Annotated in this window: 54 protein-coding genes, 1 other RNA gene and 1 pseudogene (2 of these 56 running past the window's edge); 29 read left to right on the forward strand and 27 right to left on the reverse strand. The window is 55.1% G+C overall.

The window, feature by feature from the left end:
• From ACTIDN_RS01990 to ACTIDN_RS02005, 4 genes are all read right to left on the reverse strand, one after another.
• Window positions 1-554, reverse strand: the 5' portion of a protein-coding gene (locus tag ACTIDN_RS01990; RefSeq protein ID WP_415508195.1) for a bifunctional methylenetetrahydrofolate dehydrogenase/methenyltetrahydrofolate cyclohydrolase. Its footprint begins 355 nt before the window's first position; the window shows 554 of its 909 coding nt (coding positions 1-554); it begins with the start codon at window positions 552-554; its stop codon lies beyond the left edge, outside the window.
• Window positions 555-657: 103 nt separating this feature from the next.
• Complete coding sequence (locus ACTIDN_RS01995) at window positions 658-1,806, reverse strand: GNAT family N-acetyltransferase (protein WP_441375811.1); 1,149 nt, start codon at window positions 1,804-1,806, stop codon at window positions 658-660.
• Between the two features lie 20 nt (window positions 1,807-1,826).
• Complete coding sequence (locus tag ACTIDN_RS02000) at window positions 1,827-2,294, reverse strand: RidA family protein (protein WP_441375812.1); 468 nt, start codon at window positions 2,292-2,294, stop codon at window positions 1,827-1,829.
• A gap of 49 nt (window positions 2,295-2,343) precedes the next feature.
• Window positions 2,344-3,867, reverse strand: coding sequence for a TSCPD domain-containing protein (locus ACTIDN_RS02005; protein WP_441375813.1), 1,524 nt, complete (start codon window positions 3,865-3,867; stop codon window positions 2,344-2,346).
• Here ACTIDN_RS02005 and ACTIDN_RS02010 point away from each other — a divergent pair.
• From ACTIDN_RS02010 to ACTIDN_RS02045, 8 genes are all read left to right on the forward strand, one after another.
• On the forward strand, window positions 3,866-4,030 hold the full coding sequence (locus ACTIDN_RS02010) for a hypothetical protein (protein ID WP_165759933.1): 165 nt from the start codon (window positions 3,866-3,868) through the stop codon (window positions 4,028-4,030). The two genes, ACTIDN_RS02005 and ACTIDN_RS02010, sit on opposite strands and share 2 nt — an antisense overlap.
• Before the next feature lie 54 nt (window positions 4,031-4,084).
• Complete coding sequence (locus tag ACTIDN_RS02015; protein WP_415508179.1) at window positions 4,085-4,453, forward strand: NADH-ubiquinone oxidoreductase subunit NDUFA12 family protein; 369 nt, start codon at window positions 4,085-4,087, stop codon at window positions 4,451-4,453.
• A gap of 55 nt (window positions 4,454-4,508) precedes the next feature.
• Window positions 4,509-5,057 carry an outer membrane lipid asymmetry maintenance protein MlaD gene (gene mlaD, locus ACTIDN_RS02020; RefSeq protein WP_441375814.1) on the forward strand — a complete coding sequence of 183 codons (549 nt, stop codon included), beginning with the start codon at window positions 4,509-4,511 and terminating at the stop codon, window positions 5,055-5,057.
• Between the two features lie 38 nt (window positions 5,058-5,095).
• Window positions 5,096-5,314 carry a hypothetical protein gene (locus ACTIDN_RS02025; protein WP_048837770.1) on the forward strand — a complete coding sequence of 73 codons (219 nt, stop codon included), beginning with the start codon at window positions 5,096-5,098 and terminating at the stop codon, window positions 5,312-5,314.
• Complete coding sequence (locus tag ACTIDN_RS02030; RefSeq protein ID WP_441375815.1) at window positions 5,311-5,898, forward strand: DUF2155 domain-containing protein; 588 nt, start codon at window positions 5,311-5,313, stop codon at window positions 5,896-5,898. Before ACTIDN_RS02025 ends, ACTIDN_RS02030 begins: the two co-directional genes overlap by 4 nt.
• A 180-nt stretch (window positions 5,899-6,078) precedes the next feature.
• Complete coding sequence (otsB, locus tag ACTIDN_RS02035; protein ID WP_441375816.1) at window positions 6,079-6,822, forward strand: trehalose-phosphatase; 744 nt, start codon at window positions 6,079-6,081, stop codon at window positions 6,820-6,822.
• Window positions 6,823-6,825: 3 nt separating this feature from the next.
• Window positions 6,826-8,172, forward strand: coding sequence for an alpha,alpha-trehalose-phosphate synthase (UDP-forming) (locus ACTIDN_RS02040; RefSeq protein ID WP_415508174.1), 1,347 nt, complete (start codon window positions 6,826-6,828; stop codon window positions 8,170-8,172).
• Window positions 8,169-8,684, forward strand: a complete 516-nt coding sequence (locus tag ACTIDN_RS02045; RefSeq protein WP_441375817.1) for a disulfide bond formation protein B — start codon at window positions 8,169-8,171, stop codon at window positions 8,682-8,684. The genes ACTIDN_RS02040 and ACTIDN_RS02045 overlap by 4 nt, the downstream gene beginning before the upstream one ends.
• 187 nt (window positions 8,685-8,871) lie before the next feature.
• On the opposite strand, the gene ACTIDN_RS02050 is transcribed toward ACTIDN_RS02045, so the two are convergent.
• Window positions 8,872-9,315 (reverse strand): NUDIX hydrolase, encoded by a 444-nt coding sequence (locus ACTIDN_RS02050; RefSeq protein ID WP_441375862.1) that lies wholly within the window; start codon window positions 9,313-9,315, stop codon window positions 8,872-8,874.
• A 190-nt stretch (window positions 9,316-9,505) separates the two neighbouring features.
• On the opposite strand from ACTIDN_RS02050, the gene ACTIDN_RS02055 reads away from it, so the two are divergent.
• Together ACTIDN_RS02055 and uvrB are read left to right on the forward strand one after the other, a co-directional pair.
• Window positions 9,506-10,489: an aldo/keto reductase gene (locus ACTIDN_RS02055; RefSeq protein WP_441375818.1), complete on the forward strand. Its 984-nt coding sequence runs from the start codon at window positions 9,506-9,508 to the stop codon at window positions 10,487-10,489.
• 73 nt (window positions 10,490-10,562) lie between these two features.
• On the forward strand, window positions 10,563-12,830 hold the full coding sequence (gene uvrB / locus ACTIDN_RS02060; protein ID WP_415508193.1) for an excinuclease ABC subunit UvrB: 2,268 nt from the start codon (window positions 10,563-10,565) through the stop codon (window positions 12,828-12,830).
• A gap of 33 nt (window positions 12,831-12,863) precedes the next feature.
• On the opposite strand, the gene ACTIDN_RS02065 is transcribed toward uvrB, so the two are convergent.
• Window positions 12,864-13,940: an AI-2E family transporter gene (locus ACTIDN_RS02065; protein ID WP_415508171.1), complete on the reverse strand. Its 1,077-nt coding sequence runs from the start codon at window positions 13,938-13,940 to the stop codon at window positions 12,864-12,866.
• A 218-nt stretch (window positions 13,941-14,158) separates the two neighbouring features.
• Between ACTIDN_RS02065 and ACTIDN_RS02070 the strand changes: the two genes are divergently transcribed.
• The 6 genes from ACTIDN_RS02070 to ACTIDN_RS02095 all read left to right on the forward strand — a co-directional run bounded on the left by ACTIDN_RS02070 (window position 14,159) and on the right by ACTIDN_RS02095 (window position 23,444).
• Window positions 14,159-16,141: an AsmA family protein gene (locus tag ACTIDN_RS02070; RefSeq protein ID WP_441375819.1), complete on the forward strand. Its 1,983-nt coding sequence runs from the start codon at window positions 14,159-14,161 to the stop codon at window positions 16,139-16,141.
• Between the two features lie 81 nt (window positions 16,142-16,222).
• Window positions 16,223-16,882, forward strand: a complete 660-nt coding sequence (locus ACTIDN_RS02075; RefSeq protein WP_441375863.1) for a 2OG-Fe(II) oxygenase — start codon at window positions 16,223-16,225, stop codon at window positions 16,880-16,882.
• A 147-nt stretch (window positions 16,883-17,029) separates the two neighbouring features.
• Complete coding sequence (locus tag ACTIDN_RS02080; protein WP_441375864.1) at window positions 17,030-19,744, forward strand: M16 family metallopeptidase; 2,715 nt, start codon at window positions 17,030-17,032, stop codon at window positions 19,742-19,744.
• A 427-nt stretch (window positions 19,745-20,171) separates the two neighbouring features.
• On the forward strand, window positions 20,172-20,918 hold the full coding sequence (locus tag ACTIDN_RS02085) for a sulfotransferase family 2 domain-containing protein (protein WP_441375820.1): 747 nt from the start codon (window positions 20,172-20,174) through the stop codon (window positions 20,916-20,918).
• A gap of 427 nt (window positions 20,919-21,345) precedes the next feature.
• A complete protein-coding gene (locus ACTIDN_RS02090; RefSeq protein WP_415508168.1) occupies window positions 21,346-22,074 on the forward strand; it encodes a response regulator transcription factor in 729 nt (242 codons plus the stop codon).
• Window positions 22,074-23,444, forward strand: a complete 1,371-nt coding sequence (locus ACTIDN_RS02095; RefSeq protein WP_441375821.1) for an ATP-binding protein — start codon at window positions 22,074-22,076, stop codon at window positions 23,442-23,444. Before ACTIDN_RS02090 ends, ACTIDN_RS02095 begins: the two co-directional genes overlap by 1 nt.
• 19 nt (window positions 23,445-23,463) lie before the next feature.
• Here the strand turns inward: ACTIDN_RS02095 and ACTIDN_RS02100 are convergent, their stop codons facing one another.
• Window positions 23,464-24,231 (reverse strand): glycosyltransferase family 2 protein, encoded by a 768-nt coding sequence (locus tag ACTIDN_RS02100; RefSeq protein WP_415508166.1) that lies wholly within the window; start codon window positions 24,229-24,231, stop codon window positions 23,464-23,466.
• Window positions 24,228-25,928 (reverse strand): hypothetical protein, encoded by a 1,701-nt coding sequence (locus tag ACTIDN_RS02105; protein ID WP_441375822.1) that lies wholly within the window; start codon window positions 25,926-25,928, stop codon window positions 24,228-24,230. The genes ACTIDN_RS02100 and ACTIDN_RS02105 overlap by 4 nt, the downstream gene beginning before the upstream one ends.
• A gap of 224 nt (window positions 25,929-26,152) precedes the next feature.
• On the opposite strand from ACTIDN_RS02105, the gene ACTIDN_RS02110 reads away from it, so the two are divergent.
• Window positions 26,153-26,602 (forward strand): hypothetical protein, encoded by a 450-nt coding sequence (locus ACTIDN_RS02110; protein ID WP_441375823.1) that lies wholly within the window; start codon window positions 26,153-26,155, stop codon window positions 26,600-26,602.
• A 169-nt stretch (window positions 26,603-26,771) separates the two neighbouring features.
• On the opposite strand, the gene ACTIDN_RS02115 is transcribed toward ACTIDN_RS02110, so the two are convergent.
• From ACTIDN_RS02115 to ACTIDN_RS02125, 3 genes are all read right to left on the reverse strand, one after another.
• Window positions 26,772-28,271, reverse strand: a complete 1,500-nt coding sequence (locus ACTIDN_RS02115; protein ID WP_441375824.1) for an amino acid permease — start codon at window positions 28,269-28,271, stop codon at window positions 26,772-26,774.
• A 242-nt stretch (window positions 28,272-28,513) separates the two neighbouring features.
• Entirely contained in the window at window positions 28,514-29,599 is a 1,086-nt protein-coding gene (dinB, locus tag ACTIDN_RS02120; RefSeq protein ID WP_415508162.1) for a DNA polymerase IV, read from the reverse strand.
• Between the two features lie 418 nt (window positions 29,600-30,017).
• Window positions 30,018-30,641, reverse strand: coding sequence for a hypothetical protein (locus tag ACTIDN_RS02125; protein WP_441375825.1), 624 nt, complete (start codon window positions 30,639-30,641; stop codon window positions 30,018-30,020).
• 167 nt (window positions 30,642-30,808) lie between these two features.
• Here ACTIDN_RS02125 and ACTIDN_RS02130 point away from each other — a divergent pair, with 167 nt between their 5' ends.
• Both ACTIDN_RS02130 and ACTIDN_RS02135 read left to right on the forward strand, forming a co-directional pair.
• Entirely contained in the window at window positions 30,809-31,885 is a 1,077-nt protein-coding gene (locus ACTIDN_RS02130) for a quinone-dependent dihydroorotate dehydrogenase (protein ID WP_415508160.1), read from the forward strand.
• A gap of 17 nt (window positions 31,886-31,902) precedes the next feature.
• Window positions 31,903-32,754 (forward strand): TIGR01459 family HAD-type hydrolase, encoded by an 852-nt coding sequence (locus ACTIDN_RS02135; protein WP_441375865.1) that lies wholly within the window; start codon window positions 31,903-31,905, stop codon window positions 32,752-32,754.
• 124 nt (window positions 32,755-32,878) lie between these two features.
• Here the strand turns inward: ACTIDN_RS02135 and ACTIDN_RS02140 are convergent, their stop codons facing one another.
• From ACTIDN_RS02140 to ACTIDN_RS02160, 5 genes and pseudogenes are all read right to left on the reverse strand, one after another.
• Complete coding sequence (locus tag ACTIDN_RS02140; protein WP_441375826.1) at window positions 32,879-33,694, reverse strand: TIGR00282 family metallophosphoesterase; 816 nt, start codon at window positions 33,692-33,694, stop codon at window positions 32,879-32,881.
• A gap of 24 nt (window positions 33,695-33,718) precedes the next feature.
• A complete protein-coding gene (locus ACTIDN_RS02145; RefSeq protein WP_415508158.1) occupies window positions 33,719-34,306 on the reverse strand; it encodes a 5-formyltetrahydrofolate cyclo-ligase in 588 nt (195 codons plus the stop codon).
• Window positions 34,293-34,449, reverse strand: a non-coding RNA gene (gene ssrS / locus ACTIDN_RS02150) — 6S RNA. Before ssrS ends, ACTIDN_RS02145 begins: the two co-directional genes overlap by 14 nt.
• Window positions 34,450-34,599: 150 nt before the next feature.
• A pseudogene (locus tag ACTIDN_RS02155) lies at window positions 34,600-34,797 on the reverse strand (cell division protein ZapA); the annotation flags it as partial.
• Window positions 34,798-34,799: 2 nt separating this feature from the next.
• Window positions 34,800-35,066 (reverse strand): hypothetical protein, encoded by a 267-nt coding sequence (locus tag ACTIDN_RS02160; protein ID WP_415508157.1) that lies wholly within the window; start codon window positions 35,064-35,066, stop codon window positions 34,800-34,802.
• Window positions 35,067-35,129: 63 nt separating this feature from the next.
• Here ACTIDN_RS02160 and ACTIDN_RS02165 point away from each other — a divergent pair, with 63 nt between their 5' ends.
• From ACTIDN_RS02165 to ACTIDN_RS02180, 4 genes are all read left to right on the forward strand, one after another.
• Window positions 35,130-35,585 (forward strand): hypothetical protein, encoded by a 456-nt coding sequence (locus ACTIDN_RS02165; RefSeq protein WP_441375827.1) that lies wholly within the window; start codon window positions 35,130-35,132, stop codon window positions 35,583-35,585.
• Between the two features lie 67 nt (window positions 35,586-35,652).
• Window positions 35,653-36,567 carry a class I fructose-bisphosphate aldolase gene (locus ACTIDN_RS02170; protein WP_048837751.1) on the forward strand — a complete coding sequence of 305 codons (915 nt, stop codon included), beginning with the start codon at window positions 35,653-35,655 and terminating at the stop codon, window positions 36,565-36,567.
• 44 nt (window positions 36,568-36,611) lie between these two features.
• Complete coding sequence (locus ACTIDN_RS02175) at window positions 36,612-37,226, forward strand: thiamine phosphate synthase (protein ID WP_441375828.1); 615 nt, start codon at window positions 36,612-36,614, stop codon at window positions 37,224-37,226.
• A 133-nt stretch (window positions 37,227-37,359) separates the two neighbouring features.
• Window positions 37,360-37,797 (forward strand): DUF2501 domain-containing protein, encoded by a 438-nt coding sequence (locus ACTIDN_RS02180; protein ID WP_048837749.1) that lies wholly within the window; start codon window positions 37,360-37,362, stop codon window positions 37,795-37,797.
• 110 nt (window positions 37,798-37,907) lie between these two features.
• On the opposite strand, the gene ACTIDN_RS02185 is transcribed toward ACTIDN_RS02180, so the two are convergent.
• The 3 genes from ACTIDN_RS02185 to epmA form a co-directional block, all read right to left on the reverse strand.
• Window positions 37,908-38,942, reverse strand: coding sequence for a fasciclin domain-containing protein (locus ACTIDN_RS02185; RefSeq protein WP_441375829.1), 1,035 nt, complete (start codon window positions 38,940-38,942; stop codon window positions 37,908-37,910).
• Window positions 38,932-39,351: a hypothetical protein gene (locus ACTIDN_RS02190; protein WP_441375830.1), complete on the reverse strand. Its 420-nt coding sequence runs from the start codon at window positions 39,349-39,351 to the stop codon at window positions 38,932-38,934. Before ACTIDN_RS02190 ends, ACTIDN_RS02185 begins: the two co-directional genes overlap by 11 nt.
• Window positions 39,352-39,436: 85 nt before the next feature.
• On the reverse strand, window positions 39,437-40,489 hold the full coding sequence (gene epmA / locus ACTIDN_RS02195) for an EF-P lysine aminoacylase EpmA (RefSeq protein ID WP_441375831.1): 1,053 nt from the start codon (window positions 40,487-40,489) through the stop codon (window positions 39,437-39,439).
• 20 nt (window positions 40,490-40,509) lie between these two features.
• Here epmA and ACTIDN_RS02200 point away from each other — a divergent pair, with 20 nt between their 5' ends.
• Window positions 40,510-41,559 (forward strand): lysine-2,3-aminomutase-like protein, encoded by a 1,050-nt coding sequence (locus ACTIDN_RS02200; RefSeq protein ID WP_441375832.1) that lies wholly within the window; start codon window positions 40,510-40,512, stop codon window positions 41,557-41,559.
• Window positions 41,560-41,624: 65 nt separating this feature from the next.
• Here the strand turns inward: ACTIDN_RS02200 and ACTIDN_RS02205 are convergent, their stop codons facing one another.
• The 4 genes from ACTIDN_RS02205 to ACTIDN_RS02220 form a co-directional block, all read right to left on the reverse strand.
• Window positions 41,625-42,122, reverse strand: a complete 498-nt coding sequence (locus ACTIDN_RS02205; protein WP_441375833.1) for a DUF523 domain-containing protein — start codon at window positions 42,120-42,122, stop codon at window positions 41,625-41,627.
• On the reverse strand, window positions 42,123-43,931 hold the full coding sequence (gene ggt / locus ACTIDN_RS02210; RefSeq protein ID WP_441375866.1) for a gamma-glutamyltransferase: 1,809 nt from the start codon (window positions 43,929-43,931) through the stop codon (window positions 42,123-42,125).
• Window positions 43,932-43,946: 15 nt separating this feature from the next.
• A complete protein-coding gene (map, locus tag ACTIDN_RS02215) occupies window positions 43,947-44,747 on the reverse strand; it encodes a type I methionyl aminopeptidase (RefSeq protein WP_048837918.1) in 801 nt (266 codons plus the stop codon).
• A gap of 191 nt (window positions 44,748-44,938) precedes the next feature.
• On the reverse strand, window positions 44,939-46,114 hold the full coding sequence (locus ACTIDN_RS02220; RefSeq protein ID WP_441375834.1) for a D-alanyl-D-alanine carboxypeptidase family protein: 1,176 nt from the start codon (window positions 46,112-46,114) through the stop codon (window positions 44,939-44,941).
• Window positions 46,115-46,388: 274 nt separating this feature from the next.
• On the opposite strand from ACTIDN_RS02220, the gene clpS reads away from it, so the two are divergent.
• Window positions 46,389-46,769 carry an ATP-dependent Clp protease adapter ClpS gene (gene clpS, locus ACTIDN_RS02225; RefSeq protein WP_441375835.1) on the forward strand — a complete coding sequence of 127 codons (381 nt, stop codon included), beginning with the start codon at window positions 46,389-46,391 and terminating at the stop codon, window positions 46,767-46,769.
• 198 nt (window positions 46,770-46,967) lie between these two features.
• Window positions 46,968-49,328, forward strand: a complete 2,361-nt coding sequence (gene clpA / locus ACTIDN_RS02230; protein ID WP_415507507.1) for an ATP-dependent Clp protease ATP-binding subunit ClpA — start codon at window positions 46,968-46,970, stop codon at window positions 49,326-49,328.
• Between the two features lie 89 nt (window positions 49,329-49,417).
• On the opposite strand, the gene ACTIDN_RS02235 is transcribed toward clpA, so the two are convergent.
• On the reverse strand, window positions 49,418-49,900 hold the full coding sequence (locus tag ACTIDN_RS02235) for a hypothetical protein (protein WP_441375867.1): 483 nt from the start codon (window positions 49,898-49,900) through the stop codon (window positions 49,418-49,420).
• Between the two features lie 124 nt (window positions 49,901-50,024).
• The gene (locus tag ACTIDN_RS02240) at window positions 50,025-50,918 is read right to left on the reverse strand and encodes a polyphosphate kinase 2 family protein (RefSeq protein ID WP_415507508.1); all 894 of its coding nucleotides are present in this window, start codon (window positions 50,916-50,918) and stop codon (window positions 50,025-50,027) included.
• A gap of 201 nt (window positions 50,919-51,119) precedes the next feature.
• Between ACTIDN_RS02240 and ACTIDN_RS02245 the strand changes: the two genes are divergently transcribed.
• On the forward strand, window positions 51,120-51,725 hold the full coding sequence (locus ACTIDN_RS02245; protein ID WP_415507509.1) for a YqgE/AlgH family protein: 606 nt from the start codon (window positions 51,120-51,122) through the stop codon (window positions 51,723-51,725).
• Between the two features lie 9 nt (window positions 51,726-51,734).
• Here the strand turns inward: ACTIDN_RS02245 and ACTIDN_RS02250 are convergent, their stop codons facing one another.
• Window positions 51,735-53,465 (reverse strand): alginate export family protein, encoded by a 1,731-nt coding sequence (locus ACTIDN_RS02250; RefSeq protein WP_441375836.1) that lies wholly within the window; start codon window positions 53,463-53,465, stop codon window positions 51,735-51,737.
• Between the two features lie 349 nt (window positions 53,466-53,814).
• Between ACTIDN_RS02250 and ACTIDN_RS02255 the strand changes: the two genes are divergently transcribed.
• The gene (locus ACTIDN_RS02255; protein WP_441375837.1) at window positions 53,815-54,846 is read left to right on the forward strand and encodes a sulfate ABC transporter substrate-binding protein; all 1,032 of its coding nucleotides are present in this window, start codon (window positions 53,815-53,817) and stop codon (window positions 54,844-54,846) included.
• 64 nt (window positions 54,847-54,910) lie between these two features.
• Here ACTIDN_RS02255 and ACTIDN_RS02260 read toward each other — a convergent pair whose 3' ends face one another.
• Window positions 54,911-56,194, reverse strand: a complete 1,284-nt coding sequence (locus ACTIDN_RS02260) for a mechanosensitive ion channel family protein (protein WP_441375838.1) — start codon at window positions 56,192-56,194, stop codon at window positions 54,911-54,913.
• A 74-nt stretch (window positions 56,195-56,268) separates the two neighbouring features.
• Here ACTIDN_RS02260 and ACTIDN_RS02265 point away from each other — a divergent pair, with 74 nt between their 5' ends.
• Window positions 56,269-56,466: the 5' portion of a hypothetical protein gene (locus tag ACTIDN_RS02265; protein ID WP_441375839.1), read on the forward strand. The gene runs 75 nt beyond the window's last position; only the first 198 of its 273 coding nucleotides appear in the window; its start codon is at window positions 56,269-56,271; its stop codon lies off the right edge, out of view.

The following is a 56,466-nucleotide window of genomic DNA, read 5'->3' on the forward strand; positions in this document are numbered from 1 at the left end:
AGTGGCTTGCCAACAAGGTTGGAACTGCCAATCACCACAGCGTGCTGACCGCGCATATCCCCAAGCTGGTCCTTGAGCAGCAGGAGGCACCCCAGTGGAGTACAAGGCACAAGACCCGGCAAGCCAATAGCCAGACGGCCAGCATTGATCTCACCCAGACCGTCCACATCTTTTTCAGGGCGGATGGCATTGGTCACGCGGCGCGCATCCAGCCCGTTGGGAAGGGGAAGCTGCACTAGAATGCCGTGAATTTCCGGGTCTTTATTCAGGCGCTCAATCAGGGCCAGAAGTTCTTCTTCTGTCGTTGTTTCAGGCAACATGTGCATGAAAGAGCGCATGCCGGCATGATGGGTCTGAATAGCCTTGTTACGGACATACACTTCACTGGCCGGGTCGTTGCCAACCAGAATAACGGCAAGACCGGGCGTTACACCATGCGCGCCATGAAAGGCACGTACATCCTCACGGATCTGTTCGCGCAGGGCGGTGGCAAAGGCCTTGCCATCAATAAGAGAAGCCTGATGATCGGAAGAAAGGGAGGGTGTTGTGCTCATCATTCCTGCTGCCGGCAAAACGAGGGATTAAGGATGGCTGGACGCTAGGCGTGGCATACGCAAAAAAAGCCGGTGGGACAATGGTTGGACGTACTTGGCAGCGTTACGCAGTATCCTGCTTATAAGGCGAAAGGTCTCCCAGAGCTGTAACTTCTGCCTGCATTGCGGCGCGTTCCTGCTCCAGAAAGCTGGCGACACTTGCGTAAAATGAGCGGTTTTGCAGCCAGTGGGCTGAGTGCGTCAGGCTAGGGACGTAGCCACGCTGGATTTTGTGCTCACCCTGCGCTCCGGCTTCAACACGTTTCAGCCCATGGCTGATGGCAAAGTCTATGGCGCGGTAATAGCATAATTCAAAATGCAGGAACGGCCAGTCTCCCACGCAGCCCCAGTTGCGGCCATACAACGTGTCTGCGCCCAGCAGATTGAGGGCGGCGGCTACAGGCTGGTCCTCCTTACGCGCGACCATTAGCACGACCTTGTCTCCCAGTCGGTCAGACAGGAGCGGGAAAAAGCTGGGTGTCAGGTAAGCACTGCCCCATTTGCGGTCTATGGTGTTTTCGTAAAACCGATAAAAGGCGTCCCAGTCTGCGCGGGTAATGTCCGGCCCACGCAGGGTCTCAAAGGTCAAACCAGCAGCATTTGCGTCCCGTCGTTCGCGTTTTAAAACCTTGCGTTTGCGGGAGGACAGGGCGGCCAGAAAATCATCAAAGGTTTGATAGCCCTGATTATGCCAGTGATACTGCACACCAAGGCGGGGCAGCCACCCACGTTGGGCAAGTAACGCACTGTCCTGCTCTGTACAGAAGGTCACGTGCGCGGAAGAAAGTTGGAGATCCCCACAGAGTTGCCGCAAAGCATCTGCCAGTACGGACGCTGTTTCGGGGGGTGCTGCCGGGTGTAGGAGCAGTCGCGGGCCGGGGGCAGGCGTAAACGGTACGGCAACCTGAAGTTTGGGGTAGTAAGAGTCGCCCGCCGCCTCAAACGCGCGTGCCCACCCCTGATCGAACACGTACTCGCCCCAAGAGTGGCTTTTTAAATACGCGGGGCAGACAGCAGCAAGCTGGCCATCCGGGGTGTGGAGCGCCACATGCTGGGGCAACCACCCTGTACGGCGTGAGACAGAGCCGCTGTCTTCCAATGCTGAGAGAAAGGCAAAGCTGACAAACGGGTTGTCAGCTCCGGCGCAGGCATCCCACGCCTTCTGGCCGAGGGAATGAATGCCATCATGGAGCTTTATGGACCAGTCAGGCATGGGTCATTCCTTGGTGCAGTTCAGTCGATCTCAAACAATCCTTCCACTTCAACCGGAGCGTCAAGCGGCAAAGACGGTACGCCAACCGTTGAGCGTGCATGGCGGCCAGCGTCACCAAATACGGCAACGGCCAGATCGGACGCACCGTTCATGACGGCTGCATGCGCAGTAAAGTCAGGGGTGCAGGCAATAAAGCCACCCAGACGCACAACGCGTTTAACGCGGCTTAGGTCACCACCCAGTGCGGCTTTCACCTGTGCGATCACGTTAATCATGCTGTAGCGCGCAGCTTCCACCGCAGTTTCAACAGAAACAGCGCCACCCAGCTTACCAGTGGCAAAGAGGCTGCCATCAGCCAAGGGCAACTGGCCAGAGACAACCAGAAGGGAGCCGGTCTGTACGCAGGCTACGTAGTTGGCAACCGGGACTGCTGGTGTTGGCAGCGTAATGCCCAGTGCGGCAAGGCGGGAGTCGGGAGTTGTGCTCATAGTGGGGTTCTCCTTGGTTCAGGGGGCACTGTGCCAGCGTTTTGTAGGATTAGCTGACAACCAGACGAAGGCTGCCCCGTGTGCGGGATGGAGGGTTGCCTTCATCGCCGGGTAAATCAAGGGGTAACAGTGGGTCTGGTTCCATTTGCTCATCTTCATGCGGGCCATCGGGCAGCTTGTTGCTCAGATAAGCTTCTGAGAGTGCCCGGAATGCGTAATCCAGCATGGAGGTTGCATAGGTGGCCACAGGGTCTCCCTCCACCGTGCCTGCCGGGCCAAAGCAGGAATAGGCAAAGCTGTTCACAAATTCCTCAAGCGGTGCGCCATATTGCAGGCCAATACTGACCGCCTCGCTAAAGCTATCCATCAACCCTTTGACCATGGAACTCTCCCGCGTAGGGGTCAGGGAGAGTTCGCCCAACGTGCCATCATCATATTCCCCGGTGCGCAGGAACAGGCGATGACCGCCAATGGTCGTTTTTTGGGTAAAGCCCCCGTGCCGGTGTGGCAGGGCGCGGCGCATACCGCGCTCCAGCTTGCGGTTAAGGGGTTGTGCTGCCGGATCCGGCCGTGCGGGAAGCTGGTCCACAAAGCCGCTCAAAGCGCGGTACATGGCCATGTGGGCAGTGGCACCGGGCAGAGGCAGTACCTCTTCCCCAGCCAGCGCAGCGGCCAGTGCGGTTTCAGCCGTAAAACCACGGGCATCCAGCCTGCACAGTGTGCTTTGCGCTAGCGAACCATCCGGCCGCAGAAGGGAGAAGACCGGGGCCAGACCGCAGGCTTCTACCCCCAATACTCCGTCCACAGCGCTGGAGCTGGAAAATCCGGTCTCAATCAGGGCCAGAGGGGTCTCTGTTTCAACAGCAGCTTCATTCCAAACCGTGCGCAGTGTTTCACCCAGTCCGGGCAGCACCGTGCGCACGGGGGGGAGGGGAAGGGTGTCCGGCCCGCATCCGCAATGGGCGGTCAGGGTTGCCAGCGCCGCAATGGCGCAGGCGGCAGCGCGTCCGTCCTCACTGTCATAATCCAGACCAACGCCTGCCAGACAGGCGTCCAGATTGGTCAGGAGAATGCTGCCTGCAAGAGCTGCGGCTGGCGGTGCATCGCCAGTAGGCTCCGTTTTAGGCGGCGTGGTGGGCGGTACGGCTGTAAACAGGCCGGGTAGTGGCAACTCTCCGTTACGCTGGTCAGCCCGTACGCTGGCTGTTTCACGTAAAACGCGGCTGATCAGGCGGAGGGCTGCCACAAAGGTTTCTGCGCCAAAGCCTTCGCCGGGGGTGACAAAGGCCGCCAGATTCACACTAAAGCCGGGGGGGCGGTCAAACGCGCAGGACCACACGCCCTCTGTCGGGGCGGCCTGCCGCATAAGCAGCAACCATGTGAGTGAGCGCGCCATGGCGTCATCCTGCGCCAGCGCGTCCACCCAGCGTGATGCTGTGCGCCCGAGGTCAATGGACTCGGTTCCCGGAACAAGCTGCGCCAGCGCGGCGGCAGCTTCGGCGTCCCACTCTGCGGGCAGCGTTACGGAGCGGCATGGCGCATCCGGGTCTGCTGCGGCCTGTAGTGTGCTCATGAGCACACCACTCCAATGGCGTCTGGCTCTTGTCATGGGAGCAGTTTACTCCCCCGGCGCAGGGCGGCGTAACCCGTTCAGAGCACCTCAAACGGAATACAATGGTCAGTATAATGAGGATATGGGGGATAACTTCTGTTCTGGTCGAGCGCAGTTGATCTGACAGGGCCTGAAAAGGCATGGACCGCACCCGCCAAGCGGCTGTAGGGTTCGAGTCATGGCAAATTTGGGAACGTGGCTTTACACCCGCCGCAAGGGGCGTCTGGTTGGTCAGGATGGCCAGGGGCGCTGTTATTACGAATCGACTGGCCGTGCCCGGCGTGGTGGCGGGATGGACCGGCCCGAGCGATGGGTGATTTACCTGAAAGGGGAAGACCCCTCCGCCGTACCGGCTGAGTGGTGGGGCTGGCTGCACCACACGCTGGATGCCCCCATCCCGGCAGAGGAACGCAAGCCGTGGCAGTTGCCGCACGAGCCGAACCTTACCGGCACACCGCAGGCATACCGGCCGCCCGGCAGTCCTTATAATACGCACCAGAAACGCCCCGTGGCACAAGATTACGAATCTTGGACACCAGAGGCGTGATCTGAAACCCGTTCCCTGCTAAAGGTGTGTCCGGACACAGGGAGTGCACAGGCATATGTCTTCAGTAATAACAGCACCAGCACGGCGGAATATGGCAGAACTCATCACGGGTGTGGTGGTTCTTCTGGGGCTTGTTCTTATGCTGGTTGCCGCCATTGTGGGTGAGGGGCGCAAGACCGACAGCACCGGCTACCCCTTACATGCCAGTTTTGCCCATATTGATGGCTTGGGTGTGGGGTCCGATGTACGGCTTGCCGGTGTAACCGTGGGGCAGGTAACGGATGAACGCGTAAACCCTGCTACCTATAAAGCAGAAGTCACATTTACCGTGCGGCCAGACATCAAACTGCCAACGGACAGTGCCGCCATTATCACCAGTGATAGCCTGCTTGGCGGCAAGTATATTGCCCTCTCCCCCGGTGGGGATGAGACCAACCTGAAACCTGGTGCAGCGCTTAACCAGACTCAGGGGGCTATCAGCCTTGAGCAGTTGCTCAGCAAATTCATTTTCTCCGTGACCGACACCCTGACCCGCGCCAACAAGGATGCCGCAGGCAAAGAGAGCCCTGCGCCAGCAGCGCCTGCCAAAGCGGATCAGCCCTAAGCCATACTCTGGCCATGTAATGAGAGCAGATTAACAGTATGGATACTCCCACCTTATGGGTGCAGGACGATGGGCAGCCCGTAACCTGCACTGAAAAACTGCGCGTTCTGGAAGAAAACTGGACCGAACTGCACGATGTGGTGCGGGATGCGTTTGAGGATGCAGTTTTAATGGGGGTCAATGAGCAGGCCATGCGGGACACACTGATGGCACTTGTCGCGTCCCTCGCATCTCCCAAAAAGGGGCAGGCAGCATGAAGTTTTCCGGTGTTTTTCAGCAGGTAGGTCTGGCAGCGTTTGCGTTGGCCGGGCTGTCCTGTGGGGTAGGGCACGCAGCGGGCACGCCGCTGGCGCCGCCTGCTATTCATCCTGCCAATAGCTGGCAGGGAAAGTCTGTGGCAGTGGTGCGTGTGCTCGACCGGTTGGACGCGCATGTTGACCTACTAAAAATTCCTGTTGGAACGACTGCCCATGTCAAGAGTTTAGACATTACTCCGGGCCGTTGCCTGCAACGGCCTGTTACAGTGTCTCCGGATGCCGCAGGGTGGCTGGAACTGCACGACACACACCCTGACGGGGCAACGTACCAAGGTTGGATGCTGGCGGCAGAGCCGGGTCTGGGCGTGTTTGAAAGCGCTGTGTACGATGTGCGTATGGTGCGGTGTGAAGGTGATGACGTGGCCCCAGCAGCCCCGCCATTGCCAACACCGGCAGTTCCCGTGCTGAAGCAGCCCGCCGCGCCTGAACCCTCCCCTTATGGAGGCGATACAGGGGCAGCAGGCCATGCAGCTCCGTCTGGTGGGGCTGCACCAGCAACACCTGAATATGGTGGTGAATATTAAGGAGCGCAGCGGCGGGGTTTAGGCCTCTGCACGGGGTAGCGCCCCCACGCTAGCGCATGGCCTGTCCTCCTTTGGGCAGGTTGTTCTTAACCACCGGCTCCGGCACCCTTTGGCTCAAGCCCTGTGGCGCACCCTTGCCGGGTCGCCTACAGAGCCCCCTTAACCCTAGGCGAGGTGCACGTGGTCCGTACTGTTTCTGATACTGAATACCGCTTTCAGATTCCTGCTTTGGATCAGGCGGCGTTCCTCTTTGATTTTGACGGAACACTGGTTGATATCGCCCCCACACCAGAAGCCGTTGTCATGCCGGACGGGCTGGCGGAAACCTTGCGCCAGTTGCGGGTTTTGTGCGGGGATGCACTGGCCGTTATTTCCGGTCGTCCTATTGAGCAAATTGACCATTTCCTTGGTGATATTCCGTTTGCAGTGGCCGGTGAGCACGGCATTGCCATTCGCCATCGCCCCGGCGGGCCTGTTGAACGGGCTGCCCTGCCCAAAGTGCCGCAGCATTGGCTGGAAGAAGCCCGCGCTCTGGTGGAAACATGGCCGGGTACGCGGCTTGAGCACAAACAGGCCGGATTTGTACTGCATTATCGCGCCACGCCAGAAGCCGGGCCTGCCCTGAAGACCGCCGCAGAAGCATGGATGCGTGAGGCAGAGGGCGCGTTTCACCTTCAAGCCGCCAAAATGGCATGGGAAGTTCGGCCAACGGGTATCGATAAAGGCTATGCCGTTTCTCTGCTCATGGAGGCCGCCCCTTTTGCCGGGCGTAAGCCAGTTTTTGTGGGTGATGATGTCACGGATGAAGACGGCATAACGGCTGCCAAACGTATGGGGGGTGCGGGCCTACGCATCCCGACAGACTTCCCCACGCCCGCAGCGTTCCGGGCTTGGGTTGCCTCACTGGTTGAATCGGAGCGCTAAATAATGGGTCGTCTTGTTGTTGTTTCTAACCGTGTGCCCTCATCGTCTGACAGGCAGCAGCCTGCGGGCGGCCTGGCTGTTGCCTTGCAGGATGCCCTGAGCCACGGGGAAGCCCTGTGGTTTGGGTGGTCTGGCCAGCAGATTGCTGAAGCTGAGGCCAACAACCGTAAACCAAGTGAAGAAACGGTTGATAACGTTACCTACGCAACGATTGACCTGACCCACGCCGAGTTTGACGGATTTTACCAGAAATATTCCAATGGTATCCTGTGGCCACTGTGCCATTACCGTGCAGGCCTGATGGACTATTCCAGAAAGGACCGTGAGGTCTATCTGAGCGTCAACCACTTGTTTGCACAGCAACTCCGCCCCTTGTTGCGGCCGGATGATATTATCTGGGTGCATGACTATCATTTGTTCCCGCTCGGTCAGGCGTTGCGAGATGTGGGTATTACCAACCCCATCGGCTTTTTCCTGCATATTCCGTTCCCGCCATGGAGCCTTATGAAGGCGCTGCCCGGTGCAGAGCGTCTAATGCACAGCCTAGAATCCTACGATGTCATAGGCCTGCAAACGGAAGATGACGCCCGCAATATGAACGACGGGCTTGAACAATGCGGCGTGCTAACGCGCGGGCAGGTTTTCCCCATTGGCATTGACCCGGCAAGTTTTGCCGCACAGGCCAAGGCGTGTGAGGATGACTTTGACGTCCAGCGCCTGCAACAGAGCCTACGTGGTCGCCCTCTTGTTATTGGTGTGGACCGGCTGGATTATTCCAAGGGTATACCAGAGCGTTTTCATGGGTACGAAGCCTTCCTCAAACGCTTTCCCGAGCACAAAGGGAAGGTGATGTATCTCCAGATCGCCCCTGTTTCACGCGGGACGGTAGAAGAATACCGCCGCCTCAAGCAGGACCTGGATGAAACCGCAGGCCGCATTAACGGCATGTATGGGGATTTTGACTGGACACCCATCCGCTACATTACGCACCCAGTGCCGCGCCACCTGTTGGCCGGGTTTTACCGTCTGGCAGATGTCGCGCTGGTCACACCCCTACGGGATGGCATGAACCTTGTTGCCAAGGAATATGTTGCCGCTCAGGATGAGGAAGACCCCGGCGTGCTGATCCTCTCCCATTTTGCCGGAGCCGCCCCGGAGATGGAAGATGCATTGCTGGTTAACCCGCATGATGCAGACGAAATTGCTGATGCCTTGCATAAAGCCCTGACTATGACGCAATCTGAACGGCAGGAGCGTTGGGAGCGGCTCAAGCCTGACGTCTGGCGTGTTACGGCGGGAAGCTGGGCGCGGGACTTTATTGAGCAGTTGGTAAAGGTAGAACGCGGGTGAAAGCTGCGCTGGCACATCGTCAAATCGGGGTTTTTCTTGTAGTTGCCAGTGCGCTGGCGCTGGGTATGGCTTGGTGGGTGGAGCATGTGCTGCACATCATGCCATGCGAACTCTGTCTGGTTGAGCGGTGGCCGTGGCGTATTCTCATCCTGATTGGCGCGGTGGACATTCTGCTGCCCGGTCTGGCTGGTGGACCTATCCTGTGGCTGAGCGTACCGCTTCTTGTGGCCTCTCTGGGGCTGGCATTTTGCCACGCCGGTGTGGAGTGGCAATGGTGGCCCAGTCCCCTGCCGGGGTGCCACGCGCCGCAAATTACAGGCACCACCATGGCGGAGCGTCTGGCCTCCATGCCATTGCTGCCGGGCAAACCGTGTGACTACCCAACCTATCTTATTCCCGGCCTCCCCCTTTCCATGAGTGTTATGGGTGGACTGTATGCCGCTGCTGTTCTGGGTATTTTTCTGAGTATGAAAAATCGCGCTCGGAAGGTAGGGCGGCGTATTTTTCATTAAGGGATTTGGTGAAAGCAGGCAGAGAAGCCTGAAAAATGCTGCCTGCTTGGTCATACCTACTCTGTGCCAGACTAAACGTCTGGCTTTTTGGACCAGCTTGCACGTGCAGAATACGGCAGTCATCAGCGAATAAAAACATGAAAACTTATTTTCTGATAAGATAATTTTTCAATCTTTATGGTGTGTTCTACGCTTCATCCCGTAAAATCTTCGTGGCCAGTTCAGCAACCCGCTGGCTGGCGCGGGGGCCGAGGGTAAGCAGGTCTTCATAAGAAAACCAGCGTGCTTCCAAGGCATCATCTCCCGCACAGAGGGTTTGGGTGCCGGGTTCTATCTCCGTACAACGCACAGCAATAATGACGTAGTGAAACGTCAGTGTGCCATCAGGCGCATAATGCAGGCTTTCAAATATATCAGCGTTATGGGTGCCGCGGGCCTGTAGGCCGGTTTCTTCATGCAGTTCGCGTGCTGCCGCGTGCAGCAATGTTTCTCCTGCTTCCACCCGGCCGCCGGGGAAGCCCCATAATCCAGCATCCGGCGCTTTGGCACGCCGGACAAGCAGAAAAGACCGTGCGCGCCGCACAACGGCAAGCACTCCTACGCGGGGCATGAAAGAAGCAGAACCAACCATAGTCAGACAGTGCAAAACCCGGCTTTATCCCGTCAAGGGGGGAGGGGGCGAATGGCAGCATCCTGCCGTTTTTATGCAACCCTCCGGCGCAAGAGGGTTTATTGGCTGTCATAATGAGCGCGCAGGCTACCCCTAGCCAGCAGGCTGGTGGCACTTGCGTGCAGGACCTCAGTTTCAGGAGTGCCAAATCATGACGGCAGAAACACTCACCATTTCCGGCTTGTCCAAACCTGCATCCCGTATCGCCTTGGGAACATGGGCCATTGGTGGCGCAATGTGGGGCGGACCAGATGATGCAAACGCAGCCCGTACAATAGAAAAAGCGCTGGAACTGGGCATTAACGTGATAGATACAGCCCCGGTTTACGGATTTGGCCATTCTGAAGAGGTGATTGGCCGTGCCCTGCAAGGTAAGCGCGACCAAGTTATTCTGGCCACAAAAGTTGCCCTGAACTGGCAGGAGGGAAAGGTGTTTCGGGACAGCCGCCCGGCCCGCATAGAGCAGGAAATAGAAGACTCTCTCCGCCGCCTGCGCACAGACTGTATCGACCTGTACCAAGTCCATTGGCCGGATAGCAAAACCCCGCTGGAGGACACAGCCCGCGCGCTGGAAAAGCTGGTCAAGGCGGGTAAGGTCAAGGCGCTGGGGGTCAGTAATTTCTCGCCCGCGCAGATGGATGAATTCCGCAAATTTGCGCCTATTGCCACCATTCAACCGCCTTACAACCTGTTTGAACGGGAGATCGAGGCTGATATTCTGCCTTATGCCGTCAAACATGGTCTGGCTGTTCTGGCCTATGGGCCGCTCTGCCGTGGCCTGCTGTCTGGCCGCATGACGGCTGACCGACAGTTTGAAGGGGACGACCTGCGCCGCACAGACCCCAAATTTCAGCAACCCCGCTTTGGCCAGTACCTCACAGCAGTGGAAGACCTGAAAGCCATTGCCGACAAATACGGAAAAAGCATGTTGGCGCTGGCCATCAGGTGGGTGCTGGACCGTGGCCCAACCATTGCCCTTTGGGGGGCCAGAAAACCCGAGCAGATTAGCGGGGTTGATGAAGCCTTCGGCTGGACGCTGGAGGAGGCGGATATGACGGCTATTGATAGCATCCTGACGCGTGACATTCCTGACCCCGTAGGCCCGGAATTTATGGCGCCTCCCACGCGCGCCTGAAACCCTTGAAGAGCATGGTGTGGAGGCAGGGTGGCTCTTGCAGTTCTCCTGTTCCCGCACCATCTTAGAAGCCATGGCCACACGCTCAACACCCCGCTCTGCTTCATCCAAACGGTCCTCTCTGAGCGAGAAGGCGGCTGCGTTACCGCCTGTTCTGTTTAAGCCAGAAAAACAGACCGCCAGACCCAAGCTCCGACAGATGGAAGTGGTGTCAGAGTACGAGCCAGCAGGGGACCAACCTCACGCCATCAAGGAACTGGTGGCCGGGGTGGAAAGCGGTGAGCGGGATCAGGTTTTGCTGGGTGTAACTGGGTCTGGCAAAACCTTTACAATGGCCAAGATTATTGAGGCCACGCAAAAACCAACTCTTATTCTGGCTCCTAATAAAACGCTCGCCGCACAGCTTTATGGGGAAATGAAACAGTTTTTCCCCAATAACGCGGTTGAGTATTTTGTCAGCTATTATGACTATTACCAGCCGGAAGCCTATGTGCCGCGTTCTGACACGTTTATTGAAAAAGACAGCCAGATAAACGAGCAGATTGACCGAATGCGCCATGCCGCCACACAGGCGCTGCTTGAGCGGAACGATGTGATTATCGTGGCCTCTGTCTCGTGCATTTACGGTATTGGGTCGGTTGAGACCTATTCCCGCATGGTGGTGAAGGTGGAACTGGGCGGTGAGCTGGACCGTGACCGCCTTGTGCGTGGTCTGGTTGAGCTACAATACCGCAGGAATGACGCCGCCTTTACGCGCGGCACTTTTCGTGTGCGGGGTGAGACTATTGATATCTTCCCGGTGCAGAACGAAGACCGCGCATGGCGCATCTCCCTGTTTGGGGATGAGATTGACGGTATTACTGAATTTGACCCCCTGACAGGTGACAAAACGGCCGACCTTCAGGAAGTTACCATCTATGCCAACAGCCATTATGTCACACCACGGCCCACTCTTAATCAGGCCGTAAAGGGCATTAAACAGGAACTCCGCCAGCAGTTGGACCGCTTTACGGAGCAGGGTAAACTGCTGGAAGCTGAGCGGCTAGATCAACGCACCACCTTTGATCTTGAAATGATAGAAACCACAGGTGTGTGCAAAGGCATTGAAAACTACTCACGCTATCTCTCAGGGCGTGACCCCGGTGACCCACCACCCACTTTGTTTGAATATCTGCCCGAAGATGCCCTGCTGATTGTGGATGAAAGCCACGTTACCGTGCCGCAGATTGGCGGGATGGAGCGCGGGGATAATGCCCGTAAATCAACGCTGGCAGAATTTGGCTTCCGCCTGCCATCCTGCCTTGATAATCGGCCCCTGAACTTTGCGGAGTGGGATACTTTCCGGCCCCAGAGTATTTTTGTCAGTGCTACGCCCGGCCCGTGGGAAATGGAGCGCACACAAGGCGTTTTTGCAGAGCAGGTTATCCGCCCAACAGGCCTGATTGACCCGGTAACGGATATCCGGCCTGTAGAGCATCAGGTGGATGATCTTCTGGCAGAATGCCGGACAACCATTGCCAGCGGTGGGCGTGTGCTTGTCACCACCCTGACAAAGCGCATGGCTGAAGACCTGACCGATTATCTGGATGAGGCAGGGATCAAAGTGCGTTACCTGCATTCGGATGTTGATACGCTGGAGCGAATAGAAATTATCCGTGACCTGCGCGTTGGCGCGTTTGATGTCCTTATCGGCATCAACCTGCTGCGTGAGGGGTTGGATATTCCTGAATGTTCGCTGGTTGCCATTCTGGATGCCGATAAGGAAGGCTTCCTGCGTTCCCGCACGTCTCTTATCCAGACCATTGGTCGTGCCGCCCGTAATGTGGAAGGCCGGGTACTGCTCTATGCGGATAAAATGACGGACTCCCTGCGCTACGCGATAGAGGAGACGGCCCGCAGGCGTGAAAAGCAGATGGAGTGGAACACCGCCCACGGCATTACCCCAACCAGCGTGCGGAAAAGTATTGGGGATATTGTCTCCTCCGTGTTCGAGCAGGATTATGTCACTGTCTCACCAGATGAAGATCTGGGCGTTACGGAATTTGTCGGACAGGATCTGGATGCCGCCATTGCCGGTCTTGAAAAACGGATGCGTCAGGCGGCGATAGATCTTGAATTTGAAACAGCGGCCCGCCTGCGTGATGAAATTAAACGGCTGGAGGCTCTGCAACTGGGCATAGAGCCTCCGCCAGTTCCTGCCTCCTCAGCGGGGAAACCGGCTGCTGTGGGTGGGAACACGCGGCGCAAAAAGAAGGATCAGGTCCCTCGGCCATTGGGTCCGGGCGGTGGGGGGTATGACCCTAAACCTAAGCGGGGCGGCCGGGGCAAAAGCCGCGGCTAACCAGCCGTTTGCTGCAAACGGCTGGTTGTTGGTTTAGGGCGTAGGCGCTTGCGGGTCTTCCGCCCGCGTTTCCGCCAGCCAGCTTTTTACCAGCGTATAGGTTACGGACAGAATAACCGGGCCAATAAAGATACCCACTAGGCCAAACCCGGCCAGTCCACCCATAACGCCCAGCATAATCAAAATAAGCGGCACATTGGCCTGCTTACGAATAAGGTAAGGGCGTAGCAGGTTATCAATAACAATGGTCAGCACTGTTACACACAACAGAATAATAGCGCTGAGAATATCCTTGAAAAAAAACATCCAGATTACAGCAGGAATAAGCGTAACACCCGGCCCCGCCTGAAGCAGGCAGGCTATAAAGGTAATGGCAATCAGCACACTGGCCCAGGGCATGCCAGTGAGCTCCATTCCCACGCCACCTACGGCGGTTTCAACTAATGCGGTAACAGTCACCCCTATCGCCACACCACGCACAGTCCGGCCAGCCAGTTGCACCATGTCCTTGCCACGTTGGCCTGCCAAAGCGTAACCAATATCCAGCATCAGGCTTGCTGCGGCTTCCCCTTTGCTGTGCAGCACCGCCATCATAATCAGCGTTAATAAAAACTGGAGTGCCAGTACGCCAAAACTGCCAACAGACCCTAAAGCCCACTGAATAATTTTACCGGCATCCGGTGATATCTGGTCCAGCAGTTGGGGCAGGCGGGCATTTTCTATCTTATGCCACAGCGCAGCACTGCGTGGCCCAATACCGGGCAGGTCCGCCAGCCATGTGGGTTCTGGTGGCACACGGAATGTCAGTGCGTTTTCACCCAGACTTATCAATTCTGTGGAATGGGCAACTACCGTGGTTGTTGCCAGCCAGAACGGGAGCACAAAAACAAGCAACGCAAATACGGTTGTCACAGTTACGGCAAGAGCACGGCTACCCCACAGCAGTTTTTGCAAATGCAGTAAAAGCGGCCACGTTGTAATGCCAATAGTAATGGCCCAGATGGCGGAGGGCAGGAAAGGCCGGACAACCCACAGGGAAAACGCAATCATGACCCCGGCCATCATGGCGGCAAGCACAGAACGCGCCTGTTGGGATGAAGGAACGCTCATGGTGTGTCAGCCCTACATAAATACTGTGCGTTGCTTGGTAAAAACCGCATAATAGTCTGTCTCGTTCCGGCCTGTTATGAGAACAGGCCTGTTTTTTGCAGTGGTGAAACCTTGGTATGCCGGGCTGTCAGGATGCACAAGGTTGTGCGGACAGACCTTGTATGCCATGCCAGACAAAAGATGACAGCCAGTTTAAAAAACAAATAATGGTGGAACGCATGCAAACCAATCCAACCGGTCACAAACGCTCCCGCCGTTTCTGGCTTCTCTGTGCAGCAGGGGGCGTTTTGGGGGTGGCCGGGGCCTCCGTTCTGGTTGGCTGGTTTGCTGTGGGGCATGTCAATCTTGGGCCATTTGTGGGGCGCAGGGCTACGGCCATGCTGGGGCGGCCTGTCACCATACACAGCCTGACTGTTAAGCCCGGATCATGGCTGCAGGTGCAACTGGGTGATGTGCATGTGGCAAACATTGAAGGCGGTACCGAGCCGGATATGGTGCGGGTGGGTCATTTGTCAGCCGAGGTCAAGCTGGCCTCCCTGTTCAAAGGCCCCATGATTGTCCGCCATGTTGCGGGCGATAGCGTGCATGTTCTGGTTGAACGAACCCCACAGAACAAACCCAACTGGCGCTTTAAAAAACAGGGTGAAGAGGCACAGCCCGCTCCCACCCCGAAAGCCTTGCCCAAGGAAGAGCTGACACCCCATTTTCCGCCACAGGCCAGCCCCATGCCAGCGTTCCCGGTTGCGCAGGAGCGTAGCAGTTACCCGACATCATTGGATGTTGCCATTACCAACGGCGACGTCATTTATCGTACCTCACACGGTACGGACTATCGGGCAGCGCTCAAGACCGTAAACCTTGAAACCAAGGATTCAAACAGTCCGGTCACCTTCAAGGTGGATGGGGCCTATAACACCAATCCGGTGCAAATAGAGGCCACGCTTCAACCGTTTGCAGACCTGCGGGACAGCAGCAAACCCTACGGTATGCAGGCGACAATTCGCTCTGGTGACATGACCATTAAATTTGATGGTACAGCCACAGACCCCGTCAATGCTGATGGGCTGGCAGGGCATGTAACGGTTGATACGCCAACTTCCGCCCCACTGATGGCGATAGCCGGGCTGAGCGTTCCGCTGACTATCCCCATGCAGATGGAAGGAGAGTTTGTTCATGCTGTTGATGTGTGGCGTCTGACGCAGGGTAAAGGCAGTGTTAAAGGCAACCCGCTGACCATTACTCTCGCTGAGTTAAAAGAAGGCGCACGGGGTCAGCCAGACCATGTGAAAGCAGATATTGCGTTCGACAAACTGGACCTGAATGGTTTTCTGGCAAAAAATGGCGCACCCAGCAACGACAGTGCAACAGACTTGCCGCTTATGGTGATTGCAACGCCAGACCCACTGGTGGAAGCACGCGTCATTGCCAAAGATATCCGTTACAACGTGTATCGTCTTAATTCCACTACGCTCATGGCGTCCGTCATGCCGGGTGTTATGAATATTAACACCCTGTCTGTTGGTTATCTTGGCGCAACACTTAATGCGTCAGGCAAAATAGAAGCCGCAGCAAAAGGCAATGCCCATGTGCAGGGGCAGGCTGCCCTTACCGGGGCGGATATTGATGCCTTCCGGCGGGCGCTGGGTTTCCAGTCCGTGCCACTGCGCGGGCGGCTTGATATGCAGATGACAGTGGAAGCTACCCAGCCCACCCTCAATGCGGCCATGTCTCACGCAACCGTGGCGGCAGCGGTCAGCATGAAAAATGGTGCGCTGGACCGTAAGGTCATTAAGGCAGCTTCGGCAGATCTGGGTATGCTGTTTCACAAGGTGGATGGTACGACACCTGTGCAGTGCCTTCTGGCTGTCGTCAGCATGCAGAACAACGCAGGGCAGGCCTTGCCGCTGCGGATTAAAACGGCTGACGGCACGTTGTCTGCCAATGCCCGGTTTGACATCAACCGTAAATGGTTTGACCTGATTTTCAGTACGCAGAGCGAAACAACAGGCCGCTTTGCGCTGGACATTCCGGTGCGTGTCAGCGGTAGCTTCAGCAGTCCTACCGTCGGGCTGGCCAAGTGGTCTGCTGAAGGGCGTGCAATGTTGGCACAAAGTGAACGTCTGACCGCACTCCCCGCAGGTGTGCGGAAATTTGCGCAAGGTAACGCCTGTTACCGCGCTATATCTCCTGAAAAGAAGTAGCGTACTGGCGGGCAGGCCTTGTTCCTGCCCTACAACCCTTCTACCGTGGCGCTGACACAGACTATCTGGACAGAGAAAGCCATGACAGCGTCAGACACCACACTTCACCCCGATTATGCGGCGCTGGCAGCCGCCCCTGTCTGTACAGACCCCTACACCCACATTGTGGTGCCCAACTTCATCCGTAAGGAAGATTTGGCCCGTCTGTTTGCAGCCATGCCAGATATTTCAGCGGGAGGGTCCTTCCCGCCGTTCGCCCTTACCCTCTCCCCATTGGTGCACGCTCTTGTGGAAGAGCTGGAGGGGCCGAAACTGAGGCAGTTGATTGCTGAAAAACTGAACCTCAATTTGGACAATGCGCCGTCCATGCTCACCATGCGTGGCCGTACGCGGGAAAAGGATGGCCGTATCCATACGGACTCACTGGCAAAGCGTGTGACTATTCTGCTCTATCTCAACCCATCGGGTGAGACGTGGGAGAAGCAGGAAGGCTGCCTGCGCCTGTTGCGCGGCCCGCACGATATTGAAGATTATACCAAAGAAGTGCAGCCAGTGGATGGCACACTTCTCATCTTCCCCAATGGCCCCACCACATGGCATGGGCACCGGCAGTTTGTTGGGCAACGCTATACCATACAGTTGAACTATATGACCGAAGACGCGCGTGCACGCTCAGAGCTGCGCCGTCATCAACTGTCCGCCATGGCTAAAAAGTTCTCTCTACCGGGTCTGGTACGGTAGGGCGAGTGCCGGACAAGTACGGATATACCCATTTACATTGAGTAAAAAACACAGGATTTTAAAATGACATATAACGCAGCAGAACAGACAACAGGGCAGGGCGTACACCATAAGCAGCGTGGAAAGGGGCAGAAAATAGCTCCCTTCATGCTGGGGGCAGCCATGCTGGCGGGTACGGCACTCTCCTCGTTCTGTGCTGTTGTCCCGGCACAGGCGCAGCAGGGTGCGCCTGTTTCTGCAGCGCCATCCGCGCAGATTCCTGCGGCATTAAGCAGCGCGCAGGTTGTGCGCGCCACGCTGCCCAATGGCCTGAAAGTTGTTATTATCCCCAACCGTCTGGCCCCTGTCGTCACAACACAGGTCAATTACATGGTGGGTTCTGCTGAAGCGCCAGAAGGTTTCCCCGGCACAGCCCATGCTTTGGAACATATGATGTTCCGTGGCAGTACAGGGCTGGATAAGGACCAGTTGGCCACCATAGGGGCGCGTCTGGGCGGCGGGTATAACGCCTTCACCACAGAAGACGTGACACGCTATTTCTACACAGCGCAGGCGCGGGATCTGCCTGTGCTGCTCAAGATTGAGGCGCTGCGGATGAGCGGCCTGACCCTGAGCAAGGCGGATTGGGACAAAGAGCGGGGCGCCATAGAGCAGGAAGTCTCGCGTGATTTGTCCAGCCCCGGCTATAGATACGTGGAGCAGCTTCAGTCCATTTTGTTTGCGGGTACTCCGTACGAGCATGATGCCCTTGGCACACGCCCATCTTTTGACAAGACAGACTCAGCCCTGCTCAAAGGGTTTTACGATAAATGGTATGCCCCCAATAACGCTGTTCTGGTTATTTCAGGGGATATAAACCCCGTAACAGCGTTGGCGCAGGTCCGGGAGGCATTTGGTGACATTCCGCGTAAACCCCTGCCGGAAAGCCGTAAAATTACACCACAACCAACCCCTGCGCGTACCCTTGCCCTACCAACGGACTACGCAGTTGGCTTTGCCGCGGTGGCTTATCCCATGCCCGGAAAAGCGGCGCAGGATTTTGCAATAGCTGATATTTTGTCAGATGTTTTGGAAAGTCAGCGAGGTGCCTTGTTTGAGCTGGTGCCGCAAGGTAAGGCCCTTATGGCTGGCTTTGAATATATGCCAAAAAAACGTGCCGGTTTTGGCTTGGCTCTTGCAGCGTTCCCCAAAGGCGGAGATTCTGCAAAAACACTTGCAGACTTAAAGGCTGTTCTTGAAAATATCCGGAAAAATGGGGTTCCGGCAGAACTGGTAGAAGCTGCTAAAAAGCGCGAGATTGCACAATTACAGTTCTCTGCAAACTCTGTGAGTGATCTTGCCAGTATCTGGTCTGATGCTCTGACTTTCCGTGATCTGGACTCGCCGGGAGACGCTGTGGCAGCCTATGAAGCTGTCACACCGGAGGCCGTAAACAAACTAGCCGCAACTTTGCTGGACCCCGCTCACGCCGTTACTGCCGTACTCACCCCTGAAAGTTCGGGCAAACCAGTAGCAGGCAAAGGGTTTGGCGGTGCTGAATCGTTTGCTTCTACGTCGGATAAGCCTGTTGTGTTACCAGACTGGGCGGAAAAAGCGCTTTCCACGCTGGAAAAACCTGTGCCGACACCGTTGCCAACAGTCAGCACCTTACCAAATGGGCTAAAGCTGATTGTATGGCCTGCACATGTCAGCCACACCGTGCAACTGACCGGCACAATACGCCGTAACCCCAGTTTGCAGCAGCCTAAAGGGAAAGAAGGCGTCAGCAGTTTAACAGAGGAGCTGTTTGCGTTTGGCACCACCAAACATAACCGTCTGGCTTTCCAGAAAGCATTGGATGATATTCCGGCATGGGAAGATGCTGGCGGAGATTTTTCTGTCGCAACACAAACGCAGGATTTTGAAAAAGGTGTGGCTCTGCTGGCAGAGAACGAACTACACCCCGCTTTTCCTGATCAGATGTTCCAGGTGCTACGTGCGCAGTTGGCGCGCGCTCAGGCCGGGACTCTGGTGTCACCCGGCTATCTGTTCAGCCGGGCCGTATCAGCAGCCTTGGTGCCGGAAGGAGACCCCACACTGCGTGAAGCAACCCCTGCAAGCTTCATGAATGTGACGCATGATGATGTGGTACAGTATTATCAGAAAGTATGGCGTCCGGACCTGACCACCATTGTTGTGACAGGCGACATCACACCAGAGAAAGCGCGTGCTGTAGTTGAAAAAGAATTTGGCGGCTGGAAAGCAGAAGGTCCCAAACCGGATGTTGAACTGGCCCCCGTTCCGTTGAACAAGCCCTCACGTGCCAACGTGCCAGATAAAAGCAGTGTTCAGGATGAGGTGGTTCTGGCCCAGACACTGGGACTGCAAGTTACCAATCCGGACCGCTTTATGCTGACATTGGGAAATACCATTTTAGGGAGCGGTGGTTTTTCTTCCCGCCTGTATAAGGATCTGCGCGTCAAGAGTGGGTATGTTTACTCTGTGGGCAGTCAGTTCTCTTGGAACCGCACCCGCGCCAGCTACAATATTTCTTATGGCGCAGACCCGGATAAAGTCGGAAAAGCCCGCGTTGCTGCAATGCAAGATTTAAAAGACATGCAGGATCACCTTGTGACACAGGATGAACTGGCTTTGGCTAAAGCATCCTTGCTGCGAGGCCTGCCTTTGCGGCGCAGTAGTCTGGGGGCGATTGCGGGTGAATACCTTGGCCTTGAAAATCTTGGCCTGCCGCTGGATACGGTCGATAAAGCGGCCAATGCATATTACGGCGCAAAAGCGGAGGATATTCAGGCCGCATTCAAAAAATGGTTGCGTGCTGATGGTATGGCCCAGATTGTCAAAGGCCCGACACCCACTTGGTAACAGACTAACCCTTTACCCACGCTCTATAGGGTGGGTATCAACCGGGCTTGATGCGTCAAGCCCGGGCTCAGGGCTTCTTGCTGCGTTTCACACATAACGGCAATAGCCGCGCTCACTGCATCTAAAAATGCAAAATAAGAGAAATGGCTGCTCCCCGATAGTAGCGCGTGGGAAACACGCACCGCATTTGTATTTATTCTGACAAAAAGAAATTAGCGTTTATAATGGAAAAAATTCTATAGTATTTGAATAAATACTTTTTATCACAAATGAAATAAAAATCATTAAGCTGTTTCTGGCACTACAAACCGGAAAACTCGTGGGTTAACACTGTATCTGTTTAGGCCATAACCTTTCCTTCAGTTAATGTGATGGATGGGGCGTGAGCATATTCCTGTTATTCCCTTGTTTGTTCGGAATGTTCTTCATGTCTTCTGTCCTGCACCATGTTCGCAACCATTTTCAGGAAACCCGCAAACGAACATTGCAGCAAATCTGCGGGGTTACCCTGCATAGTGACCTTCAGGAACGTTATATGGACTGGAGGCTCCCTGTTCCGCTTAGTAAGCAACGGCTGAAACGTCTGGAGCTTATTCGCAAAGCCGGGGTTCTGTTTATTCATGTCCCCAAAAATGCGGGTACAGCCCTTTCTTATAGCTTGTATGGCTGTACCATGCGGCACGAGAGTATTCGGTATTACCAGACTCATGCGCCCGATATTGTCAGTAAGCTGCCAAGCTTTGCCCTGTGGCGCGATCCGGTGGAACGTTTTTTGTCAGCTTACGACTTTATCCGCAATGGCGGGGGCAGCCATGTGACCTTGCACCCCAGTTTTGTGTCACGTTATGCACACCTGACAACGCTAGACCTGATGATAGGGTATGTGGAGAGTGCGTCTTCCATTTATAAGCTAGACCACGTATTGCGCCCGCAGAACTGGTACGTGACCGACAGGAATGGGGATATGGCTGTGCAGAAGCTTTTTAATTTCAAACACATAAACCGATTGTCCTGTTTTGTCTCTGCGCTGGCAGGGTGTGAGATTAAAAAAATCAATACAACACAGCGTTTTACAACGGGACTGACGCCCAGCCAGAAAGAAAAAATTCGTGATTTGTATAGGGCAGATTACGCGTTGCAGAGGCATTTGAGATGCGCGCAAATGGTATCGTGACGCGTCAGGCTTCTCAAAAAATTACAGATACGAAAATAGCGTGTATTTGTTGCGAGGTAATATTATTTTTCATCTTTGACATATATGCGGGGTAAAACCCTTCATGCCCTGTTCAGTCGTTTTTTTTGTTCTTATGATCGCTCGGGATAAATATGGAAGATTGCTCTTCTACATATTCAGGTAAGGACTTTGGCATGGTCAAACAGCTGTTCGTTTCGTTACGGCGCTGGCCATTATGGTAATGACAATGGGTGAGACAACACTGAGCCTCGCTACCTTTGGGTGAGTTGCCCGGTTTTTTCTTGTTTTCCCAGTGAAAGCTTATAAAATTTCGGGAATAAAGAGAAACACGTTGGAATGAGATTTTGTTAGCTGTGTCACATCTCTCTCCCATTCGTCATCTACACTGCCCGAGGGGTATAAGGCCGTGACACAACCGCAGCAAGACATACACATTTTGATTGTGGAAGATGATCCAGAAATTTGTGGTCTTCTCAAAAGGTTTCTAGAAAAAATTGGCTATACGGTTTTTACTGCGCTCAATCTTGCTGGCGTTGAGGTTGTACAGAAAAGCCATTCCATTGACCTTGCGCTGCTTGATATCATGTTGCCGAATGAAGATGGGTATGCCCTTTGTCAGCATCTGCGCCAGACATCTGACGCACGCATTATCATGGTCAGTGCGTTAAGTGATATCCATGATCGTATTTCCGGTCTTGATCTTGGAGCAGATGATTACGTCGCCAAACCGTTTGATCTGGAGGAACTTGCTGCACGCATCCGTGCCGTATTGCGGCGCCCGCAGTCGGAAAGGGTAACTCCAGCGACATCTGCTCTTGTACAGCACTATCGTTTTGATAACTGGGTTTTTGAACCCTCAAAGCGTGCGCTCTATGGCAAAACCGGTATTCGCGTTGCCCTGACGGGGTCAGAGACAGACCTGCTTCTCGCACTCTGCCAGAATGCGCACCATGTCTTTAATCGTGCGGAACTGCTCAGCCTGATCCGTAGTGACGAAAAAAATGTAGATTCCCGCGCTATTGATCTGCTGGTCAGCCGTTTGCGGCGCAAGCTGTCTCACGAAGGGCGTCAGCTTGAACTTATCCGGACTATTCGGGGTGGTGGTTATGTTTTTGACCCAGATGATACAAAATAATGTTAAAATGGCAGCATTTTTTTCCACGTACCATTTACGGGCAGATGGTTGCGCTGGTCTCTTTATGCATGTTCATGACGCTTGGGGTTACATCCCTGCTGCTGTATGCGTTTCGCCCTTTGGTGCCTCCCCCTCTGCCACCCGGACCATTCACGAATATTCTTGCTGTTGAGACCGGAATTCAGGCTCTTCAGGCTGCACCGCCAGCAGTCAGAGCGAACATAGCTGAAAAAATGTCCGGCGCAGAGGTAACTTTTGTTATTGGCAAAGATGCCGCCTGTCAGCATGTGCCAACAGACCATATGGCTACCTTTATTCGCAATATGCTGGTCTATCGAGGCAATTTAGGGCCATACCCGATCGATGCTCAAAGCTGTGCACCACAGGTTGGAGAGGGTCTGCTAGCCTCTCTTTATCTGCCACATGATAATATCAGTGTTATCGTGTTTGACCGGCACCCGCATCATTTTGGCCATATGATGCGGTGGACAATGCCGCTGACAATTTCCTTACTGTCTTTGGTGACGATAGCACTGGCATTGACGTTTTGGAGTATCTGGCACCTGAGCAGGCCCTTGCGAAATATAGCTATTCAGGCAGATGCTTTTGGATATGACAGTACGCCTGAACCCCTACCACAGCAGGGCCCAACCGAGGTCCGCCGTTTAACGCATGCCTTCAACAGAATGCAGGCGCGTATTGCCGCTTCTACTGAGGAGCGGACACGGATGTTGATAGCTATTGGGCACGACCTGCGTACACCACTGACGCGTCTTTTCATAAGGCTGGAGCTTGGGGGAGAAGAGGCGTCTCCTGCAGCCATGAAGCATGACCTCACACTTATGAAAAAAATGCTGAATGGTGCCTTACATTTTCTGCGTGAACAGACCGATGCAGAAACAGCGCAGGAAATTGATCTGGCCTCCCAACTCGAAACATTGTGCCATGAATTCAGTGTTGTCGGGCATACCATTTCTTATACAGGCCCAGCGTATCAAACCTGCATATGCCAGCCCATAGCATTGGAGAGGGCGCTCAGTAATCTGATTGAAAACGGCCTGAAATATGGGAAAGAAGTAGAGATCCGCCTTGGTCATGATAGTCAGTATGCGGTGATAGATATTTGCGATAACGGACCGGGTATTCCAGCGCATCTTCTGGAAAAGGCGCGTTTGCCTTTTTCCCGGCTGGATCCGGCCCGTTCGTTGGATGGTGGTCTGGGGCTAGGGCTTTCTATTGCAGATGCCATTATTAGCCGCAACAAAGGGCAACTGACGCTAGGTGCTGCGCACCCGCACGGGCTGTGCGCCCGCGTAAAGCTGCCCCTTGCAGCACAGCAGCGCAAGAAAACTCTGGCCGAGAAGGCCTAGCCCATAATTGCCACTGTATTTACGCTTCCGGGGCAGGGTGGCGGAATGCCATGATGAGTTCAAGACGCTCATGGGCAATCAGGGCCTCTCGCGCTGTGCGGGATGCATTATGTACACGATAGCGGCATAGAATTTCTGGCAAATAGCCCGGCTCCAGACCTTTATCAATAAATTTCATCCAAAAGTCGTAATCCTCCCATCCATCTTCAATATGGGAAAAGCCGCCAACTTGCTGCCACACATCTTTGCGGACGAGCGCCATGACATCAATGTAATTGGCTTTACGCATCCGGGCCGTATCCCATATGTCTGCCTGGCCTATACCATTCCGGTCTCCAAATTCTTCCAACTGGCAATATACCGCCGGAAACTGGCCACGGTTCAGGGCGTCATAGTGTTTGGCCAAAGCTGTGGGATAGACAGTATTATCTGCATCCATAATAAAGACGCACTCACCCAAAGCATAGTTAAATGCGATATTGCGTGAAAAAGAGGGACCCTGATTATAGGGGTTAACCAAAAACGATACGCGATAGAAACGGTCTTTATGCTCTTCCAGCCAAGGGAGAAGAATGGCGTCTGTTTCAGGGTCTGTGGAGGCATCATCGACAATAATCAGGTCAAGAGCCTGATGCGTCTGGTCCGCTAACGAATTCAGGCACTCTTCAATAAAATGCGCATAATTATAGTTGGTCACGCAAATGCTGATAAGGTCGGCTGGTACACGACCTTTCTTTTTATGAAAAAAAACACGCTCAGCAGGTGGGTCCCAAGGTTTAATGATCATAGAATAGCGGTCCATACAGAAGAGATATAGCAAAGCAGGTCATGGTTCTTGACCTGCCTGAGTGATGTATTAGCAAAAATTCTAAAGGCGTTTTTTTGTATCCGCCTGCTTTCTTTTTCCCCGTCAGGTGTGTTCAGGAGCCATTCAATCAGGTTTGGAATATGGCGACTGGACTCGACCATATAATGCTCTCCAACTTTATAAAGGGGATGGGGGAAACATTCTTCTGTCACAACAACAGCGCCAGACGCCATCCCTTGGCTAACAATACGGTGCCATTCAAAAAAATGGTTATCGTCTCGGTGCACGTTTAGCAAAATTTTCGAGTTCTCAGCTACATAACGGGGCAAGCGTGCCAGTATGTCGTACTGGCCCTGTGTGGTGAGCGGCCCGTCTGCTTTTCGGTAATACAGGAAGCAGGCGTAGTCGGAAAAAAAAGCTGCCTGACGGGCAAAAAATTTCTCGCGGTTAGCAGAACTATTGCCGAAAAAGCTGACATCAATAGCGCGCTCCGCAAGTGGCTTGAGCGGCGTAGAGCCACTTTGTGCTGCGTCTGGCAGCACACGAAAGAAAGGATGCTTCTTATCCGCCGGTTTCAGGCGGGCTTTCTGGATAGTGGGGATTGGGTCAAAGTGAAATACAGTCAGCCCGATATTTGCGAAAGCCTGAAGGTTTTGCACACAGATATCTATAACACCAGCGGACATCAGGCAGTAAATCAGCCCGCGTGTAAACCAAAGCGTTTGGGGTTGCTCTGTATTGAACATGATAGCCTGTTCAAGAATATGCTCCTGTTTCCAGTGTTCGCAGCCCTCCAGAAAGAAGAACTCATGCGGCGCACAGAAAATACAAAGATCAGGCTTATCTGAAAGAGGGGTCTTTTCTGTCATGAGTTGTGCACTCAACCCGGCTTTCTTCAGATAATCTTGAAGCAGTTCCGCAAGCTCATGAATAAAGGAATTACCAGCAGAGTGGTAAAAAACTCCCACCGTTTGCGGCAGGTTGCCAACAATGCTGGTTGTGTTTGGTGTATAAGTCGTGGGTTTTTTGCATTCCCGGCCAAAATACTGAGCTATGTTGTAAGGGTACAGAACATCTCGCCCCTCACCAATGCCGTATAATAAAGCATGACGGGTTGGAGATATGCCTGAAAATGTTAAGGTCGGATGGATTTTTCTATAATAATCTTCGCTGAAAAAAGCATAATTCTCAAATTTATTATAGCATTTTGTGAGTATCTTATGGGAGTAACTCTGCAAGAGGCCTTTTTCGAAAAAATAAGTGCTCTTATTGTTTCTCAAGTAATGGGCGAATGGATTTTCTTCTTTTTGAATAACAGCATTGAATAGGTTTTTATAGATTTCCGTGTTAAATAATTCATTGGGGTTCTTCTGTTCGTGGCACCCGAAAAGCACATAATGAATAATAGGGTCCAGCCCAGTCGCCTGTGTTTCCGGGTACGTGGTGGTATAGAACTCTGTATTGAACTGACCTGACTCAAGAATCGTCCGGATATCTTTTATGTTCCAGGATGTCAGCGTTGTCATTACTAGCCTTATAGAGCTCTGGTGTCTCGCAATAGAAAAATGTTTATTCTGGTTTTCTATAGTAAGAGAGATCAGAGGCGACCAAAAGGCTTTTCGTACATTATTTTCAGGTAAACTTTGTTTTTCCAGGTTCGGAACGAACAAAACCACTGTTTTTGTTTATTTTCATTTAATATTAATTTTAAAAGTATTGTATCTTGGATAAACGGATAACTCGAGACTCATACGCAGTATCTATAGAGCATTAGCAAAATATCCATATGATGAGTGCAGAAAACTGTGCAGGAAGGGGCAAAGACGCTAGACAAGCGGAAGAAGAATTTACTAAGAAAAGCGAGGCAATCAACACGGTGAGTGGAATTATGACAGGGCGAGTGAGTAAAGATAAAGTGCGGGCAAAACGCGTTACGAAACCGAAAGAAGTGGCGGCAGAACAGCCTGTCCGTCGTGTCGGTACGGTGAAAAAAGTAACCAAAGCAGCTCCAGCACACAAACCAGAAAAACTGGATGTAAACTTTACTGGCTTGCTGGATGAGGCAGACCTGTTTGCAGAAAAAGCTGTTGCGGTTACAACCTCGGAAGCAGACGCTGCAATTGCCTTCGACGGACTATGGTACCTGTCTGTCTATCCTGATGTGCGTGAGGCAGGTGTTGAGCCGGTCGAGCACTTCCTGAAGCATGGTATGGATGAAGGCCGTAACCCGAACCCGCATTTTGATGGTGCAGCCTACATTAAAGCGAACCCTGATATCGAGGCATTCCCCTTCGGTCCGTTCATGCACTATGTGTGCTTTGGTTTCCGGGAAAAGCGCCCTCTTCGCTAAAGGTGGAGAAGAAGGGCAGCCGGACGTCATAAAACACCGCTACTGTGTTTGAGAATGAGGCCAGCCTGTAAAGGCTGGCTTTTTCTTTAATGTAAAGAGCAATTTTCATAAAAGTTGCTTGTGTCGCTTTGCCCCAGCAGGTCTCCTGCTGAAAACCAGGTGTGGTGTGTTAACGTGGTTTTCTAAAGGTCTGGGGAGCTTCCAGCAGATCTTCCGTCAACTGAATGGACGGAACTGTTTGCGGCACTGCATCATGGTCTGGCGTGTGGCGAAAGACCTTCCATCCAATAACCAGCAGGCAGGCAATAATCGGCAGAGCACAGAAGCTCCATGTGCCGTTGGGGTAATCAAACGCCATCATCACCAAAACAGCCGCATAAAATGCCAGTGTCAGCCATGCCGTAACCGGGGCACCCGGCATGGGGAAGGATGTTGCCGGAATTCTACCCGCTTTAATGCCTTGCCGCAGTTTGATCTGACACAGGACAATAAAGGTCCATGTGCCTAGAATACCAATTGAAGAAATATTCAACACAATCTCAAATATCTGGGCAGGTAGAAAATAATTAAGCACCACGCCTACCAGATAAATGGAAACAGTTGTGAGGATGGCGGCACTGGGTATGGCGTTTCGATTCATGTGGGTCAGGTAACGTGGGGCGGACCCATCCAGTGCCAGAGCCCGCAGGATGCGGCCTGTAGAATACAGGCCGGAATTCAGGCTGGATAAGGCAGCAGTCAGCACAACAATATTCATAATGCTATCAATGCCGGGAATACCCAGATTGGCAAAAAACGTGACGAACGGACTAACACCCGCTTTGTAGCTGTTCCAAGGTAGTAGGAGCACAAGCAATGTAATGGTGCCAACGTAAAACAGGGCAATGCGCCACATAACGGTATTGATGGCTTTGGGGAGCACGGTTTCTACATCCTCACACTCCCCGGCAGCCGTACCAACCAGTTCAATGGCAGCGTAGGCAAACACCACCCCCTGCACCAAAACCAAAGCCGGTAACACGCCGTGCGGAAAAATGCCGCCATTTTCGCTAATCAGGTGAAAGCCGGGCATTTGTCCGCCAACGGGCATCCGCAGGCCTAATACCGCAGACCCGACAATCAAGAATGCAACCAGCGCCCCAACCTTGATAATGGAAAACCAGAATTCCATTTCCCCAAACCAGCGCACGCCAATCATGTTCATGCCGGTAATAAGCAGCAGGGCCACAAGGGCGAAAACCCACTGTGGTATGGCGTCAAACGTACCCCAGAAATGCATATAAAGGGCCACTGCCGTAATATCGGCAATGCCTGCCATGGCCCAGTTCATAAACGCCATGGACCCCGCAATGTAAGAGGCTTTGGGGCCAAGGAATTCCTGCGCGTAGGAGACAAAGCTGCCGCTGGTCGGGCGGTGCATGACCAGCTCACCCATTGCGCGCAGCATCAGAAAAGCAAATACACCGCACAACAGATACACTAGGGCGAGCGATGGCCCAATCTGCTGCAAACGCGCTCCAGCCCCCAGAAATAACCCTGTCCCAATAGCACCGCCAATCGAGATCATTTGCATCTGGCGTTTGCCAAGGCCGCGATGATAGCCTTCAGACGTCAGTGTGCTGCCAGTCTTGTGCTGCGGATCAGGAGAGGAAGGGGCAGACTGAGGCATTCAGGCATCCTTACTGGGCGCGGAGTGTCTTTCCGGTAGGCAAGTGCCTGTGCGGCATACACCACAAGGCCATGTGAGCCATGCGGAGCGCATGCTGTAATTCTCAAACTCTGTTCGAAAAATCCAGCAAGTTCAGTACGGAAAGACAATAATCCGGATGAGAGTCGAAGTGTTTTGGTGGGGTGTTCTTAATACCAAATGAAAAAGCAGAACAAGTCTTGCGCCATTTTTTGCTCTTTGACTTACAGGTCTGCCAACAGGGAGAGTTGGGTATCGCTCGCGGGGTTCTGCGTATCATCAAGCGCTGAAAGGGTCAGGCCAAGCAGGCGCACACTGCGCGGCAGTGGCAGTAGGGGGGCTAGGAGAAAACGGCCAGTCTCGGCCAGTTGAGGGGCACCCCGTACAAGGCTGGTCAGGGATGTGCTGCGGGTAAGCTGTGTAAAGTCATCATATTTTAGCTTCAGTGTAACCGTGCGCCCGGAAATCTGACGTTTTGTGCAGGCCAGCCACACATTTTCAGCAAGAGTCTGCAAGGCAGTATGCAGGTCCGCCTCAGCGCGGATATCTCGGCCAAAAGTCGTCTCCTTGCCCAGAGATTTTCTGGGCCTGTCTACTTCAACCGGCCGTTCATCCACGCCGCGCGCTATGCCATAATAGAAGGATGCGGCTTTGCCAAAATGGCGGCTGAGTACGGCAAGGGGTTGCGTACGCAGGTCCGCACCCGTGTAAATGCCAAGCGCCGTCATGCGGGCGGCAGTTGCCGGACCAATGCCATGGAAAGAGGAAACGGACAGGGGGGCCACAAAGGCCTCACCAGCACCGGGGGGAATGACATACTGCCCGTTTGGCTTACGGTAGTCAGATGCCAGCTTAGCCAGAAACTTGTTGTAGGAAATACCGGCTGAAGCCGTAAGGCCTGTTTCTGCCAGAATGGCCGCCCGGATTTCCTGCGCAATGGCGGTAGCAGAAGGGCGGGGCAGTAAGGGGGTTGTGACGTCCAGATAGGCCTCATCAAGGGACAGCGGCTGGATAAGCGGTGTATAGCGCGCAAAAATGGCATGGATCTGCTGGGAAACGGCCCGATAGACCTCAAACCGAGGTGGCACAAAGACCAGCGGTGGGCATTTACGTTTGGCTACGACAGATGGCATGGCAGAGCGCACACCAAATTTGCGCGCCTCGTAACTGGCAGCGGCCACAACTCCCCGTTCCTGGCTACGGCCAACGGCAACAGGCAGCCCCCGCAAGGAAGGGTTATCCCGTTGCTCTACGGAGGCATAGAACGCATCCATATCAATATGAATAATGCGGCGCACAGGTTGGCTCATGGTGGCCAGCCTATCACGAAACTACCTTCTCTGTAGATTCATCCCTTTTACTGGAGGCAGGCTCTCACGCCACCTTTACGGCTTTTGTTTCGCGCTGATTCTTTGCGGAAGTAAAAGCCAGAAAAAGGAACGGCTATTCCTAACAATATTCTTATAAATAAAAAATAATGAGAAAATACATAGTGCTACAATGCTGAGAATGACACCATTCCCAATGGGTGAGCATGAAACTGGCGTGGCCGTGTCTGCAAGTGCATGGACTGTTACACAGTGCGTTTGGCCCCCATTACTGCGAACCTTGGCCGTCGCAGATTATGGGGGCATTGTTTCACAGGCACAGCGGCTCAAGGCATAGTTTCCGGGTCTTTGCTCGTTCACAGGAAAATTCTTTGTGTGAGCGACCAGACAGGTTTTTATTTTAGTGTGTATAGGCCACAGGCTGCATGCCGTCCTCAGGTGCGCGAAGACCTGCGGGCCAGACCATACGGGTATTGTTAACATCCAGATCATGCCAGCGGCTGAGAGAAAGTGCGGCGGCGGATGTGGTGCGTGGCCGTACTCTGGCTGAAGCACTTGCCCACAGGGTAGGCCGCGCCAGCGCCGTAATGGCATGGTGGGACAACCAGTATCCGGCCCCTGCCAGACAGGCACCTAACGTTGTAATGGCAGAGGTCAGCCCCGCCAGCAGGGACGGGAAGGGAATAAGCTGGTGCAGCAGGCTTTGCACTTCTCCCTCACGCTCGTTCTGGGCGGCTTCTGTTGCCAGCAGGAGGCTGTATTCCGTGGGGGTGATGGCCAGAGAACTGCCTGAGCGGATATCCAGAGACGGGATCTCCAACGCTGCCATATGGGTCAGAGCGTCTTGAAATGCCGTAGAGACGGCCAGAAACTCCTGCCGGAAGCAGGGGAGAAACACCCCAAGCTGTCGGCCACAGGCGGACGGCGTGCGGGACGGGGCCTCACCGGCAAGGCGGCGAATGGTCCAGAGTGTCAGCCGTTCGCTACAGGCAAGGTCTGTCAGGTAAACAGGTGAACGTGTCATGGCGCATTCCTGAGGGGCAAAGGCCCTCATCCTCTCAAACTGTGATGATTCTCTTTTAAATGAGAACAATTCTCATTTGCAATATAAAAATGACCACATTGTCTGTGTCTGTCGCATAGATGGAATTTCTTCTTTTCTTGTGCCACGGCATGGGGCAGACACAGTCTATGTCTTCCCTAGCATCCCTTTCCCTCCCGCTCCTGCGGAAACTCGATCCTGAAACCGCTCATGAGATGGCGATTGATGCGCTCATGCTCGGTTTGTCCGTCCCGGTTAAGCGCCCGGCTGATGACCCGGCGTTGGCAACCCGTGCTTTAGGGCTACGTTTTTCCAACCCCATTGGCATTGCCGCCGGATTTGACAAAAATGCCCGTGCGGTGCGCCCGCTGGCACAGCTTGGGTTTGGTTTTGTGGAGGCCGGAACCGTCACACCACGCCCGCAGCCGGGCAACCCCAAGCCACGCCTGTTCCGGCTGGAGGAAGACCGTGCGGTTATCAACCGTATGGGCTTTAACAATCAGGGTATAGACCGCTTTGCGGTGCGTCTGGCCCGGTTGCACCGTACGCTGCCGTCGGGGCGTGGTGGCGGGGCAGGGGCACCGGTGGGCGCTAATCTGGGCATTAATAAAACCGGCTCGGACCCGGAGCGGGATTATCCGGCACTTGTTGGGCGCGTGAAGCCGTATGTGAACTACATTGTGCTCAATGTCTCCTCTCCCAATACGCCCGGCCTACGTGGCTTGCAGGACTCAGCCCGCCTCAAAGGTATTCTTGACGCCATTGCAGAGCGCCACCCAGAGCGCCCGCCGCTTCTGGTTAAACTGGCACCAGACCTTGAGCATGATGCCGTGGGGCCTATTGTGGAAGCAGCCATTGCCGGTGGCGCGCAGGGGCTTATTGTTTCCAACACCACGCTGGCACGCCCGGATAGCCTGCGCAGTGTGTACCGGACGGAAAGTGGTGGACTCTCAGGCCGTCCTCTCCGTAGCCGTGCTGCGGATATGCTGAAGCTGGTGGCGCAGGTTGCTGCGGGCCGCATGGCGCTTGTGGGCTGCGGCGGTATTGAATCCGGCGCAGATGTGCTTGAGCGCATCCGGCTGGGGGCTGATCTGGTGCAGGTTTACAGCGCCTTTGCTTATGAAGGCCCTGCTCTTGTCAGCCGCCTGAAGCGGGAGATGCTTGAGATCATGCGGCGTGAGGGCATTGAAACATTGGATGATATCCGGGGGACAGCGCTGTCATGAGCACCACGCCTTTTGATATGCAGGCCCTGACGGGCCTTGCCCCGCTGGCCGAGCAGTATGATGGTTACATTATCGACCTATGGGGCACGGTGCATGATGGCGTGCAGCCCTATCCCGGCGCGATTGAGTGCCTGAAAGCTCTGCGCGCTGCGGGCAAGCGTGTGGTCATGTTATCTAACGCTCCGCGCCCCGCTGAGGTTGTGGCAACGCAGCTTGAACATTTTGGCGTCAGCCGTGCTTTGCATGATGGTGTCATGACCAGCGGAGAATTGGTCCGCACGCTTTTGCGGGAGCGGACAGATCCGTGGTTCGCTCGCCTTGGCCATAAAGTGCTGCATGTTGGCGGCACGCATGACCTTGGGTTGTATGATGGGCTGGCGCTTGACCGTGTGAAGGACACCTCTGAAGCGCAGTTCATCCTCAATACCGGACCGGATGCTGAACGCGGGACGGATTCGGTTGACCCCTATCTGCCAGAATTACGCACCGGGCTGGAACGCGGCTTACCCATGCTGTGTGCCAACCCGGATATGGTTGTGGTCAAAGGTGGCCGCCGTATGATCTGTGCCGGGGCATTAGCCTCGTTTTACGAGCAGGAAGGCGGAAACGTGAAATGGATAGGCAAGCCTTATCCGGATGTTTACGCTCCTGTTTTCAACATGCTGAATGTCCCGCAAAACCGCATTCTGGCTATTGGTGATGCACTGGCCACAGATATGCGCGGCGCGGCTGTCGCCGGGATTGATGGTGCCTGGATTCTAGGTGGCATCCATCAGGAAATGATAGGCGATAATGCTGCTTTAGCGGCGGAAGAAGCCAAGGGTGCGGGTCTGCGTCCCGTTGCCTGCCTGCCGCGTCTGGTCTGGTAAGCACAAGGCCTGAGAGCACAGCCTTTAATGAAATAAGAAAACCGCCTTGGCGCATTACACGCCAAGGCGGTTTTTTTATGGAGCATGGGTGACGGTAGTGCTTATCAAGAGAGCAAGCGTGCCCTCAGAAATCTGGTAGTGTCTGAGAAAGCAGGCCGCCCTGCCGTATCGGCGCAAGGCGACGGGCAAGGCCAGTGGCATCGTCCGTCTCCACCATAATGCCGCAAAGCGTGGCATCGCCTTCAGCTGGTTGCAGCCGTTCCCCCGGCATTTTGCGGATAAAGCGCGCCATGGCTGGCTCTTTGGTCATGCCTATCACGCTGTCATAGTCACCACACATGCCAGCATCCGTCTGGAAGGCCGTGCCAGCAGGCAGAATCCGGTGGTCCGCCGTAGGGGTGTGGGTATGTGTGCCCACAACCAGAGAGACACGACCATCCAGCACATTGCCAAAGGCCCATTTCTCACTGGTGGCTTCTGCATGAATATCCACCACAATGGCCTGCGTGGTCACACCAAGCCGGTGGCGGGTGAGCAGATCCGTCATGCAGCGGAAGGGGTCGTCCAGCGGGTCCATGAACAGGCGCCCCATGGCGTTGACCACCAGCGCCTTGCGGCCATCAGCCAGTTCAACCTGCACGCTACCATTGCCGGGTGTGCCGGGGGGAAAGTTGATGGGGCGGATAATACGCGGTGCCCCGTTGATGTGGGGAATGAGGTCCCGACGGTCCCAGCTATGGTTGCCCAGTGTAATAACGTCTACGCCGCCGTTGAGCAGGTCTGTTGCAATACCGGGGGACAGGCCAAACCCGTGGCTGGCGTTTTCTGCGTTTACAATGACCAGATCAAGGGCAAGCGTGGCGCGAAGGGTTGGCAGGCGGCTGAGTACAACCTCACGCCCGCACCGCCCTACAATGTCACCTAAAAATAAAATTCTCACGCGCCTGTCTTTCCGTGTGTCCGTTCAGCCAAAATCCAGCCTCTCCTTTTCCGTCACAAGGCAGGAGAGGGGTCTGTCATACGGCCCGGTGGGAATATGGTCCACCTCCTGCACAGATAAAGCGTAGCCGATTGCAGTTATATGGGGGTGCGCCGCCAGAGTGCGGTCATAATACCCACCGCCGTAACCCAGCCTGTTTCCCGCACGGTCAAACCCGACCAGCGGCACCAGCAGAACCTGCGGTACAAGGAGCGGGCCATCCGGCACCTGCGTACCAAACCGGCCCGGTAGCATGGCGCAGTCTGGCTGCCAGACTCGGAAAGTGAGGGGGTGACCGCGCACGGGGGTTTCCGGTAGGGCCACTGTGCGCCCCGCAGTGTGCAGCGCGCGGCAAAGGGGGCGCAGGTCTGCCTCGTTCGGCAGGGGCCACACGCACCCAATACTGGCAGCGGGCAACGCCAGCAGGGTGTCCGTCAGCCGGTGGCATAACAGGGCATCCAGCGCAGTGTCATGCGCCTTCAGGGCTGCAAGGCAGCGGGCGCGTATCTGCTGCTTCGCTTCCGCTATAGCCGGAGGATCAGAGTGAAAAGAAGGGGAGTGCGGAGCCACCATGGACCGTGGAACTTTCAACCTCCAGGACCTGCTAGTGCAGGTGGGCGCCGGGTAATGTGACCAGGGCCACAACAGAGCCAGCTCCCGAGGAAGTGCTTATCGGCCCAGGGGTGTGACTTGTCTCACGCGTCGGGCAGCCCCGCACCTTCTATGTAGGCGCGCTCCAGCAATGCTGCAATAGCTTCTGCGTTTTCGGCCAAATCAGTAAGTCGTGTGGTGGCCAGTGCTTGCTCGGCGCGCAGGCGTTCTACGTCCTGCACAGCCTGATTTGTGCTCTCTGGCAGAAGCTGTGCAGACAGGTCCTGAATTTCATCAGCCAGCAGAAGGGCTGCCAGAACCAGTACATGGCTTTCTCCGGTAAAGCCCATGGCCCTGACCTGCTGGGTTTTACGCTCCACCAGCATGGCCATGGCCTGAAGGTGGCGCTCCTGCCCGTTTTCACACCCGACAGAATAGCTGTGCCCGTTAATACGGATTGAGGTTGTGGCCATGGTTATGTCTCTTCCGTGCCAGCAGTCTGGGCCAGTGTGTCCCGCACGCGGCTTATCAGCGCGTCTACATTGGCGGCCAGTTCCTGCGCATCAAAGTTCTGACGCTGCTGGGCGTGCTTGCCTTTTTCCAACGCAAAGGAGATTCTTTGCAACGCCCGGTCAAGGCGGGCTATCGGGTCTTCATGCTCGGCAGGCAGGGTCGTCTGAGCCTGTGTGTCGGCTGGTTCGTTTTTGTCTGGTAAAGACTGCGCCACGGCCTGGTCCTGCATTAAGTCATTGTCCTTCAGTCTTTTGAGGAATCGCCCGCAAACGCGGCTGCGTCAAGCATGGTTATGGAAAACGTTTCTGTTTTGTCACTTTTTTCGCTCCCCGACAGGCTCTTTACACTGCATGATTATGCCTCTGGTATGGCAGTCTGTCAGGCGGCACAGCAGGCAGGGGTTCCTTTCTGGCGGCAGGGCAAGGCGGCGTTTGGCTTTATTTCAGCCCCCGGTGCTGCGGGGTATCTGGGTGTCGTGTGGTGGCAGACCCTTATTGAGACAATAGAAAGACAGGCTAATTGCCGCTTTCCACACATACTGGATTGTGACAGAAATGCAGGATACGCCATGATGGCTGCCATGCATGAGCAAAGGCTGATTGTATTGCACACAGACTCCCCCGGAACACAGGCGGTGCAGGCGCTTTACAGTCAGCGCGGTGGTCACGTTTTCATAACGCGTCCGCCATCATTTGACCTTATACCACCACTATCTGACGCAACGCATCTTGCAGCGTATTTCTCATAGAGTTATTGCAAAACCATTGTAACCCGCCACTTAAGAGCGGAAAACAAGCTAGAGAAGGGATCTCTCAATGACGCTTACCCCCCAGGTTAAGGCTATTCTTGATCAGTATGAGAGCGACAGCCCAGGTACAAAAACAAACCTCGCCCGCTTTCTGAATGCCGGTAAGCTGGCAGGCACGGGTAAGCTTGTTATTCTCCCGGTCGATCAGGGTTTTGAGCACGGGCCAGCCCGCTCTTTCGCTGCAAACCCTGCAGCTTATGACCCGCATTATCATTTTGAACTGGCTATTGAAGCTGGCTTGAGCGGTTACGCAGCCCCTCTGGGCATGCTGGAATGTGGCGCTGCCAAATATGCCAGCGAAATTCCGCTTATTCTGAAATGCAACAGCTCCAACAGCCTTGCAACGGAAAAAGACCAAGCTGTAACCGGCACGGTTGCTGACGCTCTGCGCCTTGGCTGCGCTGGTATTGGCTTTACCATTTATCCGGGTTCTGAATACTGCTTTGAGCAGATGGAAGAATTCCGTGAACTGGCATCTGAAGCCAAAGCTGCTGGTCTGGCTGTTATCCTGTGGAGCTACCCGCGCGGCCCGCTGCTGAACAAACCAGCAGAAACCGCTGTGGACGTTTGTGCGTATGCTGCCCATATGGCTGCGCTGTGTGGTGCCCACATTATTAAAGTGAAGCCCCCGCAGGAACTGGTGGCGCTGGATGCCAATAAAGCTGCTTATGAGCAGAACAACATTGACATCTCCACTCTGCCAGCCCGTATCCGCCACGTTGTGCAGTCTTCCTTTGCTGGCCGCCGTATCGTTATCTTCTCCGGTGGTGACAAAACCGGTACGGACAACCTGCTGAGCACCATTCAGGGTATTCAGGATGGCGGCGGCTTTGGCTCCATCATCGGTCGTAACGTGTTCCAGCGCCCGAAAGCTGAAGCACTCGACCTGCTGGACAAAATCATCACCATCTTTAAAAGCTAAACACGGAAACGTGAACGCAGGATGGGCCGCGAGGGAGGGCCGTTATGACGGCAATTGAATTCTATCTCGCAACCCCCATTCTGCAGGATGGTGAGGCATTTTTGCCTGTTCTGGCGCAGGGTCTGGCACGCCAGTGCCCTGCTGCCGTGCTGCTCCGGCTGGCCGATGCGCCAGAGGCACAGCTTATCAAGATCATCAAAACAGTTCAGCCGCTTGTGCAGGGGCAGGATATTGCCCTGATGCTGCAAGACCGTCCCGCTCTGGCCCAGAAGACGGGTTGTGACGGCGTGCATCTTTCCGCCGCCTTTACGGGTGGCAGCGTGCGGGATATCCGCAAGGCCTTGGGAGATGACCTGCAACTGGGTGTAACCGTTGGCACCAGCCGGGATGCCGCCATGTGTGCGGGGGAAGGTGGCGCAGATTATGTCCTGTTCAGTGCCTCCACAGGCCCCCGGCAGGAAGATGACAACCTGACAGATGCTGAGCCGGAAAGCCTTGCGGCTCTGGTACAGTGGTGGTGCATGATGATGGAACTGCCCGCCGTAGTCGATGTGCCGGAAGCTGATGAGCTTGCCCAGTTTGCGCAAACTGGGGTGGATTTTATTCTGCCGGGTCCATCATTCTGGAATAAACCAGAAGCATGGCAAGTACCCGCTTAACGCGCGGGTTAGGCCATATTTGGCCATAGTTCAGCCACCGGCTTTTTCTATATACTCTCTTGGTTTCTTGAAAGATGGGCGCAGGTGCAGTGTACCACTGTAACGCCCTATCTACAGAGTGAGGATGAGGCATATGCTTACAACAAAAAAATTTGCAGCACTGGCGCTTGCGTTCGGTCTGGTTGGTGCAAACGCAGCACAGGCCCAGAGTTGGGGCAGCTTGGGTAAAGATGCCCTGTCCACCGCAACCAGCAGCGCCAAAAGTGCAGGGTCCAGCATGGTTGGCAGTATGTTGCCTAGCCTGTCCTCCAGCAGCACAGGCAATATTGCCGGTATTCTGGGTTACTGCGTGCAGAACAATGCTTTGCAGGGTGCCAAGTCAACGGCAACTTCCGTACTGAGCAACCTGACGCAGAAGTCTGATGTGACCTCATCCAGTGCCTATGCAGCCGGTCAGAACGGTTTGCTTCAGACAGGGGATAACCAGATGTATTCTCTGGCCAACCTGAAGGGTGAACTTAAAACCAAGCTGTGCAGCATGGTTCTGAACAAGGCCCAGTCCCTCCTCTAAGACTGTCGCCCCCTTGCCCGGAACAATGGTACGGGCAGGGGGCGAGCATAAAAAAGGCCCGCAGGAGAATACTCCAGCGGGCCTTTTTTAGTCAGATTGCAAGCCTGTGCTCAGGGCAGTTGTAAGGCTGTTGGTGTTGTAAGGCTGTCATGCCCCTGCGCGGCAGAACGGTGACCGGGCAAAGGCTGGGCTGCGGCGGGCGGCACCACGACAACGGGCGCTACGCTTGCCTGTGCTGGTACAGCAGCTTTTGCTCTGGGGGTGCGTGTTGCTTTCAAGACGCGCGGGGGATGGGGGGCTTTCTGCCCTGTTACAGCCGGTTGGACCGGCGGTGTGACCAGAGACTGCGTAAAATACAGCACACCGTTGGACTGCGGAATACCTGTCACCCAAAGGCGGGAGGTCTGGCCCTCACCATTCCCGATGATGACTTGCCCCGTAGGCGCATCCACCCATGCGGAGAGCAGGCGGCCCTGAACCGTTGGTAAACCCACGGAGTGGGTGGGGGAGTTCAGGGCAGCAGTCTTGATTTTGTCCAGTGGCCATTTGCCCCGCACAATGGTGTACCCCAGCAGTTGCTGGAGCGCCGTAGTGTTGTGCTCAGCCATCAGGGTACCGCCCATCTGGGCGTCATAATGTTCCAGCGCTGAGTTGGGGGTGGCAAACACCGTATAAGGGCCGCTGCGCTGCAAAAGCTGGAGGAGCCCGGTTACTGTCAGACCACGGGTGTAGTCAGCAAGCTCGATTGAGGTTGGTAGCGTGTCTGACAAAGGCCGGTCGCACGCGGCCGGGGTTTCCGGGTCCGGATAGGCAATAGCGCTATCAGGCGATTTTTTGTCGTTTGATGCATCCACCTTACGGGGTTCGTACGTGCGTGTGCCAGAGACTGTCGGCATCATGTACGTGCAGGTGGAACTGGCGGTGGTGTAGACATCCTGCCGTGCATGGCTCTGGCACCCGGCCAGCCCCAGAGCCGCACTCAACAGAACGGGAGAAACCACAAGCGGTTTGCAGCGTGCAAAAGCCGACATGAGCATAGACAAAGCCAAGGCGCGGGGGTGCCGCATGGAGATCTCCCAGAAAGTCATGCCATGATCATAAGGCAGGAAGTGCGGCAGATCACGCTTGGCAGACTCAGCATCCATCGCCCCGCAATGTCCATGCGGTTACAATTCCGTTTACGAGTTCAAAATTGGTCTGGCAGGTATAGGTGTAGGCAGTGCCGGTGGACGGGCCACCATAGCCCCAACCGCCACCCCAGCCGGGTCCGCCCCAGCCGCCACCCCAACCGCCGCCCCAGCCACCATAACCCCAGCCGCCACCGCCATACCCCCAGCCACCCATGCTGGTGTAATCGGTCTGCTGGTTGATGTAGGACAGGAAGGTATGAGTGCCAGACGTGAATTCACGCGTGGGTACGCCGTAAGTGCGGACAACATCCACAGCCTGTTTACCGATCATGGAGTCGAGCACCCGACGTTCTTTTTCAGTGGGGACCTGACAGGCCGCCAAAGAGAGCATGCTCACCAAGAGAAACAGTTTTCTGTATGTCATGGCCAAATTCCGACAGGATGAAACATGCAGACCCGGCACGGCACCGGGCCATCTACAACATAATATCACGTATACATTTTGCAGACTAAGCGTTTATCCACAAGACATCGTTTATGGAAGGCGTGCCGCAGGCCAGCATAACCAGCCTGTCAAAGCCCAGCGCAATGCCTGAGCACGGGGGCATATGGGGCAGTGCCGCCAAGAGCTGCTCATCAATCGGCCAGTCAGGGCGTTGGGGGTACTGGGCCGTGCGGGCGGCACGGTCTGCTTCAAAGCGGGCGCGTTGCTCGGTCGGGTCTGTTAGCTCCTCAAACGCATTCGCAAGCTCCATGCCAGAGGCATAGAGTTCAAAGCGTAGCGCGACTCTGAGGTCCTGCGGGTCACGTTTGGCCAGTGCTGCCTGACTTGCAGGCCAGTGGGTCAGGAACGTAGGGCGCGTACGGCCGATGGCAGGTTCGATTCGCTCCAGCAGCAGGCGGAAGAAGAGGTCTTCCCACGTTTCTCCCTCCCGCAGCGTACACTGTGCGGCTGCGGCCAAAGCAGCCGCATTGCCCTCAGTGGGTAGCAGGTCCAGCCCTGCATGGCGCTGGAAAGCTTCCGTCATGGTCAGGCGTTCAAAAGGCTGTGTCAGATCAAGCGTGACGGATGGGCCAGCCAGAGTTGGTCTTTCCAGCAGAGGGGGTAGCACGGCTTTGATCAGGGCTTCTGTCTCCGCCATCAGCCCGTCCAGCCCCAAATGCGGGTGGTACCATTCCAGCATGGTAAATTCTGGCGCGTGCAGGGCGCTGCGCTCTCCGTTGCGCCACACCCGCGCAAACTGGAACACGGGTAGCCCGGTAGCGGCGACAATGCGCTTCATGGCAAATTCCGGGCTGGTATGCAGGAACAGTGGCTCCTGCTCTCCCTGTGGCGTGTCCCGTACGGTGTGGAAAGGGCTGAGATGCACCTCCTCGCCCGGTACAGGCACGGCGTAGGGAGTTTCCACCTCAACAAAACCCTGCCCTTCCAGAAAGGCGCGTATGCCCCGTTGCATGAGCCCGCGCCGATGCAGAAACGGCAACCGGTCCCGTATATGGTCGGGGTCTGGCGTGGTGCGAGCGGTAAATAAAGCGGTGTGTGTGCTTGCAGGACTGGACATGGTGAGAGTAGAGGCGTGCCATGTCTCATTCGGTCAAGTCCCAAAATTCCGCCCGTAAGCTTATCCGCACGACAGAGGAGCTTATTGCAGCCGGTCTGGCGCCTGCCAGCCAGCAGGAGGCTCTGGCGGCGGTGGGTCAGCAGTATGCAACGGCCATCCCTCCGGCCTTTCTTGACCTGATAGATCAACCGAATGACCCCATAGGCCTACAGGTTATTCCCTCACCGGAAGAATTGCTGGTTACGGCAGCAGAACGCTCAGACCCGATAGGGGATAATGCCCTGTCACCCGTACCCGGTATTGTGCACCGCTATGCAGACCGAGCCTTACTGAAACCGTTGCTGGTCTGCCCACTTTATTGTCGCTTCTGCTTCCGGCGGGAGCATGTGGGGCCAGATGGCGGAGTGCTGGATGATGCAGCTCTGGAAAACGCTCTGAACTGGCTGCGCGCGCACCCGCAAATTCAGGAGGTGATTTTAACAGGCGGAGACCCTCTCATGCTCTCCCCGCGCAGGTTGGGTCATATTATGGCGGCGCTGTCCGCCATGCCGCATGTCACCACCATCCGCCTGCATACCCGCGTACCTGTGGCTGCCCCGGAGCGGGTGACAGAAGCTCTGCTGGATGCATTGGAGTCTGATAAATCTGTCTGGATGGCCGTCCATGTCAACCATGCTCGTGAAATGTCCCCCGCCGCGCAGGAGTGCCTGAAGCGGCTTGTGCGGAGGGGTACCCCCCTTTTGGGCCAGTCTGTCCTGCTGCGGGGTGTGAATGATACGGAGGAAGCGCTTGAGGCGCTTTTCCGCAGTATGATTGCTGTCCGAATGCGCCCCTATTACCTGCACCAGCTTGACCCAGCTCCCGGTACAGCCCGTTTTCATGTGCCGGTGGCGGAAGGGCAGCGCCTACTGGCAGGCCTGCGCGGGCGGGTTACGGGGCTGGCATGGCCTACCTATGTGCTGGATATTCCCGGTGGCTACGGCAAGGTACCCCTTGGCCCCGGCTATGTGGATGGGCCTACGACCGTGCGTGACCCGGAGGGCACATCCCACGTTCTGGACCGCCTTTAAGGGCGGGATCTCTCTTGAGGTAAGGCGCGTCCGCACCCCTCTTGCCAGAAGATGCAAGCAGGTTTTCAATAAGAGGGAAGAGAGGCTGCCAGTTTTTCGATATCAGCAGGCGCAAAAACGGTAATGCCGTTCTGGCGCAGCAGGGCGGCTGTAACACCTTCCCCAGCCTGTTTATGCCCGCTGAAAGACCCATCATAAATCATCAGGCTCCCACATGAGGGGCTGCCATCTATCAGGAGCGCAAATGTGCAGCCTTCTTGCTGTGCAAGAGCAAGCGCTGCCTGTGCGCCGTCCAGAAAAGCGGTGGTCACATCCGCTCCGGATGTATCATGAACCTGTGCGTACCCGGCCACGACATCCCCGCCGGAAAAGCCAGTGGCAATTTCTGCTGCGGGGCGGGGTGTGGGCATGCCGCCTGCCTTTTCCGGACAGAGGGACACGACCCAGCCATTATGCTGCCAGTGCTGTAAAAGCGGGTGCGGTAGTGTTTTGGCTGAGCCATCATACCGCACCGGTTGCCCCAGCAGGCAGGCGCTTACCAGAATGCGTGGGCCGGCAGGCATTTACTCGCCTGTAGCCCCACCGCCTTCATGCCGCCTGTCAAAGCCGCCATAATAGCGGTCATCGCCTTTGGTCCCCAATTTGGGGCCACCAACCAGAATGCCCTCCGGCATACCCCACGGGGCATGGGGAGAGAAACTATAGCCTTCGTGCTCAAGGGTTTTTTGCACGTCCGCCGCTACTGCGCCGGATTCAATTTCTACAGCTTCGGGCATCCACTGCTGGTGCAGGCGGGGCAGGTCAATGGCCTGCTGGATGTCCAGTCCGTAATCGACCACACCCAGAATAACAGACAGCACAATGGTGGGAATGCGTGATCCACCGGGGCTACCAATTACCAGAACCGGTTTGCCATCTTTGGAAACAATGGTGGGCGACATGGAAGAAAGGGGTGTTTTGCCCGGCGCAATAGCATTGGCCGCGCTGCCAACAATACCAAACATGTTGGGCGCACCCGGCTTGGCTGAGAAGTCATCCATCTCGTCATTCAGGAAGAAGCCGGTATTGCCCGCAATGACCTTGGCACCAAACCAGCCATTCAATGTGTAGGTGGTCGAGATGGCCAGCCCGTTTTTATCAATGACCGAGAACTGTGTTGTCTCGTGCTTCTCCGGTGTTGTTTCCCCTTCCTTAAGGCTTGCGGAGGGTATGGCAACATCAGTGGGAATATGTGCCCGCACCTGTTCAGCATAGGCCGGGTCCAGCAGGTGGCGGGTTGGGTTGCGCACAAATGCCGGGTCTCCCAAGCTGCGGCGGTCGGAGTAGGCGTGGCGCATGGCCTCAATTTCGCGCTGTAAGGCCGGTGCCGTGTGCAGGCCAAGAGCATGCATGTCATAGCCGGACAGAATGTCCAGAATTTCGCACAACGCGATACCGCCCCCGCTGGGTGGGGGTGCGGTTTCAACCAGATACCCGCGATACTGGCAGCTAAGCGGCGTGAGCTCGCGCGTTTTGTATTGCGCGAAGTCTGCCAGTTGCAGTAGCCCGCCATTCTTGCGGGAGGCCTCTACGATAGTTTTAGCAATCGGGCCTTTATAAAAGGCGTCTGGCCCTTTGTCGGCCACCAGTTGCAATGTGTTAGCCAGATCGGTCTGGACCAGCCGGTCCCCTACCTGAAGGGGGGAGCCGTCAGGCCGCAGGAAGATAGCCTTGGCTTCGGGGCTTGCGCGGAAGGCATCGGTGGAGGTGTTCAGTAGTTCCACATCCCCGGCCTGAAGCACAAAGCCCTCACGTGCCAGCTTGATGGCCGGAGCCATAACAGCTTTGCGGGATAGATGGCCCCAGCGGTGCAACACTTTGTCCAGCCCGGCCACAGTGCCGGGTACTGCCACGGCTTTCCAGCCGGTGACGGATTGCTCGGCCAGCACATTGCCCTGCGCGTCCAGATACATGTCTGCTTTGGCGGCTAAGGGTGCTTTTTCCCGGAAGTCCAGAAAAATGGAGGGCTTGCCGGGTTGGCGCAACATCATGAAGCCGCCACCGCCAATATTTCCGGCTGCGGGGTAAACCACGGCCAGAGCATACCCCATGGCCACGGCGGCATCTGCGGCATTACCACCTTTGGCAAGAATATCTGCCCCAACGTCAGAGGCCAGTTTCTGTGCGGAAACTGCCATGCCGTTTTTGCCCGGCGTAGGTGCTAATGGCGGTAGGCCATTAGGCTGCTCTTTCCCGTAAGCCAGCGGGTCCGGGGCGGAGGCAGGCTGTGCGGCCTGTGCGCTGACAGGCAACCAGACGGTGGCACAGGCCAGCAGCACCAGTGCTGAACAACGCCGGACCGAGGTGCTACGGGGCAGGGCGGGGCAGGGCAGATATGTCATGCAGCTTTAGCCTTCGGTGGGGTAGGGTGGGCAGTGATAACCGGCAGGAGAAAGGGTGAAGATTTCACACCCTGTTTCCGTAACCCCCAGCATGTGTTCAAACTGGGCGGAAAGGGAGCGGTCCCTTGTTACGGCGGTCCATTCATCTTCCAGAATTTTCACATCTGCGCGGCCAATATTCAGCATTGGCTCAATGGTAAACACCATGCCAGCCTGAAGCTTCATGCCTTCACCAGGGCGGCCATAATGCAGCACTGTTGGTTCAGCATGGAAGGTCCGGCCAATGCCGTGGCCACAGAAGTCCCGCACAATGGAGTAGCGGTTCTGTTCAGCCAGTACCTGAATGGCGTGGCCAATATCCCCCAATGTTGCGCCGGGGCGTACAACATCAATGCCGCGCATCAGGCAGTCATAGGTTGTTTTGATCAGCTTGTTAGCTTTGACCGGGGTCTTGCCTACCGTGAACATGCGGCTGGTATCACCATACCAACCGTCCAGAATGGAGGTCACGTCAATATTAACGATATCCCCTTCCTGAAGCTTTTTTTCCCCCGGAATGCCGTGGCACACCACATGATTGATGGAAATGCAGCAGGATTTTGGGAAACCACGATAATTCAGCGGGGCCGGAACAGCACCGTGTGCCAGCGTGTAGTCATGAATAATCTGGTTGAGTTCTTCTGTCGTTACCCCGGGTTTGACGTAAGGGGTAATCATGTCAAGCGTGGCGGCTGCCAGTTGGCCCGCGGCGCGCAGGCCCTGAAAGTCGTGTTCGTTATGCAGAACAATACCGTGTCTGCCAGCCATACTCAGTGCTCCATTCGTTTTTACAGATCTGTAGAGCAGCTTTAAAAATCAGCAGGGAGGGTTGTGCTCTTGGCACACCAGACCTTGTGGCACGATTTTTAAAGCTGCCCTTATCCAGACAGCAAAATGGAACGCAGCCGCCTTAAAGGCAACCCGCTTCCGGGCAGGAAGCGGGGGAAAGTGTCATAAAATCAGGTTCTGCTGCGTGTAGCGTGCGCTTTATGCAGCGTATGCTTGCTGGTGCTGGCTGTAGCCGGATGCACTTTCGCGCCAATGAGCCGGAGATGATGGCCATTGGCAACAGGTGTAGCCCGAACATGGTGGACACCACGGCGGCCTACGGGGGCCTCGGCCACTTCCAGCGGTGCATGGGCGTGGGTTGAAGCCGCAGCCAGAACAATCACACGTCCTGCATGGTGGTGAGCAGGGACGGTGTTGCGTGCCAGAACCAGTGGCCGCTCAACCGGAGCAACACCTTCGGCATCAAAACCACGGTCAAGCTGGTCTGCCATAGCCAGAGTACGCTGACCATTGCTGGACGCGCCCATAACAACACCAACCAGCCGCACGTTGCTGCGCAGGGCGGATGTCACAAGGTTGCGGCCTGCTTCTTCTGTATAGCCCGTCTTCATCCCGTCCGCGCCCACATAGGCTTTCAGCATCGGGTTGTGGTTGGGGATCATCCGGCCATGGAAGCGGAAGGCAGCAGTGGAGAAGTAATGATAGTCTTCCGGAAAGTCATTGATCAGATGCCGGCCCAGTGTGGCGAGGTCACGCGCCGTGGTGAGCTGGTCCGGGTCTGGCAGGCCGGAGGCATTGCGGAAGGTCGTGCGGCTCATGCCCAATGCGCGGGCCTGCTGGGTCATGAGGGCAGCAAACTGTGGCTCGCTCCCGCCCCCCAGAAATTCACCAAGAGCACAGGCAGCATCGTTGGCGGACTTGGTGACCAGCGCCAGAATGGCCTGCTGCACTGTCAGGCGGCTACCGGGCACAACCCCAAGTTTGGAGGGCTCCATGGTTGCTGCGTGAATGGAGACGGGCACAAGCTGGTCCAGCGTGATCGTCCCGGCGCGTAATGCCGAGAAGGTCAGATACAGCGTCATCAATTTTGTCAGGCTGGCAGGGTAGCGGCGCAGGTCCGGGTCTGTCTGGGACAAAACAGCACCGGTGTTGGCATCCATCACGATGGAACTCAGCTGGCCAGCATACTGCGCATGGGCGTTACGCTGGGTGGCGACAGTGCCTAACGCAACACCCGCCAGAAGCCCAATCCATTTTCGACTGGACGTTCTCTTTCTGTTCTGCTTATAGTCAGCAGACTGGGTTGGGGTGTGTTTTCTGCGTCCTGCTTTGCCGGTATGTGCCACTGCGCGTCCCACCTGTGTTTCTCAGGATAATGTCAGTCTCGTCTCATAGATTGCAAGCCCGCAACAGTGAAAAAAGGAGAGAATCCTTATCCTTGCGCGGTATTCTTCACATCCTGTCTCAGCCTGATTTGTGGCCTGAATAAGGCATCTGCGCGCCAGAAGGCTTGATAACTCTGCCATTCAGGCGCAAAGCCCCCTTCCATCGGTGGGATGCTATGCCAATATTGTGGTATAGGGTCACTTCCTTAAAAATTGGCAACGGAGTTCTGTACTGATGGCGTCCCGTTCTTTTACTGTTCTGCACACGGGCAATGGTCCATCACGCCGCCAGGGTGGTGGCGCGGAGTCGGGTGATGACGGGACTGACAGTGGCGTTGTGGTGAAAGCCCGCCCCAAGACCCGCAAGCCCTCCATGTACAAAGTGTTGATGCTCAACGATGACTACACGCCCATGGAATTTGTTGTGCATGTGCTTGAGCGCTTTTTCAGCAAGAATAGAGATGAGGCCACCGCCATCATGCTCAACGTGCATAAGCGCGGCGTAGGCGTGTGCGGTGTGTTTACCTATGAGGTGGCGGAAACAAAGGTTACGCAGGTGATGGATCTGGCACGCCAGAACCAACACCCCCTGCAATGCACAATTGAAAAAGAGTAAACACCTGCTTTGCGGGAAAGCTGGCATTATCTGTAGTTTTTCGGAGCCTTAAGGAAAAAAAATCGTCATAGCGCAATTTTTACGCGCTTTCTGACTCGCAATTCCTCTCAAAGCGGCCAAATATGAAAAATAGGCCACCAGAGTAAGCAGGCATCCTTAGCCCACACTCTGGCAGAACGGGGAAAGGAGCGTCTCATCATGTTGTCACGCAATCTGGAGCAGACGCTACATCAAGCTCTCATTTTAGCCGGTGAACGGCACCACGAATATGCAACGCTGGAGCATCTGCTGCTGGCGCTGGTTGATGATGCTGATGCTGTGACGGTGTTTCGTGCCTGCGGGGTCGACCTTGACCGCCTGCGGACAGACCTGACGAATTTTCTGGATAAAGATCTGGCCGGGCTGGCATCTGAGCGCCCGACCGAGCCAAAACCAACAGCGGCCTTCCAGCGCGTTATCCAGCGTGCGGCCATTCATGTGCAATCTACAGGGCGTGATGAAGTGACAGGCGCTAACGTGCTTGTTGCCCTGTTTGCCGAGCGTGAAAGCCATGCGGTCTATTTCCTGCAATTGCAGGACATGACCCGGCTTGATGCCGTTAATTTCCTGTCGCACGGTATTGCCAAGGCACCCGACCGCTCCACACGCCGCCCGGTTACCGGAACAGGCAAGAACAATGCGGAGTCCGGCCCTGACAAAGGGGAAGACCCGGACCGTGGGGAAGCCCGCACACAGAAAAATCAGGAAGCGCTCTCTACTTACTGCGTCAACCTCAATGCCAAAGCACAGGCTGGCAAGGTTGACCCGCTCATTGGGCGGGATAAGGAAGTTGAGCGTACTATCCAGATCCTGTGCCGCCGTACCAAGAACAACCCCCTGTATGTGGGTGACCCCGGCGTGGGTAAAACGGCCATTGCCGAAGGGCTGGCCCGCCGTATTGTAGAAGGCAATGTGCCGGAAGTGTTGCTGAAAGCCACCATCTATTCTCTGGACATGGGGGCATTGCTGGCCGGTACCCGTTACCGCGGGGATTTTGAAGAACGCCTGAAAGCCGTAGTGACCGAGCTGGATCAGGACCGTAATGGCATCCTGTTTATTGATGAAATCCATACGGTCATTGGTGCGGGCTCTACCTCTGGTGGAGCGATGGATGCATCCAACCTGCTCAAGCCTGCTCTGGCTGCGGGCACGTTGCGCTGCATTGGCTCGACCACCTACAAAGAGTTCCGCCAGCACTTTGAAAAAGACCGTGCGCTTGTGCGTCGGTTCCAGAAAATTGATGTGCCTGAACCGTCTGTTGAAGATACGGTCAAAATCCTGCGTGGCCTGAAAAGCAGCTACGAAAAACACCATAAGGTGCGGTACACGGAAGAGGCTATTCGTGGCGCGGTGGAACTTGCTGCCAAGTATATTCATGACCGCAAACTGCCCGATAAAGCCATTGACGTGATTGATGAGGTCGGGGCATCCCGCATGCTTCTGCCAGAAGGCAAACGGCGCAAAACCGTAAACCTGAAGGATGTTGAGGACATTATTGCGCGTATTGCCCGCATTCCGCCCAAAAGTGTCTCGGCTGATGATAAAGAAGTGCTGCGCGCGCTGGACCGTGACCTGAAAAACATGGTGTTCGGGCAGGACAAGGCCATCCATACCTTGTCAGACGCCATAAAACTGTCCCGTGCAGGTTTGCGTGACCCTGAAAAGCCAATTGGTAACTATCTGTTCTCTGGCCCGACAGGGGTTGGTAAAACCGAGGTTGCACGCCAGTTGGCTGCAACACTAGGCATTGAACTGATCCGCTTTGATATGTCGGAATATATGGAGCGCCACTCCATTTCCCGTCTGTTGGGCGCGCCTCCCGGTTATGTCGGGTTTGATCAGGGCGGTTTGCTGACCGATGCCATTGACCAACACCCGCATGCGGTTCTGCTGCTGGATGAAATTGAGAAAGCGCATCCAGACCTTTATAACGTGCTGTTGCAGGTTATGGATCATGGCCGCCTGACAGACCATAACGGTAAAACGGTGGATTTCAGAAACGTCATTCTGATCATGACCACCAACGCCGGTGCGGCAGACCTGAGTAAAGAAGCCATTGGCTTTGGGCGTGACACCCGTGTGGGTGAGGATGAAGAGGCCATTAAACGCCTGTTCACCCCGGAATTCCGCAACCGTCTGGACGCTATTATTCCGTTCGCTAACCTCACGCCGGAAACGGTGGGCCGGGTGGTTGAGAAGTTTGTGTTGCAGCTTGAAGCCCAACTGGCAGACCGCAACGTGACGCTGGAACTGTCTTCCGCAGCCAAGGAGTGGCTGGCAGAGCGTGGGTATGACCGCCTGTATGGTGCACGCCCACTGGGCCGCGTTATTCAGGAAGAGCTGAAGAAACCGCTGGCGGAAGAACTGCTGTTTGGCAAGCTGACCAAAGGTGGCGCGGTCAAGATCGGTCTGAAAAACGGTGCGTTGACCTTCGATATTATCGAAAGCAACACACCCGACCGGGCTGACGGGTCTGGTAAGGAGCGCAGCACAAAACATGAGGAAGAAGCAGCCGGGTAACGGCAGCCTCTTCCCACCAGTCGGCAATGAAAAAAGGCCAGTCCGCACCATACGGACTGGCCTTTTCCATATTTGTGGAACGTGAAGGCTCAGTCGTATTTGTGGCCGTTTACAGTGACATAACCCGGCACGGGCCATGACCAGCCTGTGCCATGATGCGTCCAGTCAATGCCCTGACGGCGGATGGAGTCGTAATAATACCGGCCCACAACTTCCACCTGATCGCCTTTTGTAACCCAAGGCCAGTTCGGAGCTTTCATTTCATCCAGACCGGAGACAATGCGGATGGAAATAGAAGGCGTAACAGCCACATAAAAATAGCCATGCCAACCGCTGCGTGTGCGCTTGGCTTTGGGGCTCACTGCCAGCACGGTACCGCAAATATGCACCGGCACATCCGCTTTGGAGCCGCCATTTTCAAAAGCAAACTGCTTAGCCAGAAAATCACGGTTATCACAGCTTGCCGGAACCGTTGCGGTAGGTTCAGCCTGTGCCGCTACGGAATAAGGGAGAGCTGTAAGCGTAAGCAGGCCCGCAGCCAGCAGGGGGCGTAAAAAAGCGGGGGCAACCATAGGGGGAATAACCTTTGTTCTGGCGGAGCCATGGTCCACCGTCCGGGACGGCCACAGCATGGGGTAAACGTCTGTAAGAAACATCGGCCCGTTTCGCAACAGGCCGATACTCCTTGGGACGACGTTATTTTTCGTTTTTCAGTCGTGCAAGGTAATCATCCAGCCGCTTGGTAACGTCCGGCGCAGGCTGAGGGAGTTGCAGTTGCAGGTGTGTCAGGGCACGAATAATGGTGCCAATAACCACCAGTCTTGCATACCATTTGTGGTTGGCAGGCACGATAATCCATGGTGCATACGGGCGAGCCGTAGCCTGAATGGCATCCTCATAGGCTGTCTGGTACTGGTCCCAGTATTCGCGTTCCTTGAGGTCAGACGAGGAAAACTTCCAGCGTTTTTCTGGCTCTTCCAAACGGGAGAGCAGGCGTTCTTTCTGTTCATCTGCCGAGATGTTCAGAAAAAATTTCAGGACCAGCGTGCCTTGGCGGGAGAAGTAATGCTCAAGGTGGCGAATGTCCTTATAGCGGCCTTCCCAGAATTCCGGCGTATCAATTGGGCCGGTCAGGTGTTCGCGGTCTAGCAGTTCAGGGTGAACACGGGTTACCAGCACATCTTCATACTGGCTGCGGTTAAAAATGACGATGCGCCCGGCCTGTGGGGCCGCAGCATGAATACGCCATAAAAAACCATGCAGCAGATCAGTCGGGCCGGGTTGTTTGAAAGAGGCCACAGACACACCCTGCGGGTTAACGCCGGACATAACGTGCTTGATTGTACCGTCCTTGCCTGCGGCATCCATGCCTTGCAGAATAATCAGAACAGACTGTTTCTGGTTGGCGTAAAGCAGTTCCTGTAGGTCCTGTAAGCGATGCTTGACCTCTTTCAGCAGCTCGGACCCATCCTCCTTGGTTAAACCCAGATTCCCGTCATCATTGGGGTTATGATCTTTCAGGCGGAATTTATCGCCTTCTGTAATATGGTAGCTATCAAGGATGTGCAGGAATTTGGTCAGTTTATTCATGATGGTTCCCTTATGATGGGCCGACATTACAACCGAATAAAAAATTTGTAAAAACGTTCAAATTTTTATCTTTCAAGAGAGACGTGGCCTCTCGCATAGGCGTCTCTCACACTCGGCATGTCCCTTATGCTCCCATCTGGCCAGCGGTTAGCGTAGCAGACAAAGGTTGCCAAAACGCAAAGCCGGTCGCATATCGAACATATGGCTTCTCGGCATCATACTTCATCCTCCCCTATGGCGGATCAGGTTCCGTCTCTCGCTGGCCAGCTTCTGGTTGCATCTCCAGCCTTGGGTGACACCCCATTTGCCTGCACTGTTATTTACCTATGCGCCCATACGGTGGATGGCGGGGCTATGGGGTTTGTCGTCAACCGGCGTTTGCCCGCTCCCGGTTTGGATGAACTGCTGGAACAGTTGCACATTACGCCCGTGCCGCCGCTACGCCGCATTGGGGTAAGTGCCGGAGGACCGCTAGACGTAACGCATGGTTTTGTCCTGCACTCCTCCGACTGGGAAAGTGAGGGCGGGCTAGCAATTACGCCAGACGTAACACTCAGTGCGTCTCTTGCCGTGCTGCAAACTTTGGCGGAGGGGGCAGGCCCGCGTAATGCGCTACTGGCTATGGGTCATGCCAGTTGGTCTGCCGGACAGTTGGAAGAAGAAATCCTGCAACAGGATGCGTGGCTGGTAGCCCCCGCCACACCGGAGATTGTGTTTGGGCAGGATTTTGATGGTAAATGGCGGCAGGCTCTTGCCGCCATTAATCTGGACCCGGTGCAGCTTACAGGTCAGACGGGTCACGCCTGAAGGCGGGGTTTAAAACCTGAACACAAAGTTGGACTGGTAATAGGTCGCGCTGGACCCTCCCGCCTTGTTCAGGGCGTTAGAGGTCATGAAGCGCGATACATATTGCGTCCAGGACAGATGCTGCGTGATCTGCCACGCAAGAGAAGCCTGCGGTGCCATGCCAATAAACTTGCCATCAAAATCATGGGCAAATTTATAAAACCCTGATGAGCGGTAAATGGGGTCTTGTGTACTATACCGCCAGAAGAGCGGGTATTTGACCTGTAAGCTGACAGATTTGAAAAATGTTGCGCGTATAAGCGGGGCAACACTAATCAGGTTAGAGCCGGTCATATAGGTTGTGGTGTCCAGATAATTGGTCTGAGGGTTAAAAGGGGAGATATAGGTGCCGATTGTACCGTTCTTCTTATCCTTGTTGCCGCCGGAATACACGTCTGTCTGCACACCCATAAAGGTATGGAAACGATCTTTGGGAATACGGTAACCCACAAGCGTATTAATGGCATAACCGCTGACATTACGTGCCTGATCAGTCTTGGCATAACGGAAAACCCCACCCTGCCAAATCCCGCCTAACGAAAATTCAAACGGCCCGGCCAGCCCGTGCCAGCGCACCCCAAAGTTGTTGCGCGTGTTGGACCCATTATTGCTTGTGTTGTTGGGGCCAGCTATTGCACCACCTGAGCCCGAAAGTTTGTAGCCAACATAAAAAGCATCCAGAAATGAGTAGCTTCTATCCCCCATGAAGTGCCCATCTGGCGGGGCCCATGTCATGTTAAAACCATACAGGCGGGTATTATAGTTTTCAGTATCATGGAACATTTTTGTGTAGGAATCATTTGTCTGCACAAAGTCCCACCCGTCAATGCGGAAGCGTGGCCAGACCATATAACCCCGAAAGCCATTCCATGAGAGCGGAACATTCGGTGTTTCACGGCTGTAAAGCATGTAGGAAGGCGCTCCCACAAATTGCTGCCGCCCAAACATGAAGCCGCTTTTTGCACCAAACATGTTCCAACGTGTTTCTACAAAAGCCTGCTGTGCATCAAGCCGTTTCCTGTAGGTGCTCCCATATCCATACCCGTTCCAGCCGCCTGCATCTGCATTGACCAGTTGCCCAAAAAAACGCACGTGCTCGCCAAGGTGTAAATCCGCGCCATACAGGTTTCGCACGCCAAAACGCCCGGAATCATTATTGTGCTGTGTGCCCAGATTGGGGCGACTTTCAAACCAGTTCCGCAGGCGGGTTTCTCCTGAAAAACTGAGCCATATGGTTTTGTTTTCGTTCAGGGCAATAAATTTAAGAACATCCAGAGGGTCTGTCCGTTTGCTTTTGTCGCGCAGGCGGCTCCAGTCCTCTGCCCATGGAGCAACGCCGTATTGCCCTACCGGGCCAAAGCCTGCGGCTTCCCCGTTGCCACGGTTGAATACGCCCCAGTCATATTGCCTGCCAGAGGTTCGGCCTTGTGCACCGGTCGTGCGGATGGGCTGCCCGGTTGGTGTGGCGTGTGGATACAATACAATGTTGGGCAATGGGGGGGCGTGCACTGTAATGGTCTCCCGCGCTTTGGCGGGTGTGGCAGGTGTGCCCTTGGTAGCGACGGCGGCTGGTGCTGGCTGGGCTGTTGGCGCAGGTGTTTGGGCCGCGGCCGGGCGCAGTAAGGCAACCGCCAGACATGCAGCAGATGAAGAGGCAAGAACACAGAACCGCGAAACTGCTGAAGCCTGAAAGCCAACCATGGAGACCCTGCAAACACTATAAAACACGATAAAAAACGATATAAAAATAAATACACAAACAAGAACAAACCGCAATGATCAAAAATTAACATTCTTATTCGTATATATCGACTGTGTATTTTTGGCCGCAGAATGGTTTGCGGTGTATCCGCTGCGTGGGTTTAAGTGTGGAAAAAGCACTCTTCTGCTAAAAATGCCGGTAAAATAAGTTATAAAAAAACACAAAAACTTGTGTTTTATCTTGACGCGAAATACGCGAGTGATAGCGTGGAATTTAACAGGCAATCACTATCCCGGCTTTAACCTTACAAACAGCCGGGGTGTCAGAATGGAACAGGGGGCAAAAACCGTGTCTGGTCTTTTCTCACGGCGTAAGGTTTTAACCGCAGCCCTACTGGCTGCTGGCGGCGCGGCATCCGGGCTTACACTGCACCAGCAGGCACTGGCGGATACAGCCACTCTGCTCAACGTCTCGTACGACCCAACGCGCGAGTTGTATGCGGAGATCAATAAGGCTTTTGCCGCCGCATACAGCAAGGATCACGCTGGTAGCAGCGTATTTGTACGGACCTCCAACGGCGGCTCCGGTGCACAGGCCCGCTCCGTGTTGGAAGGGGCTCCGGCTGATATTGTAACGCTTGGTCTGGCGTATGATATTGATGTGCTGGCTCAGCACGGCCTTCTGGCAACAGACTGGCAAAAACGCCTGCCCCATAACTCAACGCCATATACCAGCACTATTGTTTTTCTGGTGCGTAAGGGGAACCCCAAACATATTCAGGATTGGTCTGATTTGATCCGGGATGACGTCAAAATTGTAACCCCTAACCCCAAAACGTCTGGCGGCGCACGATGGAATTATCTGGCGGCATGGGGATGGGCGCTGCACCAGCCCGGCGGGTCTGAAGACACAGCACGTGCGTATCTCAAGCAGTTATTCAAGCATGTGCCTGTGCTGGACACCGGCGCACGTGGCGCTACCAACAGCTTTGTTCAGCGTGGCTTGGGGGATGTGCTGCTGGCGTGGGAAGATGAAGCCCTGCTGGCCGCCAAGGATATTGGGCCGGACCGGTTTGATATTGTCGTGCCCAAACTGACCATTCTGGCTGAACCCCCTGTCGCTGTGGTGGACAAAAATGTTGCACAGCATGGCACACAGGCTGCGGCACAGGCTTATGTCAATTTCCTGTTTTCTCCCACCGGTCAACGGATTGGTGCCAAGCATTACTTCCGCCCGGTAGATCCTGCCATAGCAGCAGAAACCGCCAGCGTTTTCCCGAAGGTCGAGACATTTGATGTTGCCAGCCTTGGGGGCTGGGCCGCTGTGCAGAAGAAACATTTTGCGGACCATGGCGTGTTTGACCAGATCACGCAGGACTAACCTGCTAGCCTAACGTAAGGTATTTTTATCAATGGCAGCCTCTTTTTAAGGGGCTGCCATTTTTTTAAAGAGGCCGAAATACGCTGGGGTCCGGCGGGGTTGAAGACGGACTGAGGGCTGGCGCGTTATCAAACAGTCCCAATGGTCCAACAGGCGGGGTTCCTGCGCCGGGAGGTATAGGCTGCGTAAGGGGCGGCTGGGTGGCGCTCAGTTCTGCTGGCGTCATGGCAAAGCGGGTGCGGGGCAGCGCCTCAGGGCATTCCTCACACATCCATCGGATAATTTTTTCTCGCACTTCACAGCGTAAATCCCAACTTCTTATGGCGGTGCGTGCGCTGGCGGTCATGCGAATAGTCACGATGTGCTGGTTGCAGTCTACGACCTGCACACTGAAGTCTTTTCCTGTCCATTGGGGGCAACCGCGCACAATTTCTTCCAATTTGGCGCGTATTCTGTCCACGGGGGCGCGGTAGTCCACATACAGGAATACAGCACCGATTAGTTCGGCAGAATTATAAGTCCAGTTCTGAAAAGGCGTGTCCAGAAAATAGGCTATGGGCACAATGCGTCTCCGCCAGTCCCATGCGCGGAGTACGACGTAGGTAGAGGTAATTTCCTCCACCCATGTCCAATCGCCTTCAAAGGCAATCAGATCTCCCATACGGATGGGTTGTGTCATGGCAATCTGAACCCCGGCGAACAGATTGGCCAGAATGGGCCGTGCCGCCAGACCCGCAATAAGAGACGCAGCACCAGCCGAGGCAAAAAGGCTGAGGCCATATTCCCGCACCGGTTCAAAAGACATCAGTTCTGCCCCGATGGTCAGAACGCAAATCAGAATTTCTGCCATACGCCGCAGTAGCCGGAACTGCGTGGCATGCTTGCGGGCCAGAATATCGTCTTCCTGATCGGCTTCAGAAAAACGGGTCAGATAGGCGTCCGAGATCACGCGCACAGTCATGAGAATCCCATAGCCCATGACCGCAACGAAGGAGATGAGCAACAGGTGCCCCACTCCGTCCTGCAAGGCGCTGTGCAGGCCACTGACAGGCAGTGCCACACCCATAGCCAAAATCATGATGCTCAACCGCACTGGCTGCCGTAGCGCTTTGGTGAAGGAGCGTACAGCCGCGCCTTTGCTGCCCGGCAGACGCATAAGGATGCGGTCTGTTACCAGACGGCTGATCAGGCCTGCCACCAGCCCAACAAGGGCTAGCACCAGCAGGGACACAAAAGGGGCCGGTAGCCAACTTAACCACTCTCTGAAAGAGGAGACGTAGGGCGTGATTTCCTTTTGAATGGAGACCGCCACAGGGTCTTGAGTCAGCGTGGTTGCGGAAAGCGGCATAAGAAAAAATAATCACCTTCTGGCTACAGTTAAGCACATGGCAACATTCTGCATGATGCCGTACGAACAATTTTGTGTCTGGAAAATTGAACGCAAATAAAGACGCAGAAACATTGCAAAAGTTCTGCTCTTGTGAGCCTAAGGATCACAAAAATATTTTTATTTTTCAAGTCTTGCCATTCGTAAAATGGCATCTTGCTCTTTTGCTCTCGTTGGCAGGTAAAGTTTTTCTATGGCGGTTGGCTGAAAAAGGCAAATCACTGCCACAGTTT

It is taken from the genome of Acetobacter sp., assembly GCF_052102375.1.
In the GTDB taxonomy this organism is placed as follows: domain Bacteria; phylum Pseudomonadota; class Alphaproteobacteria; order Acetobacterales; family Acetobacteraceae; genus Acetobacter.

Excerpts from the sequence above, each read along its gene's own strand:
- ACTIDN_RS01995 (WP_441375811.1), bottom strand. The coding sequence starts at position 1,806 with ATGCCTGACTGGTCCATAAAGCTCCATGATGGCATTCATTCCCTCGGC.
- ACTIDN_RS02000 (WP_441375812.1), bottom strand. The coding sequence starts at position 2,294 with ATGAGCACAACTCCCGACTCCCGCCTTGCCGCACTGGGCATTACGCTG.
- ACTIDN_RS02010 (WP_165759933.1), top strand. The coding sequence starts at position 3,866 with ATGAGCACACCACTCCAATGGCGTCTGGCTCTTGTCATGGGAGCAGTT.
- ACTIDN_RS02005 (WP_441375813.1), bottom strand. The coding sequence starts at position 3,867 with ATGAGCACACTACAGGCCGCAGCAGACCCGGATGCGCCATGCCGCTCC.
- ACTIDN_RS02015 (WP_415508179.1), top strand. The coding sequence starts at position 4,085 with ATGGCAAATTTGGGAACGTGGCTTTACACCCGCCGCAAGGGGCGTCTG.
- mlaD (WP_441375814.1), top strand. The coding sequence starts at position 4,509 with ATGTCTTCAGTAATAACAGCACCAGCACGGCGGAATATGGCAGAACTC.
- ACTIDN_RS02025 (WP_048837770.1), top strand. The coding sequence starts at position 5,096 with ATGGATACTCCCACCTTATGGGTGCAGGACGATGGGCAGCCCGTAACC.
- ACTIDN_RS02030 (WP_441375815.1), top strand. The coding sequence starts at position 5,311 with ATGAAGTTTTCCGGTGTTTTTCAGCAGGTAGGTCTGGCAGCGTTTGCG.
- ACTIDN_RS02040 (WP_415508174.1), top strand. The coding sequence starts at position 6,826 with ATGGGTCGTCTTGTTGTTGTTTCTAACCGTGTGCCCTCATCGTCTGAC.
- ACTIDN_RS02050 (WP_441375862.1), bottom strand. The coding sequence starts at position 9,315 with ATGGTTGGTTCTGCTTCTTTCATGCCCCGCGTAGGAGTGCTTGCCGTT.
- ACTIDN_RS02055 (WP_441375818.1), top strand. The coding sequence starts at position 9,506 with ATGACGGCAGAAACACTCACCATTTCCGGCTTGTCCAAACCTGCATCC.
- uvrB (WP_415508193.1), top strand. The coding sequence starts at position 10,563 with ATGGCCACACGCTCAACACCCCGCTCTGCTTCATCCAAACGGTCCTCT.
- ACTIDN_RS02065 (WP_415508171.1), bottom strand. The coding sequence starts at position 13,940 with ATGAGCGTTCCTTCATCCCAACAGGCGCGTTCTGTGCTTGCCGCCATG.
- ACTIDN_RS02070 (WP_441375819.1), top strand. The coding sequence starts at position 14,159 with ATGCAAACCAATCCAACCGGTCACAAACGCTCCCGCCGTTTCTGGCTT.
- ACTIDN_RS02075 (WP_441375863.1), top strand. The coding sequence starts at position 16,223 with ATGACAGCGTCAGACACCACACTTCACCCCGATTATGCGGCGCTGGCA.
- ACTIDN_RS02080 (WP_441375864.1), top strand. The coding sequence starts at position 17,030 with ATGCTGGGGGCAGCCATGCTGGCGGGTACGGCACTCTCCTCGTTCTGT.
- ACTIDN_RS02085 (WP_441375820.1), top strand. The coding sequence starts at position 20,172 with ATGTCTTCTGTCCTGCACCATGTTCGCAACCATTTTCAGGAAACCCGC.
- ACTIDN_RS02095 (WP_441375821.1), top strand. The coding sequence starts at position 22,074 with ATGTTAAAATGGCAGCATTTTTTTCCACGTACCATTTACGGGCAGATG.
- ACTIDN_RS02100 (WP_415508166.1), bottom strand. The coding sequence starts at position 24,231 with ATGATCATTAAACCTTGGGACCCACCTGCTGAGCGTGTTTTTTTTCAT.
- ACTIDN_RS02115 (WP_441375824.1), bottom strand. The coding sequence starts at position 28,271 with ATGCCTCAGTCTGCCCCTTCCTCTCCTGATCCGCAGCACAAGACTGGC.
- dinB (WP_415508162.1), bottom strand. The coding sequence starts at position 29,599 with ATGAGCCAACCTGTGCGCCGCATTATTCATATTGATATGGATGCGTTC.
- ACTIDN_RS02125 (WP_441375825.1), bottom strand. The coding sequence starts at position 30,641 with ATGACACGTTCACCTGTTTACCTGACAGACCTTGCCTGTAGCGAACGG.
- ACTIDN_RS02130 (WP_415508160.1), top strand. The coding sequence starts at position 30,809 with ATGTCTTCCCTAGCATCCCTTTCCCTCCCGCTCCTGCGGAAACTCGAT.
- ACTIDN_RS02135 (WP_441375865.1), top strand. The coding sequence starts at position 31,903 with ATGCAGGCCCTGACGGGCCTTGCCCCGCTGGCCGAGCAGTATGATGGT.
- ACTIDN_RS02145 (WP_415508158.1), bottom strand. The coding sequence starts at position 34,306 with ATGGTGGCTCCGCACTCCCCTTCTTTTCACTCTGATCCTCCGGCTATA.
- ACTIDN_RS02160 (WP_415508157.1), bottom strand. The coding sequence starts at position 35,066 with ATGCAGGACCAGGCCGTGGCGCAGTCTTTACCAGACAAAAACGAACCA.
- ACTIDN_RS02165 (WP_441375827.1), top strand. The coding sequence starts at position 35,130 with ATGGAAAACGTTTCTGTTTTGTCACTTTTTTCGCTCCCCGACAGGCTC.
- ACTIDN_RS02170 (WP_048837751.1), top strand. The coding sequence starts at position 35,653 with ATGACGCTTACCCCCCAGGTTAAGGCTATTCTTGATCAGTATGAGAGC.
- ACTIDN_RS02175 (WP_441375828.1), top strand. The coding sequence starts at position 36,612 with ATGACGGCAATTGAATTCTATCTCGCAACCCCCATTCTGCAGGATGGT.
- ACTIDN_RS02180 (WP_048837749.1), top strand. The coding sequence starts at position 37,360 with ATGCTTACAACAAAAAAATTTGCAGCACTGGCGCTTGCGTTCGGTCTG.
- ACTIDN_RS02185 (WP_441375829.1), bottom strand. The coding sequence starts at position 38,942 with ATGGATGCTGAGTCTGCCAAGCGTGATCTGCCGCACTTCCTGCCTTAT.
- ACTIDN_RS02190 (WP_441375830.1), bottom strand. The coding sequence starts at position 39,351 with ATGACATACAGAAAACTGTTTCTCTTGGTGAGCATGCTCTCTTTGGCG.
- epmA (WP_441375831.1), bottom strand. The coding sequence starts at position 40,489 with ATGTCCAGTCCTGCAAGCACACACACCGCTTTATTTACCGCTCGCACC.
- ACTIDN_RS02200 (WP_441375832.1), top strand. The coding sequence starts at position 40,510 with ATGTCTCATTCGGTCAAGTCCCAAAATTCCGCCCGTAAGCTTATCCGC.
- ACTIDN_RS02205 (WP_441375833.1), bottom strand. The coding sequence starts at position 42,122 with ATGCCTGCCGGCCCACGCATTCTGGTAAGCGCCTGCCTGCTGGGGCAA.
- map (WP_048837918.1), bottom strand. The coding sequence starts at position 44,747 with ATGGCTGGCAGACACGGTATTGTTCTGCATAACGAACACGACTTTCAG.
- clpS (WP_441375835.1), top strand. The coding sequence starts at position 46,389 with ATGGCGTCCCGTTCTTTTACTGTTCTGCACACGGGCAATGGTCCATCA.
- clpA (WP_415507507.1), top strand. The coding sequence starts at position 46,968 with ATGTTGTCACGCAATCTGGAGCAGACGCTACATCAAGCTCTCATTTTA.
- ACTIDN_RS02235 (WP_441375867.1), bottom strand. The coding sequence starts at position 49,900 with ATGGTTGCCCCCGCTTTTTTACGCCCCCTGCTGGCTGCGGGCCTGCTT.
- ACTIDN_RS02240 (WP_415507508.1), bottom strand. The coding sequence starts at position 50,918 with ATGAATAAACTGACCAAATTCCTGCACATCCTTGATAGCTACCATATT.
- ACTIDN_RS02245 (WP_415507509.1), top strand. The coding sequence starts at position 51,120 with ATGGCTTCTCGGCATCATACTTCATCCTCCCCTATGGCGGATCAGGTT.
- ACTIDN_RS02250 (WP_441375836.1), bottom strand. The coding sequence starts at position 53,465 with ATGGTTGGCTTTCAGGCTTCAGCAGTTTCGCGGTTCTGTGTTCTTGCC.
- ACTIDN_RS02260 (WP_441375838.1), bottom strand. The coding sequence starts at position 56,194 with ATGCCGCTTTCCGCAACCACGCTGACTCAAGACCCTGTGGCGGTCTCC.